Origin of the sequence: Ihubacter massiliensis (genome assembly GCF_024125305.1) — a bacterium.
Classification (GTDB): Bacteria; Bacillota; Clostridia; order Peptostreptococcales; family Anaerovoracaceae; genus Hominibacterium; species Hominibacterium faecale.
Genome location: NZ_JAMXVH010000001.1, coordinates 575,935 through 633,605 on the forward strand (window position 1 = coordinate 575,935; position 57,671 = coordinate 633,605).

46 protein-coding genes, 1 CRISPR repeat array and 1 riboswitch (1 of these 48 running past the window's edge) are annotated in these 57,671 nt (G+C 47.0%); of the genes, 36 read left to right on the forward strand and 10 right to left on the reverse strand.

Going from position 1 to position 57,671, the window contains the following annotated elements:
• Positions 1 to 118: 118 nt before the first annotated feature.
• Complete coding sequence (gene gpmI, locus NIA71_RS02585) at positions 119 to 1,657, reverse strand: 2,3-bisphosphoglycerate-independent phosphoglycerate mutase (protein WP_148394939.1); 1,539 nt, start codon at positions 1,655 to 1,657, stop codon at positions 119 to 121.
• A 560-nt stretch (positions 1,658 to 2,217) separates the two neighbouring features.
• A CRISPR array of direct repeats spans positions 2,218 to 3,197; the repeat unit is 33 nt; unit sequence GTCGCATCCCATACGGGGTGCGTGGATTGAAAT.
• 407 nt (positions 3,198 to 3,604) lie between these two features.
• Here gpmI and addA point away from each other — a divergent pair.
• The 3 genes from addA (at position 3,605) to NIA71_RS02600 (ending at position 8,794) form a co-directional block, all read left to right on the forward strand.
• Complete coding sequence (gene addA / locus NIA71_RS02590; RefSeq protein WP_253019626.1) at positions 3,605 to 7,090, forward strand: helicase-exonuclease AddAB subunit AddA; 3,486 nt, start codon at positions 3,605 to 3,607, stop codon at positions 7,088 to 7,090.
• 71 nt (positions 7,091 to 7,161) lie between these two features.
• Entirely contained in the window at positions 7,162 to 7,695 is a 534-nt protein-coding gene (locus NIA71_RS02595) for a hypothetical protein (RefSeq protein ID WP_148394943.1), read from the forward strand.
• A 205-nt stretch (positions 7,696 to 7,900) separates the two neighbouring features.
• A complete protein-coding gene (locus NIA71_RS02600) occupies positions 7,901 to 8,794 on the forward strand; it encodes an acetamidase/formamidase family protein (RefSeq protein WP_148394945.1) in 894 nt (297 codons plus the stop codon).
• Between the two features lies 1 nt (position 8,795).
• Here NIA71_RS02600 and NIA71_RS02605 read toward each other — a convergent pair whose 3' ends face one another.
• Positions 8,796 to 9,371, reverse strand: coding sequence for a GDSL-type esterase/lipase family protein (locus NIA71_RS02605; RefSeq protein ID WP_148394947.1), 576 nt, complete (start codon positions 9,369 to 9,371; stop codon positions 8,796 to 8,798).
• A 9-nt stretch (positions 9,372 to 9,380) separates the two neighbouring features.
• The gene (locus tag NIA71_RS02610; RefSeq protein ID WP_253019627.1) at positions 9,381 to 10,307 is read right to left on the reverse strand and encodes an AEC family transporter; all 927 of its coding nucleotides are present in this window, start codon (positions 10,305 to 10,307) and stop codon (positions 9,381 to 9,383) included.
• A 125-nt stretch (positions 10,308 to 10,432) separates the two neighbouring features.
• A riboswitch (TPP riboswitch) is annotated at positions 10,433 to 10,536 on the forward strand.
• Between the two features lie 69 nt (positions 10,537 to 10,605).
• Between NIA71_RS02610 and thiT the strand changes: the two genes are divergently transcribed.
• The gene (gene thiT, locus NIA71_RS02615) at positions 10,606 to 11,241 is read left to right on the forward strand and encodes an energy-coupled thiamine transporter ThiT (RefSeq protein ID WP_148394951.1); all 636 of its coding nucleotides are present in this window, start codon (positions 10,606 to 10,608) and stop codon (positions 11,239 to 11,241) included.
• A 187-nt stretch (positions 11,242 to 11,428) separates the two neighbouring features.
• Here the strand turns inward: thiT and NIA71_RS02620 are convergent, their stop codons facing one another.
• From NIA71_RS02620 to NIA71_RS02630, 3 genes are all read right to left on the reverse strand, one after another.
• Complete coding sequence (locus NIA71_RS02620; RefSeq protein ID WP_253019628.1) at positions 11,429 to 12,166, reverse strand: amidohydrolase family protein; 738 nt, start codon at positions 12,164 to 12,166, stop codon at positions 11,429 to 11,431.
• On the reverse strand, positions 12,160 to 12,705 hold the full coding sequence (locus NIA71_RS02625) for an ECF transporter S component (RefSeq protein WP_227755238.1): 546 nt from the start codon (positions 12,703 to 12,705) through the stop codon (positions 12,160 to 12,162). Before NIA71_RS02625 ends, NIA71_RS02620 begins: the two co-directional genes overlap by 7 nt.
• A 286-nt stretch (positions 12,706 to 12,991) precedes the next feature.
• A complete protein-coding gene (locus NIA71_RS02630) occupies positions 12,992 to 13,615 on the reverse strand; it encodes a thiamine diphosphokinase (protein WP_227755237.1) in 624 nt (207 codons plus the stop codon).
• A 226-nt stretch (positions 13,616 to 13,841) separates the two neighbouring features.
• On the opposite strand from NIA71_RS02630, the gene NIA71_RS02635 reads away from it, so the two are divergent.
• From NIA71_RS02635 to NIA71_RS02655, 5 genes are all read left to right on the forward strand, one after another.
• On the forward strand, positions 13,842 to 14,114 hold the full coding sequence (locus tag NIA71_RS02635) for a NifU family protein (protein WP_227755236.1): 273 nt from the start codon (positions 13,842 to 13,844) through the stop codon (positions 14,112 to 14,114).
• Positions 14,115 to 14,239: 125 nt separating this feature from the next.
• Entirely contained in the window at positions 14,240 to 15,712 is a 1,473-nt protein-coding gene (locus tag NIA71_RS02640; RefSeq protein ID WP_227755235.1) for a 4-hydroxyphenylacetate 3-hydroxylase family protein, read from the forward strand.
• A 192-nt stretch (positions 15,713 to 15,904) separates the two neighbouring features.
• The gene (locus NIA71_RS02645; RefSeq protein WP_148394961.1) at positions 15,905 to 16,168 is read left to right on the forward strand and encodes a hypothetical protein; all 264 of its coding nucleotides are present in this window, start codon (positions 15,905 to 15,907) and stop codon (positions 16,166 to 16,168) included.
• A gap of 41 nt (positions 16,169 to 16,209) precedes the next feature.
• Positions 16,210 to 17,526, forward strand: a complete 1,317-nt coding sequence (locus NIA71_RS02650; RefSeq protein WP_148394963.1) for an acetyl-CoA hydrolase/transferase family protein — start codon at positions 16,210 to 16,212, stop codon at positions 17,524 to 17,526.
• A gap of 61 nt (positions 17,527 to 17,587) precedes the next feature.
• Positions 17,588 to 18,712 carry a 4-hydroxybutyrate dehydrogenase gene (locus tag NIA71_RS02655; protein ID WP_148394965.1) on the forward strand — a complete coding sequence of 375 codons (1,125 nt, stop codon included), beginning with the start codon at positions 17,588 to 17,590 and terminating at the stop codon, positions 18,710 to 18,712.
• Positions 18,713 to 18,800: 88 nt separating this feature from the next.
• Here the strand turns inward: NIA71_RS02655 and NIA71_RS02660 are convergent, their stop codons facing one another.
• Positions 18,801 to 21,344: a LuxR C-terminal-related transcriptional regulator gene (locus NIA71_RS02660; protein ID WP_253019629.1), complete on the reverse strand. Its 2,544-nt coding sequence runs from the start codon at positions 21,342 to 21,344 to the stop codon at positions 18,801 to 18,803.
• Between the two features lie 220 nt (positions 21,345 to 21,564).
• Here NIA71_RS02660 and NIA71_RS02665 point away from each other — a divergent pair, with 220 nt between their 5' ends.
• The 23 genes from NIA71_RS02665 to NIA71_RS02775 all read left to right on the forward strand — a co-directional run bounded on the left by NIA71_RS02665 (position 21,565) and on the right by NIA71_RS02775 (position 49,819).
• Positions 21,565 to 22,698 carry an InlB B-repeat-containing protein gene (locus NIA71_RS02665; RefSeq protein WP_253019630.1) on the forward strand — a complete coding sequence of 378 codons (1,134 nt, stop codon included), beginning with the start codon at positions 21,565 to 21,567 and terminating at the stop codon, positions 22,696 to 22,698.
• 5 nt (positions 22,699 to 22,703) lie between these two features.
• The gene (locus NIA71_RS02670; protein WP_253019631.1) at positions 22,704 to 23,021 is read left to right on the forward strand and encodes a four helix bundle protein; all 318 of its coding nucleotides are present in this window, start codon (positions 22,704 to 22,706) and stop codon (positions 23,019 to 23,021) included.
• A gap of 42 nt (positions 23,022 to 23,063) precedes the next feature.
• A complete protein-coding gene (locus NIA71_RS02675; protein ID WP_253019632.1) occupies positions 23,064 to 25,037 on the forward strand; it encodes an alkyl/aryl-sulfatase in 1,974 nt (657 codons plus the stop codon).
• Between the two features lie 13 nt (positions 25,038 to 25,050).
• The gene (locus NIA71_RS02680) at positions 25,051 to 25,848 is read left to right on the forward strand and encodes a hypothetical protein (RefSeq protein ID WP_253019633.1); all 798 of its coding nucleotides are present in this window, start codon (positions 25,051 to 25,053) and stop codon (positions 25,846 to 25,848) included.
• A gap of 12 nt (positions 25,849 to 25,860) precedes the next feature.
• A complete protein-coding gene (locus NIA71_RS02685; RefSeq protein WP_253019634.1) occupies positions 25,861 to 29,667 on the forward strand; it encodes a hypothetical protein in 3,807 nt (1,268 codons plus the stop codon).
• A complete protein-coding gene (locus NIA71_RS02690) occupies positions 29,664 to 29,828 on the forward strand; it encodes a hypothetical protein (RefSeq protein WP_253019635.1) in 165 nt (54 codons plus the stop codon). Before NIA71_RS02685 ends, NIA71_RS02690 begins: the two co-directional genes overlap by 4 nt.
• A 176-nt stretch (positions 29,829 to 30,004) precedes the next feature.
• Positions 30,005 to 30,358 (forward strand): DUF4190 domain-containing protein, encoded by a 354-nt coding sequence (locus NIA71_RS02695; protein WP_148394976.1) that lies wholly within the window; start codon positions 30,005 to 30,007, stop codon positions 30,356 to 30,358.
• Positions 30,359 to 30,468: 110 nt separating this feature from the next.
• Positions 30,469 to 31,308, forward strand: coding sequence for a DUF975 family protein (locus NIA71_RS02700; protein WP_227755227.1), 840 nt, complete (start codon positions 30,469 to 30,471; stop codon positions 31,306 to 31,308).
• A 12-nt stretch (positions 31,309 to 31,320) separates the two neighbouring features.
• Positions 31,321 to 31,605: a cysteine-rich small domain-containing protein gene (locus NIA71_RS02705; RefSeq protein ID WP_148394981.1), complete on the forward strand. Its 285-nt coding sequence runs from the start codon at positions 31,321 to 31,323 to the stop codon at positions 31,603 to 31,605.
• A gap of 152 nt (positions 31,606 to 31,757) precedes the next feature.
• The gene (locus tag NIA71_RS02710) at positions 31,758 to 32,864 is read left to right on the forward strand and encodes an ATPase (protein ID WP_148394983.1); all 1,107 of its coding nucleotides are present in this window, start codon (positions 31,758 to 31,760) and stop codon (positions 32,862 to 32,864) included.
• A gap of 58 nt (positions 32,865 to 32,922) precedes the next feature.
• On the forward strand, positions 32,923 to 34,128 hold the full coding sequence (locus NIA71_RS02715; protein WP_148394985.1) for an ATP-grasp domain-containing protein: 1,206 nt from the start codon (positions 32,923 to 32,925) through the stop codon (positions 34,126 to 34,128).
• A 41-nt stretch (positions 34,129 to 34,169) separates the two neighbouring features.
• Positions 34,170 to 34,892, forward strand: a complete 723-nt coding sequence (locus NIA71_RS02720; RefSeq protein ID WP_148394987.1) for an aspartate/glutamate racemase family protein — start codon at positions 34,170 to 34,172, stop codon at positions 34,890 to 34,892.
• Entirely contained in the window at positions 34,889 to 36,403 is a 1,515-nt protein-coding gene (locus NIA71_RS02725; RefSeq protein ID WP_148394989.1) for a Mur ligase family protein, read from the forward strand. The genes NIA71_RS02720 and NIA71_RS02725 overlap by 4 nt, the downstream gene beginning before the upstream one ends.
• A 12-nt stretch (positions 36,404 to 36,415) precedes the next feature.
• Positions 36,416 to 37,687 (forward strand): chloride channel protein, encoded by a 1,272-nt coding sequence (locus NIA71_RS02730; RefSeq protein WP_253019636.1) that lies wholly within the window; start codon positions 36,416 to 36,418, stop codon positions 37,685 to 37,687.
• A gap of 37 nt (positions 37,688 to 37,724) precedes the next feature.
• Positions 37,725 to 38,201: a flavodoxin domain-containing protein gene (locus NIA71_RS02735; protein WP_148394993.1), complete on the forward strand. Its 477-nt coding sequence runs from the start codon at positions 37,725 to 37,727 to the stop codon at positions 38,199 to 38,201.
• 369 nt (positions 38,202 to 38,570) lie between these two features.
• Positions 38,571 to 40,013 (forward strand): APC family permease, encoded by a 1,443-nt coding sequence (locus NIA71_RS02740; RefSeq protein WP_227755224.1) that lies wholly within the window; start codon positions 38,571 to 38,573, stop codon positions 40,011 to 40,013.
• 236 nt (positions 40,014 to 40,249) lie between these two features.
• On the forward strand, positions 40,250 to 41,599 hold the full coding sequence (locus tag NIA71_RS02745) for an aspartate aminotransferase family protein (RefSeq protein ID WP_227755223.1): 1,350 nt from the start codon (positions 40,250 to 40,252) through the stop codon (positions 41,597 to 41,599).
• 163 nt (positions 41,600 to 41,762) lie between these two features.
• Positions 41,763 to 43,205, forward strand: a complete 1,443-nt coding sequence (locus NIA71_RS02750) for an APC family permease (protein ID WP_148394998.1) — start codon at positions 41,763 to 41,765, stop codon at positions 43,203 to 43,205.
• Positions 43,206 to 43,297: 92 nt separating this feature from the next.
• Positions 43,298 to 44,719, forward strand: a complete 1,422-nt coding sequence (locus NIA71_RS02755) for an APC family permease (RefSeq protein ID WP_253019637.1) — start codon at positions 43,298 to 43,300, stop codon at positions 44,717 to 44,719.
• Positions 44,720 to 46,690 (forward strand): ATP-binding protein, encoded by a 1,971-nt coding sequence (locus tag NIA71_RS02760; protein ID WP_253019638.1) that lies wholly within the window; start codon positions 44,720 to 44,722, stop codon positions 46,688 to 46,690.
• Complete coding sequence (locus NIA71_RS02765; protein ID WP_148395004.1) at positions 46,683 to 48,056, forward strand: sigma-54-dependent transcriptional regulator; 1,374 nt, start codon at positions 46,683 to 46,685, stop codon at positions 48,054 to 48,056. Before NIA71_RS02760 ends, NIA71_RS02765 begins: the two co-directional genes overlap by 8 nt.
• An 80-nt stretch (positions 48,057 to 48,136) precedes the next feature.
• Positions 48,137 to 49,495: an APC family permease gene (locus NIA71_RS02770; RefSeq protein WP_253019639.1), complete on the forward strand. Its 1,359-nt coding sequence runs from the start codon at positions 48,137 to 48,139 to the stop codon at positions 49,493 to 49,495.
• Positions 49,496 to 49,819: a hypothetical protein gene (locus tag NIA71_RS02775; RefSeq protein ID WP_253019640.1), complete on the forward strand. Its 324-nt coding sequence runs from the start codon at positions 49,496 to 49,498 to the stop codon at positions 49,817 to 49,819.
• Positions 49,820 to 49,897: 78 nt separating this feature from the next.
• Here NIA71_RS02775 and NIA71_RS02780 read toward each other — a convergent pair whose 3' ends face one another.
• The 3 genes from NIA71_RS02780 to pepF are packed head-to-tail and all read right to left on the reverse strand — an operon-like array spanning position 49,898 to position 53,426.
• Positions 49,898 to 50,800, reverse strand: a complete 903-nt coding sequence (locus NIA71_RS02780; protein WP_148395008.1) for an RluA family pseudouridine synthase — start codon at positions 50,798 to 50,800, stop codon at positions 49,898 to 49,900.
• A 14-nt stretch (positions 50,801 to 50,814) separates the two neighbouring features.
• Entirely contained in the window at positions 50,815 to 51,624 is an 810-nt protein-coding gene (locus tag NIA71_RS02785) for an NAD(+)/NADH kinase (protein WP_148395010.1), read from the reverse strand.
• Between the two features lie 2 nt (positions 51,625 to 51,626).
• On the reverse strand, positions 51,627 to 53,426 hold the full coding sequence (pepF, locus tag NIA71_RS02790) for an oligoendopeptidase F (RefSeq protein WP_148395012.1): 1,800 nt from the start codon (positions 53,424 to 53,426) through the stop codon (positions 51,627 to 51,629).
• A gap of 195 nt (positions 53,427 to 53,621) precedes the next feature.
• On the opposite strand from pepF, the gene murI reads away from it, so the two are divergent.
• The 4 genes from murI to NIA71_RS02810 form a co-directional block, all read left to right on the forward strand.
• A complete protein-coding gene (gene murI, locus NIA71_RS02795) occupies positions 53,622 to 54,449 on the forward strand; it encodes a glutamate racemase (protein ID WP_148395014.1) in 828 nt (275 codons plus the stop codon).
• A complete protein-coding gene (locus tag NIA71_RS02800; RefSeq protein WP_148395016.1) occupies positions 54,446 to 55,072 on the forward strand; it encodes a hypothetical protein in 627 nt (208 codons plus the stop codon). The genes murI and NIA71_RS02800 overlap by 4 nt, the downstream gene beginning before the upstream one ends.
• A gap of 62 nt (positions 55,073 to 55,134) precedes the next feature.
• Positions 55,135 to 55,320 (forward strand): hypothetical protein, encoded by a 186-nt coding sequence (locus NIA71_RS02805; RefSeq protein WP_148395018.1) that lies wholly within the window; start codon positions 55,135 to 55,137, stop codon positions 55,318 to 55,320.
• Positions 55,321 to 55,835: 515 nt separating this feature from the next.
• Positions 55,836 to 57,671 carry the 5' portion of an ATP-binding cassette domain-containing protein gene (locus NIA71_RS02810; RefSeq protein ID WP_253019641.1) on the forward strand. Its footprint extends 387 nt past the window's final position, so only the first 1,836 of its 2,223 coding nucleotides appear in the window; its start codon is at positions 55,836 to 55,838; the stop codon falls past the right edge of the window.

The window sequence follows — 57,671 nt, forward strand, 5'->3', positions numbered from 1 at the left end:
AAGCTGAATTGGACCACTTCGCATGTCTAAGTAAGTTTTATTTGTTTCTTATTTTAAGCAGTTACTAATTTTTTGCAAAGAGACCTCAAATTCCAGACTTGAGGTCTCCTGTATCATTTCATAGTTTATTCTTTTTTATCAGACTTTCACCAGTCATCTCGTTCGGTATAGCAATGCCCATCAGGTCCAACAGCGTTGGAGCCAAATCTGCCAATTTTCCTCCGTCTCTCAGTTGAACAGGGTTATCGGAAATGTGCAACAGCGGTACTTGATTTAACGAATGAGCTGTAACAACGTTTCCGTTTTCGTCCAACATATTATCCGCATTTCCGTGATCTGCAGTCAACAAAATTTGTCCGTCTTTTTTTAAAACAGCGTCCACAATCTGGGGCACGCATTTATCCAATGTTTCAATAGCAGCAACGGTAGCTTCCATGATGCCGGTGTGGCCGACCATATCGGCATTGGCGAAGTTGAGAATAATTACATCATACTTGTCAGAAGCGATTTCTTCCAAAACTTTTTCCGTGACTAAGTAGGCGCTCATTTCTGGCTGAAGGTCGTATGTGGCTACTTTTGGGGAAGGAATCAGGATACGCTTCTCATTTTTATTGGGCGCTTCCACACCACCATTAAAGAAAAAGGTGACATGTGCATATTTTTCTGTTTCTGCAATGCGCAGCTGAGTCAGTCCTAAATCAGACAAATATTCGCCCAACGTGGCCTTGAGAGACTGCGGGGGGTAAGCAATATGGACATTGGGCATTTCCGCATCATATTGAGTCATACAAACATAATAAAGATTCTCAAGTTTTTTCTTGCGTTGAAAACCATCAAATTCGTTTGCAACGAAAGCGCGAGTTATTTCCCGTGCCCGATCCGGCCGGAAATTGAACATAATCATTGCATCATTATCATTCACGACCTGTCCATGGTCTATGAATGTAGGCTGAACAAACTCGTCGTTTTCATCCCTTTCATAGGCAACCTTTAGCGCTTCATCCGCCGAAGCAGCACGAAGGTTGTTTCCAAGTGTCATGGTATCATAAGCTGCGTTTACACGGTCCCATCGTTTGTCCCTGTCCATGGCATAGTATCTGCCAGCGATGGACGCAATTTTCCCAAGACCGACTTTGTTCATATGCGCTTCCAACTGCTGGATATATGCAGCAGCGCAGCGGGGAGGCACGTCTCGGCCATCTAAGAAGCAATGGACGTATAATTCCTTAACTCCTTTTTCAACGGCCATGTCGATCAAGGCTAATAAATGATTAATATGGCTGTGAACTCCTCCATCAGACACTAATCCCAAGAGATGGAGCGCGGAGTGGTTCTTAAGAACGTGCTCCATTGCTTCGTTCATGACTGTGTTATTAGAAAACACACCATCTTCGATTTCTTTCGTAATGCGAGTCAGTTCTTGGTATACGATCCGACCAGCACCTATGTTTAAGTGACCAACTTCCGAGTTTCCCATTTGCCCTTCCGGCAAACCGACTGCTAGGCCGCACGCCTGCAATGTGGTTTTCGGGAATTTAGCAAAAATTTTGTCCAATTCTGGTGTGTATGCTTGCGCAATGGCGTTTCCATAAGTATCTTTGTTATAGCCAAAACCATCCAAGATCATCAGCATGGTCGGCCGTTTGAAGCTATTCATGTATGTTACCTCCATATTAAGAGAAATTTATAAACCAATATCTTATTTATTATATCAAATTCCAGAATAGATTCCTACTTGTTTTTAAACGCTTTCACTGACCAGTTTTGCCTTGTGGGATCGTCATCATCCGAATTTTGCTTATCCCAGAGGTACAGGCCAATTATTGCAGCTTTAAAAATCTCTTCGAATTATTTGCCGAATCAATAGATAGATATGGTACAATAAGATGTATTGAATATTCTTTGCTTAAAGAGATATTCCAATTACGGCAGAGAAATTGGTAAATATCGTGGTTGAAGCGGATAGACGTGCCGTTTTCTCTGGTGTGCGTGGTGCGCTCTGCGGAGGAACTTGCTGATGAGGAGCAGTTGAATGAATAAGGAACGCTTTAGCTGGTGGTGCGAAAGGCAAGTGAACATGGATTCCCAGGGGCTTTCGCACCAGTTAAAAGGTGAAATTGGGGTATAAATGATAGTAATTTTGGAGATGTTATGGAATTTGGGTAGGTTAAAAACAAACTAGTTATAAATATATGAGGTATGCTTTATAGTTTTGCAGTCGCATCCCATACGGGGTGCGTGGATTGAAATTTGTCAAGTGAACGACAGACCGCAGAAGTCTTTAAGTCGCATCCCATACGGGGTGCGTGGATTGAAATGTAGATAAAGAGCCAAGTAGAATTATGTTAGATAAGTCGCATCCCATACGGGGTGCGTGGATTGAAATACTTTTTGAATCAAACATCCATGCTCTATGTCCTGGTCGCATCCCATACGGGGTGCGTGGATTGAAATGTTCGAGGCGTTGGCCTCCATGCCGGTGAGCTTGTAGTCGCATCCCATACGGGGTGCGTGGATTGAAATGTTGTCTATGATGACACGATCGAGCGTAATGAGGTCGCATCCCATACGGGGTGCGTGGATTGAAATTATGCAGGTAAACGTATTGAAAAGGTATGTGGACGTCGCATCCCATACGGGGTGCGTGGATTGAAATCAGACTCGAAGCGTTAAAGTTGCAGACGCAGCAGGTCGCATCCCATACGGGGTGCGTGGATTGAAATGACAGGCTTTATTGAGCAAAAAGGAAGTTGCAGTTGGTCGCATCCCATACGGGGTGCGTGGATTGAAATTGCGTCTTTGTAGTGTCCGAGAGAGTAACGGACACGTCGCATCCCATACGGGGTGCGTGGATTGAAATCGGGCCGTGCTGTCTTATGCGGCGCAAATCACCGGCGTCGCATCCCATACGGGGTGCGTGGATTGAAATTATGATCACGCCAGGAACCGTGAGAGCGGAAACGTCGCATCCCATACGGGGTGCGTGGATTGAAATATCGGCTGTCCTCTTGACATCATTATACCACCGAAGTCGCATCCCATACGGGGTGCGTGGATTGAAATATGGTACTGCTAGACCAAGCTAATGTGGACTTAGGTCGCATCCCATACGGGGTGCGTGGATTGAAATTAATGTAAATTGAACTCTATCCCCTACTATACCAGTCGCATCCCATACGGGGTGCGTGGATTGAAATGACAAAATGATAATTTTTTGAAACTCCAGTTGTTATTGAATCGTTTCGTTACCAATAACTATCTGAATAAGCGCTTCCTGGCAGCAATCACGATATTGGGCCAGCTGACATACAAGTGATCCTGCTTTTCCACGAAGTATATCTTGAACGCCGGATTGAAAAAAGGGTTAGTAGAAACCAAATAAAACTTGCTGAGATGCGGCCCGTAAGGTATCCTATTCTTAACCTCTCAGTAATGACGGAATCAGCGGTAAAATAAGATGCTGTCAATTCCATCTAAAAGCCAGCCGCAACCAAACAACTGACCAACACCAAAACAGAAACTTGAACAATGAGAAGGCGAAGCCCCAACCGGATGTTGGGTGCTGGATCTTTACATTCATATATTAGGAGGAATAAATAGTAGGATGAAATGGACAAAACAGCAGCAAGAAGCCATTAACCTGCGCGACCATAATATACTAGTCTCCGCTGCCGCCGGCTCAGGAAAAACGGCGGTGCTTGTAGAGCGGATCAAACAGCTGATTTTAAAAGACAGGATCGGCCTCAACCAGTTTCTGATCGTGACCTTTACCAATGCGGCTGCTTCAGAAATGAAAGAAAAACTCATTGCCGCCATCACAAAAGCCATTGAGGAGGACCCGCAAAGTTCAGCTTTCTTGAGAAAACAGCTGGATTTGGCGGCTAATGCCAATATCAGCACCTTCCATTCGTTTGCCCTGGAAGTAATTCGCAGATATTTTTATCTGATCGACATTGAGCCCAACTTTAAAATCGGCGATGAAGGCACTGTGGAAATCATGAAATGGGACACGATCGATCAACTTTTTTCGGATTGTTTTGAAGCAGAAGACCCGGAATTTCTGGAGTTTCTCCGAGCCTACGCTTCTGACCGCAGCGAACACGCCCTCAAAGAAAATTTATTGAACCTTTACACCACCATCCGCAGCATACCCCATCCGCTTCAATGGCTGGATACGCATATAAAAGACCTGGATTTCTCAAAAGAACGGTTCGGAGAAAGCCCCCTGGCCCAGTTCATAATGCAAGACCTGAAAACAAGCGTTTCCCAAATTCTTGACGGCTTCAGACAGGCCGGCCAACTGGCGGAAACGGCGGGAACGGAAGGCATCTATCATAAGAATCAAGAGGACTTGGAGGCCCTTGAGCCTTTGGAAAGAATGGCGAAAACCGGAGATTTGGAAGGGATAGGGAGGCTCCTTGCTACCTTTAAAGCCAATACCATGCGTGCGGGAAAAGCCGAAAAAGAAGATTACGAGCAAATAAAAGAAGAGATGAAAGCCAGCCGGGATTTCAGCAAAAAAATGATCAGCGGGTTGAAAGAGCGATATTTCGCCCAGACCATGGATACCTATGTGGAGGATTTGCAGAGTGTCTATCCAGCCGCGCGCTATTTGCAGAACTTGCTTTTGGAATTTGACCGTCGTTTTCGCGAGGCAAAACTGGAAAAGAACTTGATTGATTTCAGCGATATTGAACATTATGCTCTCGAAATTCTGGAACATGAGGAAGCTGCCAAAGAGTACAGAGAAAAATTTGCCTGCATTTTTATCGATGAATATCAGGACAGCAATGTATTGCAGGACACCTTGATCGACCGCATCCGAAGAGAAAATAACCTCTTTATGGTGGGGGATATCAAACAGAGCATTTATAAGTTCCGGCTGGCGGAACCGGAGATTTTCCAGGCAAAATACCAGCAATACGCCTCCGGCAAAAACAAATTCGACACCAAAATTGACCTGAACCAAAATTTTAGAAGCAAGGGCCGAGTGATCGCTGCTGTAAACGGCGTATTTGAAAAAATCATGAAAGGCTACGATCAGGATGCCGCTTTGTATCAGGGTGTTCCTTATGAAGGTGAGCTGGATTACAAGACGCAGCTTCATATTGTAGACAGCAGAATTACCGAGGACATGGACCTGGATGAAGATGTGGCTGAGATGAAAAATGCCCAGCTGGAAGCCCATGCAGCCGCCGGTATTATCCGGGAACTGCTTGGAAAACCCATCTTTGATGTGAAAAAAAATTGCCAGAGAGCTGTTACAAAACGGGATATTGTAATTTTGATGCGAGGAACGAAGAACTATGCTGATGTCTTTCAGGAAATTTTTACGGAACTGGATATTCCTTCTTATGTGGACGACAGCGGCGGATATTTTGATACCATCGAGATCCAAGTGTTTCTCAACCTCTTAAAAGTGATCGATAACAAACGCCAGGATCATCCCCTTCTAAGCGTGTTACGTTCAGCGATCTTTCATTTTTCCATCGATGAACTGATCCACGTCCGGCTTGCATATAAAGATGTCTCGTATTTTGAAGCATTCCAGAAGTTTGCTGATGGGACAGAGGAGCGAGAGCTTTCGGAAAAATGTGCCGATGTACTAGAAAAACTACGGATATACCGAGAAATGGCGCAGGTACTGCCGCTGGAAGAGTTCATATGGAAATTGATGTGGGAAACAGAGTACTACACCTATTGCGGCGCTTTGCCGGCCGGACAGCAAAGGCAGGCTAATCTGAGAGCGCTGGCGGATAAGGCCAAAGATTTCCAGGAAACCGGACGGGGCGGCATCTATGGGTTTCTTACCTATATACAGGCGCTGGAAAACCGGAAAGTGCCCACCGGACAGGTAAAGCTCATCAATGAAAACGACGATATTGTCAGAATTATGACCATTCACAAAAGCAAGGGCCTAGAATTTCCAGTTGTCATTGCAGCTGGCCTGGGAAAACGTTTTAATTTCAATAAAACCGGGAAAGGATTCATTGCCCATAAAGACCTGGGGTTGGGCCTGACCCGGGTGGAATATAAGGAGCACTGGTATCGAAAGACCCTTATGCAGACTGCCATTGAACGGAAGATGCGCCAAGAAGATTTGGAAGAGGAGCTTCGAATCCTTTATGTGGCATTTACAAGAGCTATGGACCAGCTAATCCTTCTAGGCACCAGCAAAACCATCGAAGATGGACAGCCTAAACCGTCTCCAGCCAAGAACTGCTTTCTCGATTATTTAATTCCGCTGATCCAGGAAGGAGAGTTGGATTTGCACCTGCACGATAGGACTCAGCTCACCGGAGAAAGCCGGCAGCGGGGACAGAACCGTGAAAAGGTCAGGAACTATTTTTTAGAGAGCGCGGACCATTCGCTTTTGCAGGAGCCGCTGTACCAGGAAATCGATCGAAGGTTCTCCTTTCAGTATAAGAATTTGGCCGCTTTATCCAAAAAATCCAAATACTCGGTTACAGAGCTGAGCCGAATGGGAAGCGAGCATGCAGAAGAAGAAATCGCTCTCAGGTCTCCGGCATTTTTACAGGGAACGCAAGACTTTACCGCGGCTCAGCGGGGGACGATTATGCATAAAGTCATGGAGTGTATTAACTTTGCCCAGGCGCTGTCGCAGACAAGGGCAGGGAAGGGCGAGGAATATGTGCGCACCCAAGTTAAGCGGATGGAAGAACAGGAACTTCTGCTGCCGGATGAGGCGCAGGCCGTGGAATGCGATAAAATAGCGGCATTTTTCCAAAGCGACATTGGTGTGCGCGCGGCCAAAGCCGATCAGCTGTACAAGGAAACGGAATTCAATCTGCTGAAAGAGGTGGACGGCACAGAAGTAATGGTTCAGGGTGTGATTGACTGCTATTTTGAGGAAGAAGATTATTTGGTTTTAATTGACTATAAAAATAGTTATGTAAATAAAAAAGATCGAGAACAGGCGCTGCGGAAACTGAAACAAACATATGAGGGCCAAGTCCAAATCTATCAGGAAGCTTTGGAAATTATCCGTCAAAAGCCGGTCGCGGAAGCATGTTTATACCTTTTTAGTGAAAATGACTGGATCAGCTATCACACAAATAACAACGGATGAACGCAATTCCCTCAACCGGTCGACACCTTATCCTGTCATAATGAGGAAAACGATAAGAAAGAGGTAATGAAATGGGAGATAAAGCCGAGATCGGAGTGAAAGTAAAGAAGAAAAGTTCGTTGTGCAGAAAAGGTGTGATCGGGCTGTATGTGTGTGCCGGATTATCGCTGATATGCGTCATTTATATGCTGTATTATTCGATTACCTATGTATCGAGTTATTACGCCAGCTATGGAATGTCCATATCGGAAGGAATTAAAGATGTAATTCAATATGTGGCTTCCAGTACAGGAAACTATCTGGGATTTGCCATATTATTTTTTGCAGCTGCCGTTATTTTAAAAAAGGTGGATGCTCTTTCACCAAAACCGGAAGTGGCTCAACAGCAGATTGAGCTGGAGAATACCTTTAAAGAGCAGCTGACAGGAGCTGTACCAAAGGAAGAAGCACTGGAAACCGAAGAGGAACCGCAGCAAGACGCGGAGCTTGAAACCCCGGAAGGAGAAATGGAGGCTGAAGCGCTGGAGGAAGCAGCGGGCGAACCGGAAACACAAGAGGAAGGCGATTCGGTAGAACTTCAAGAGGGAGAGAAAAAAGAAAGCTAGGAGATAAATAAAAAAGTCAGGACATCCTCGTGCCTCTTAGCAGGCTGCGAGGATTCTTTTATCTTTTGCCAATATCTTTTCTCAGCGAGAGATTTGCCTTTGACACCCGCTGTAAAATCCCTTACACTATTACATAGGACAATTTATATATGTTTTCGCATTTAAAGAAAAAATAGGATCTTTTGTATATCGAAGGAGGAAAACGATGCTTCATTTGAAAAGCGACAAAACCATCTATCAGTTTTCTGATCAGAACGAACCAGTTATGACGGTTTCTCCAGGCGCGACCATCCTGATCGAAACGATGGACTGTTTCGCCAACCAATTGAGAAGCCCGGAAGACAAGATGGAAACGCTGGATTGGGACCGGACTAATCCGGCAACTGGACCGATCTATGTTCAAGGCGCCCAGCCAGGAGATACCCTTAAGGTCACCATCGATAAGATCGAGCTCAATGAGAAAGGCACATCCGTGTGCGGTGAAGGCATGGGTATTTTGGGCCATCTGCTCAAAGACAGCCATACCCGTGTAATCCCAGTCTCCGACGGCCAGGCACATTTTGCTCCAGGGATCGATATTCCTCTCAACCCCATGATCGGCGTAATTGGAGTGGCCCCGGAATCAGGAAAATCGATCAATGCGGGAACGCCTGGACATCATGGAGGAAATATGGACAATAAAATGGTGACAGAAGGAGCGACCATTTACTTCCCTGTGGCGGTCGACGGCGCGCTCTTTGCCATGGGAGACCTCCATGCGGCTATGGGCGATGGGGAGATCGGCGTTTCCGGACTGGAAATACCGGCGGAAGTCACTGTTACGCTGGAATTAATCAAAGAAAAAGCACAGACAGAGCCTGTGCTGGAAGATCGGGATTATTGGTCAGTGATCGTTTCTAGAGAATCCTTGGATCAGGCGGCTTCGGACGCGACGGAAACCATGTTTCTGTTCCTGAAAGAGCGAGTGGATATGAGCGATCCGGACCTGACCATATTAATGAGTCTTGCCGGACAGCTTCAATTCTGCCAGGTGGTAGATCCGCTGAAAACGGTTCGCTTTGTGATACCCAAGGGCTACTTGGGGCAGATCGAATTTTAAGCTAAAAACTGTAGAGCGCCTTGAGCACAATATCAGCGATTTGTTCATGACCTTCAGAGGTAAGATGAATGCCATCGATATAAAAGTCCTTTCCTGGATTGCGGGAGAGGACTTTTTCAAATTCTCCGTAAAAATCCACATGAAACAGATCGAAGGCGTTTGCAAAGGAAAGCAGCCAATTTCGTAAAGCTAAATAACGGTCTTTTACCAGGTCGAAGTCCGTTAGCTCCGGCCAGCCGGCTCTTGCTGCATCCGGATCAAAAGGGGGAGCCGTGCAGACAACCGGGATCATATTATTGTGGAACGCCTGATGAACCATGGCAAAGTAATTGGCCTGGGGTACTGTTTCCGAAACGCCGGAGATCAGATCGTTGAAACCTCCTGTGATGAACAGGTAGTTGGGCTTTTCATGTACGGCATCGGAACAGAAGCGGGCCAGCATTCCGCCGGTGGTATCACCACTGATGCCCTTATTGATAAAGGTGCTGCAGGGTGTGTTCAAAAGATATACCCAGTTTTCGTCCCGGTTGACGCCGAATCCCTGGGTAAAACTGTCGCCTAAACAAACGGTACGCATAAAAACCTCCTAAAGTAAAATACTTGCATAAACGGGTATGGTGATCAGGCTGACCAGAGTGGACAAGCTGACCAGGTTGGATGCATATTCGCCTTCCACATCATAAAATTGTGCCAGAATGGCCGTCTGAGCGTGGCAGGGAAGGGAAGCGCACAATATAAATACATGAAGCGGCAGACCGCTGATGCCAGCCAAGGTGAAAGCGCCCCAGGCCAGCAGAGGACTGATGATAAACTTACCAACCAGAATCAGCAGCTGATCGATGGTGATCTTAGCCATGCCCTTGGACAAAGAGAGCGCCAGATTGGCCCCGATTACCAGCAGGGAAAGTGGTACGCACAGATCCCCCAGATAGGAGAGGGCCGTTTCAAAAATAACCGGCAGCTTCAGCTCAAATCCGGCCAGCAGGCAGCCGATCATCACGCCAATCAGGCCGGGGCTGAAAATACGCCGAACGGAAAACGCCTTGAGGCTGGTCTGGTCCGAAGCCTGTGAAAGGGTCCAGGCCCCCAGGCTCCAGAAAAGCACAATCGTAACCAAATAAAAGGTGAATAAATAAGGCAGTCCGTCATGTCCAAAGATGATATTGATAATAGTCAGCCCGATAAACATGGAATTGTTGAAGGTAAAGGTAGTGTCAAAGACGGCTTTCTTCTTTTGGGGCAGGTTCATCAGACTCGAAAGCACCCTGCCCAGAAGATGCAAGAACAGCAAGCATGCTGTGATGATCAGCAGGTTGATCACGGATGAAGCCAGCATCTGAGGCGTAAACCGGTTTTCAATGCTGACTACGGCCAGGGCCGGCGCTGCAATTTGAACAACGACCGTCGAAAACACTTGATTGGTATTATCCGGCCACTTCTTTGTCTTTGTAAAATAAAAGCCTACTCCCAGCAAAAGAAATACTACCAGGACGCTTATGATTCCATTTATCAAAACGGTTACCTCTCTTTTTTGGTAAATCCATTATAGCCTTAGTTGGCGCACCAAATCAAGAGCGGGGAGCAAACATTGTACCATTGACAACGAAGGAAAGTCAGGCGTATAATAATAAAAACTTAACAAAATGCTAGGGGAGCTTTGGCTGAGAGGAGCCGCATGGGCGGCCATACCCTCAAGACCTGATCCGGATAATGCCGGCGCAGGCAAGCAATTTATTTCCGAAATCGGAAGAAATTTATTTCCGATTTGGAACAATTCTCAGTTCCCCTCCTGATGAAAAGGAGGATTTTTTATGTCATTACAAACATTTTTTGAGTCTGTTTCAGGCCAAGCAGCGGCGATCGCAATTATCGTTTTATTGTTTGCAGGGATTTTGATTTCCGGCAAAGGGAAAAAACCGGATACCAAAGCGATGGTGGCCTCTGCGCTTTTAGTGGCATTGGCCGTGGTCCTAAAACAGGTAAAGCTGTTTCCCATGCCTCAGGGCGGCGATGTGTCGGCCTTCGGCATGCTGCCGATCGCTCTGTGCGCCTACTTTTTCGGCGTTCGAAGGGGTGTGATGGCTGGGATGTGTGTGGGGCTAGTGGATTTGATTTTCAGCCCCTATGTCATTCACCCTGTGCAGCTATTACTGGATTATCCACTGGCTTTTGGCGCCATCGGCCTTGCCGGTATTCTGCGAAACAAAAAGGGCGGCCTGATCGGAGGATATCTGCTGGGTGTGCTGGGACGTTACATATGCTCCGCGCTTTCAGGCATTATCTTTTTCGGCGCGTATGTGCCGGAGGGGTTCAATGCGGTAACCTGGTCCTGCTGGTATAATTTCGCCTATCTGGGAGCGGAAGCGGCTATCACCGTAGCCTTACTGGCCATACCGCCGTTGAGACGAAGCCTGCAGGGCTTGAAAAAACAGTTCTTGTTAAGCTAATGAAATTTTGGAAGTAAAAAAAGTGTGCATGACGGGAGCATAGCTCCCTATGCACACATGTCGGCCGCAGGGGCCGACGCTTCGCAATGTACTTTCTTTGAAACTCCGTCAATATCGATTGCATCGATATTTCCTGCGTTATAAAAAGGCGGGGCTATCGCGCGGCCCCGCATCTCAGAAAGTGTTTTTATAGTTTTAATAATTTTTTAGCATTGTTGTAAAAGACATCTTCCAGCTGCTTGTCGGAAAGTCCGCTGACAATCGTTCGCTGCATTTCCACGGTAGGATGGTGGAAGGGCGCGTCCAGTCCCCACATAATGCGACTGCTTCCGACTTTTTCATAGCCTTCTTTGATCTTGGTATGCATGGGCATCCCGGAGGTTTCCAGATACAGGTTGGAATACTTTTTCGCCATATCGATGGCCGACTGGACATACATGCCGTTGCCGTGTCCCATATGGATCATGACTATGGGCAGATCGGGATAAAAATCCGCTAGCTGTGCTACGCTCCAGGGCAGGGAATAAGGCGGGTGTCCGGTGTGGATCATAAGGGGAATCTCCAGCTCCATAGCCAGCTCAGCGATGGGAAATACGCATTCGTCGTTGGGCAGATAGCTGTGCATCAGAGGGTGCAGTTTGATCGCTTTAAAGCCATGGCTTGCAACAGCATCCCTGATTTGTCCCAGAGGATCTGTATCGTTTGGATTTACCCAGGCAGCGCCGACAAAGCGGTCGGGATACTTGTCCACCGCGTCCAGGCTTTCTTTGATGGGATATGTACAAATAACGGTTTTTTCCACGTTATATTCATCCATTTGCGCAATCAGCTCTTCCGGTGTGATTCCAACATTCGACCAGCCACCGAAATATCCGATATGGCTGTGGGCATCGATTTTCTTAAAGCTTTTCATACGTTCTAACATGTTTCTGCTCCTTTTCCGTCCGTGGTGTAAATAAAATGCCTTTTGAGGCTGGTTTTCTGCAGCGCTTCTGTGATTACGAAAGCGATGATAATGCCGGAAACCGCCTGGAATGTCAGCCCGGGAACAGCGGCAATGGCAGCAGCTTTCCCAAAGAGCGCGTACCAGAAAATGACGTAACCGATTCCCTGGGTCAATCCGCCGGTCACGGCTGCCACGATCCACAAGCTTCTTCCTTTCAGCCCAAAGACATGGTGCTTGATCATCGCGCCCATCACCAGAGCCATTAAGACTTTACAAATCAGCGTTGGGAGAGCCCAAATCGTGTATCCGCTGACAATATCAGCAATGGCCGCACCCAGCCCGCCCGCTACGGCGCCCCGCTTGCCGCCCAGCATGAGGACGGAAAGGAAGATCATGGAATCTCCGATATGGGCATAACCGAAGGGCCCCGGAAACTTAATAATGAATACGCCGAAGAAGACAATCGCGATGAACAGCGCTATCTCGCACAAATTTTTTACTCGTTCTGTTTGTCTCATTTTTTTCCTCCAAGTTCTTTTCTGTTAACAGCATACTACTGGTCTGTATTTATGAAAAGAGACAAAAATGATAATTTTTATAAGAACAGATTTGAAAAATAAAAGGGAGGATGGCAGGCCTGAAATCTTCAAATATCCGCATTTTTGTTTCGTTTGACAAAATTCGACCTCTGAAAGCTTAAAAAATTGCACTAATTTCGGCAAAAGCCGCGAAACTAGTGCAATCCCAGACAATCGTACAATTCCTTAAATACAGTTTTCAGCTATTCATACAATACAGATGCTGCTAATCTTCAGAAAGTACAATTAATAGAGTTCCAGTTTGTACGGATATACGGACCGTGTCTTCCTGATATTCATTGCTGACCCCCAGGGGGAAGGTTCGGGAGAGCGTATAATCCGTCAAAGGATATTTGGCTCCGGAAATCGTGACGCCTTCACACACATCAGACAAGGCGAACAAAGACACATGCTGCCCCTGTTTTTCCGACAATTCAAGACCCCCGTTTTTCAAGACTGTACAGTAATTCTTCTTATCTTTTATAGCAATGCGTTCCACCTGATCGACAGCACCGGCCATGAGCTGAATGTTGGCGATTGCGTGGTCGAAACGGCCGCCGATGCCGCCGATGATTAGGATGTCCCGGTACCCCAGATCGAGAGCGGCTTGGAGACAAAGACCTGTATCCGTGTCATCCTTTTCTGAGGGGAAAGTGACAATTTCCACTCCAGGTTGAATGCGTTCCGTAAGAGAGTCGAAATCACCCATCAAAAAATCCGGGACAAGACCGGCTTTACTCGCGTGGTTGTAGCCTCCGTCAGCACAGATTATGAATCCCGGCTGCTCATTGCTGAGTAGTTGGCGGAGTTCACCTTCTATATAAGAAGTAATAATGATACATTTTTTCATAATTGAGATACCCTGATTCTTATTTTAAATAATCTGAAAATAACGAACAAATTCATTATAGCACAAAACGAAAAAGCTTTTCCAAAAAATAATTGTAAAAACGCAACAAAAATCCTAAAATAAGACAAACTTTTAGCTATTATCCACTTGAAAAAAGAACGAGATAGGGATATAATCAATAAAGCGATATGCGAATTGAAATGACAAAATTCGAGGTGATAAAAAAGTGGAAGAACAAATTCAAAAAGTTCTAAAAGAAAAAGTTGATCCGGTGCTGGCAGCCCATTATGGCGGGGCAAAGCTCACCGGATTTGAGAATAATATCGCAAAAGTGAGACTGACGGGGGCATGCGCTTCCTGTCCATCCGCTCAATACACGATTGAAGATGTGGTAAAAAGTATTGTGATGGAAAATTGCGAGGGAGTCGAAGATGTGATTCTTGACACATCTGTCAGTGAAGACTTGATCGACATGGCGAAAAAACTTTTGCGGAAATAATTGGCATGTTAACAAATGCATTTCGGTTGGTATAAGAATTGCATAAGTTATAAACGGTTAATGCTGGGGGACATGCTGGAATTGTCCTGCATGGAACCTAAGAATAAAAAAGGAGTGATTTTATTATGCTTATGACAGGAGAACAGTACATTGAAAGCTTAAGAAAGCTGAAGACCAGAGTTTACATGTTTGGTGAAGAGATCGAAAATTGGGTGGATCATCCAATCATCCGGCCTTCCATCAACTGTGTAGCAGTGACTTATGATCTGGCTCAGGATCCGCAGTATGCTGACCTGATGACTGCTAAGTCCAGCCTCACTGGCGAAACGATCAACAGATTCGCACATCTTCACCAGAGCGCAGATGACCTGAGAAAAAAGGTTAAGATGCAGAGACTGCTCGGACAGAAGACTGCTTCCTGTTTCCAGAGATGCGTAGGTATGGACGCTTTCAATGCTGTATTCTCAACAACATTTGAAACAGATAAAAAATATGGTACAAACTACCACGAAAACTTCAAAAACTTCCTGATCGAGGTTCAGAAGAACGACTGGATCGTAGACGGAGCCATGACTGACCCGAAGGGCGACAGAGGACTTCCGCCTCACAAGCAGAAGGATGCTGACCTGTTCGTACATATCGTTGAAAGAAGAGATGACGGTATCGTAGTAAGCGGAGCTAAGACTCACCAGACTGGTTCCATCAACTCTCACTGGCATATCATCATGCCTACACAGGCTATGAAAGAAGAGGACAAAGACTTCGCAGTATCCTTCGCATGTCCGTCCGATGCTGAAGGCATGTACATGATCTACGGAAGACAGTCCTGCGACACCAGAAAATTAGAAGAAGGCGCTGATGTAGACCTGGGTAACGCAAAATACGGCGGACAGGAAGCATTAGTAGTATTCGACAACGTATTCATTCCGAATAAGTACATCTTCCAGGCTGGCGAATATGACTTCGCGGGTATGATGGTAGAACGGTTCGCCGGATACCACAGACAGTCTTACGGCGGATGTAAAGTCGGCGTAGGCGATGTTGTAATCGGCGCTGCTGCTCTGGCTGCTGAATACAATGGAGCTCAGAAAGCTTCTCACGTTAAAGATAAGCTGATTGAAATGACTCACCTGAACGAAACTCTGTACTGCTGCGGTATCGCTTGCTCCGCAGAAGGTTATGCAACAGAAGCTGGCAACTATCAGATCGACCTGCTGCTGGCAAACGTATGTAAGCAGAACGTAACCAGATTCCCTTACGAGATCGTAAGACTGGCTGAAGATATTGCCGGCGGCCTGATGGTAACAATGCCATCCGAAGCTGACTTCAAGTCCGACCTGAAGGTAGGAAGAAACGGCGAAACAATCGGCGAAATCTGCAACAAGTTCTTTGCTGCATCACCTGCATGCACAACTGAAGAAAGAATGAGAGTATTAAGATTCTTAGAAAACATCTGCTTAGGAGCTGCTGCTGTTGGATACAGAACAGAATCCATGCACGGCGCAGGATCCCCGCAGGCTCAGAGAATCATGATTTCCCGTCAGGGCAACATTGAAGGTAAGAAAGAATTAGCAAAAGCTATTGCCGGAATTAAATAACCTGCGGTAGTAACAAAAATGATAATAGGCCGCTGTGGGCATCATACCGTAGCGGCTTATTTTTTAACGATATCGGGCAGGAAAAATTTGACGCCTGCGCGTTTCCGGACGGCCGGGCTGCCCAGTAATGCAGCGCGTGCGGATGGAAGCGGCGGCGCATAAAATAATTGACGACAAAAGGAGTTATGGCAAATGAAGTGCGGAGTAAGGTTTTGCGGTGGGTGTAACCCAAGATATGACCGGGGCAAAGCTCTTGAAGAAATAAAAGAACAGCTGAAAGATATTGATTTCGTTCATGCTGCGGAGGGTGAACTGCACGATTTGCTGCTGGTCATCGGCGGATGCACCAACTGCTGTGCGTCTTTTGATCAGTTCAAGACAAAATTAGGTGTCCTGAAAATGTGGGATAAGACCCATATTGAACGGATCTGCGATGAAATCGAAAAAAAAAATTAGAATTAGAAAAAAGTTAATGTTTAAACGGAGGATGCAAAACTATGGACTGGAAAGAAATTTATGAAAGCAGAAAATGCTCTGCTGATGAGGCGATGAAACTGATTCAGTCAGGCGACCGTGTTCTGTTTGCTCATGCTGTTGCCGAACCTCAGATTTTGGTAGACGCAATGGTTGCGAACAAGCACCTTTATAAGGATATCACGGTATCTCACATGGTTACACTGGGCAAGGGCGAATATTCCCTGCCGGAAAACCACGACGTATTCACATTCGAAGGCTGGTTTACAAGCCCGAGCACGAGAAAATCCATTTCTCAGGGTCATGGTGAATTCGTTCCGGTATTCTTCCATGAAGTGCCGAAATACATAAGACAGGACATTTTCCATGAAGATGTACTGCTGGTTTCCGTATCAAAACCGGACGAACACGGATTCTGCTGCGTAGGCGTTTCTTCCGACTACACGATGCAGGCGATCAAATCCTGCAGAACAGTTTTAGCAGAAGTAAACGATCAGGTTCCGGTTGTATTCGGCGATACATTCGTACATGTAAGCGAAATCGATGCGTTTGTTGAAAATTCACATCCGCTCTTCGAAAGCAAGCCGGCGAAAATTGGACCGGTTGAAGAAGCGATCGGCAAGAACTGCGCATCCCTCATTGAGGATGGAGCAACTCTGCAGCTGGGTATCGGAGCCATTCCGGATGCCGTACTTTCTCAGCTGGGCGAAAAGAAACACCTGGGTATCCACTCAGAAATGATCGCTGACGGCGTTGTTGACCTCTATGAAAAGGGCGCAATCGACTGCAGTGAAAAGGGGATCGACGAAGGTAAAATGGTCGTAACTTTCCTCATGGGAACCAAGAAGCTGTACGACTTCTGCGATAAAAATCCGATGGTCGAAATGAGACCGGTAGACTATGTAAACCATCCTGAAACTGTGGCTAAGTTAAAGAACCTGGTATGTATCAATGCTTGCGTGCAGGTAGACTTTATGGGACAGATCGTTTCCGAGTGTATCGGTACCAACCAGATTTCCGGCGTCGGCGGCCAGGTTGACTTTGTACGCGGTGCAGCCATGACTCATGATGGAAAAGGTAAAGCGATCATTGCAATGCCTTCCGTAACTAATAAGAAAGACGGCAGCAAGATCTCCAAGATTGTTCCATTCATCGATCACGGCGCTGCAGTTACAACTTCAAGATGCGATGCAGACTACATCATCACCGAATACGGTATTGCTGAGATGAAGGGCAGAACGCTGAAAGACAGAGCAAGACAGCTGATTAACATCGCTCACCCTGATTTCAGAGAGGAACTGAAAGAACAGTTCAAAGAAAGATTTAAGGATGAATTCTAAACATGCGAAAGCATGGTTAATGGTTTAAAGTTAATTGTTAAAAGAAAAGAGAGGTAACATTATGCAAGCTTTAAGAGTAGTACCTGCAATTCATTATTTTGACACGTTTAAGGAATTCAACGATGAATTCAAATTAGGCAAAGGCGACCTGCTGGTTACAAACCAGTGGATGTATGACCCGTATGTAAAACCGCTGGGAATCGATATGCCGGTTATTTTCCAGGAAAAATACGGAAAAGGCGAACCGTCCGATGAAATGATGGACGCTATGAAAAAGGATATGGACCAGTATGAATATGACAGAATCATCGCATTTGGCGGCGGTACAATCGTAGATATCTGTAAAGTCCTGGCTCTGGATATCCCGACAAAAGCTCTCGATCTGTACACCGGCGATGTCGCTCCTAAGAGAATGAAGGAACTGATCGTTGTTCCGACAACCTGCGGAACTGGTTCCGAAGTAACCAACGTTGCTATTGCGGAACTGAAAGCTTTACATACGAAGAAAGGTATCGCAGTAGAGGAAACATATGCTCATACTGCAGTTCTGATTCCGGAATCTCTCCAGGGACTTCCTGACTATGTATTCGCAACAAGCTCGGTTGACGCTCTGATTCACGCCATCGAATCTTATCTGTCACCGAAAGCTTCTCCGTTTACAGAAATGTATTCCCTGAAGGCGATCCAAATGATCATGGATGGTTATAAAGCGATCGTTGCTGCCGGCGGAAATACAGCTGAAAACAGAAAGCCTTTCCTGAAAGACTTTTTACTGGCATCCAACTATGCTGGAATCGCTTTTGGTAATGCCGGATGCGCTGCCGTACACGCACTGTCCTATTCCATCGGAGCTGCTTTCCACGTTCCTCACGGTGAAGCGAACTTCCAGTTCTTCACAGAAGTATTCAAGATGTACATGAGAAAGGATCCGAACGGCAAGATTGCAAAAGCGAACCAAATCTTTGCTGATGCTCTTGGATGCGGACTGGACGTTGTTTACGAAGAATTGGATAAATTCCTCGGTAAATTCCTGGATAAGAAACCGCTTAAGGAATATGGCATGACAGAAGCTCAGATCGATGAGTTCACTAAGTCAACAGTTGATAACCAGCAGAGACTTTTAGGAAACAACTATGTATTCCTGACAGACGATGAAATCAAAGAAATCTTTGCGAACCTGTACTAAGAAAAAGCACAAGTTTAGAATCGTATTATAAAAACCGCGGCGCCGGCATGATCACATGCTGGTGCCGCGGTTTTTTCGTGGAATTGCTTTAAAGCAGGCCCAGCTCCCGGGCCTTCAAAATCGCATCCATAGCGTTGTTGACGCCCAACTTTTTATAGGCTGCCGAAATGTGAGTCTTTACAGTGGGAAGCTTAAGACCGGTCAACTGACAGATTTCACTATTGCGATGCCCTTCCGCCAGCAGTTCGATCATGCGCTGCTGCTGAGCGGACAATTTAATGGGCTTGCTGTTAATCGCAAGGTGGAAGGTGATGCCCTTTTGCTGTTTGGACATTTCGTGGGCCGCCAGCAAAATTTCGTGCACATAGGTCCGCCGAAGCTCTCCGTTATAATCATTTCGATTGATTTTTGTCCAAAGCCTTTTCAGCACCGGAAGGATGGAAGCGCCTTCATCCGCAGCAGTAAGAATAAAGCCAAAGGGCTGGAGCACCAAAAGGGCCTCTTCCAATTCTTCCTCCGCTTCCCTTTTCTTTCCCACGGCCCAAAAGAGCGATGCCAGCAGAACGCAGGCTTCGGCCAGATCCAGGGGCCGACGGACATTTTTTCCAAAGTCCTTCAGTAAAGATAAATAATGAAGTGCGTTTTCCGTGTCCTCCAAAACCACATAGGCCCTCGCAGTGGTAAAATGCTGGAAAGAACGGAACAACTCAATATGATCGGTCTCGATTACATAATAATTTTCCAGCCAGGCGGAAGCGGCTGATTTATTTCCCTCGTATAGCTTGAGCCGAGTCCGATACGCTTCCAGATTGGGGATGAAAAACTGGGCGGAGGTACGGGTGATTTCCGTGAGCCGGTCCAACACCCGGCGAGCCTGTATATACCTGCGCTGCCGCCATAAGATACTGTGCTGGAGGATCAGCATGCAGATCAGCCCCTCATCTTTATTTTCTTCGCCAAAGGCAGTCAGCGCTTGTTCATTTTCAGTCAGCGCCTCTTTTAACCGGCCTTTTTCAAAAGTAAAACAAGCGGTAATTCCATATTTAATATAATTCCACTCAGCCCCCAGAAGCACGGCAAAGGTTTTATCCAGCTTTTCCATACTGTCCGGATCCAGAGCCAAGTCCGAATAGTCCAGATTGCTCCGATGCATGTAAGGCATATTGTGGCTGAAGGAAGCGATGTTGGTGGCCAGACCGCCTTCTGTGAATTTTTTTACATAGCGGCCGAACCGCTTGAATTGGCGGATTTTGGTCAGCATGCCGGTGCGGTGATCGACGCTGTAGGCCAAAATCGCATATTCCACAAATTTGGAATCTCCCAGGGCGATCCGGGGAAGAGCTTTATAGACCGCGTCCATATGCTCCTCAAATTCCCGATGATGACTGGTGAGGTAGTAATACCAAGCGCTCAGTATATGCAGCGCCGGCACCTGTTTAAATGCCGCTTGGGGAAAATCCTTGACAAAGAAGGTTCGAAGAAAATCCGCGTAATCAGCAATAATCCCCTTATTATTTTCAAAAAGAAATAAATAAAGATAGGTATCGATGCCATTATAGTCGCCGCTGTCCAGCCAAAAACGCAAGGCGCGGGAATAATCCTTCTTGTCACGATAATATTCAGCGGCCTTTTTATACAGGCTGCTGGTTTTGCGGCCGCTTTTGGACAGCTGCTCCCGAAGGAAGTCCAGAAACAGATGGTGGTAACGGTATGTATCGCCGTGGAGACGGCTGAGGAACGAATTTGTCCTGCTGAGCTGCTCCATGATATAGTCTGCGTCGCTGCGCCCGGATAGGATAGAAGCCAGCTCAATGTCAAATTCATCTGCAATGGAGGTAGTGAGACAAAACTCCTGCAGCGGCTCCTCCCATTTATCCCATACTTGCGCCTTAAAATACTGATCAAAGATATAACCGCTTTTGGGGCTGATTTCTCCGCTTTTTGCCATAGCGTTGACGCCCATGGCCCAGCCCTCCGTAGCCTGATAAGCAAAGCGGGATTCCTCGGGAGTCAAAAAACGTCCCAGACTGCCGAAATATTCACGGATCTCGTCTTCAGAAAACCGCAGATGATCCGGCGTAATGATCTGCACACCTCGGTCATGGATCAAAGGTTCCAACTCTTCGGGCAGTTCATGGCGTGAGAGTATCAGCACGGCAAAAGAGCGGGGGAGCCTGCGGATCACAGAGGGCAGGGATTTACGAATCTCGCCGCTTGTAATCATGTGCATATCATCAAGAACCAGAGCATAAAAGCCTTCTTCCGGCACCATTTCCGCCAGCAGCTGCACCATGTGCTCCACAGGGGAGGCGGAAAAGGCAGGATCCGTTAAGACTTGTTTCATGGCCTGATTTTCCGGCTGTATGGAAAAAATACCGGTGGCCATCTGCTTGTAAAAAACAGAGGGTGCGTTATCGTAAGAATCAAGGCCGATCCAAACCGGCTTTCTCTTGCTCTCCCCCAGCCAGAGCAGGGTGGATACGGTTTTTCCGCTGCCGGCGGGAGCGCTGACATAGACCACGGACTTCTCAGCCGCATGGTGGAAGGCGGAACGCAGGTTAAGGCGGGGCGCGTAAACTTCTGGCAAAATATTGGGAGCAAATTTATCGCTGAGAAAATTCAATTCGGACATGTTTCTGTCTCCTTAATGCAAGATTCTGGGGTCAAAGGAACTGGTAGCTCTAGTATACGACAAAAGACGGGCTTCGACAATGTTTGCATTAAAAAACTCATACTGTTATATTTTTAACGAAAAATTTGCAAAGAAAACCTCATACTGGACGATTTTAATTAGAGGCAGAATCCATTAAAATTTATCTAAAGATATTTTGGAAACGCGAAAGAAGGATATTATGAAAAAGAAAAGAAGCTTTGCAGCAGCAATCATTATGCTCCTGCTGGCATTTACCTTGGTGCCAACTGCGGTGTGGGCCGCTTGGAGCTATCAGTACTATCAACCAGATATCGAGGCGATCGATACGCTTTCTGACAGCCGTGGTTTAAAGGCGTCAAAAAGTGATGCGTGCGAGCCGATGGATGATTGGCCGTTTGTTCTTGAGTGGGACCACTACAACGGCAATCGGTCCATAAAAATTTTAAAGTTAGAAAACAAAGACCTCTATGGAGAGCTCAAGGATCTTCTTTCATCTTTACCAAGCCTTGCAAACCTGGATCTGTCCGGAAATAGCCTCTCCGGGGAGATCACACTGGCGAACCCGGAGCTGGCAACTCTCGACCTGTCGGATAATCAGTTTACGCGCGCTGACCTGAGCAGCCTTGGCAAGCTATCGTCATTGAATCTTTCCGGTAACCCCCTGCAGGAAGTAAGGTTGCCCGGAAATAGGATCATAAGAACGGCCAGTGAACCGCACAGCGGCGGTACCGTATCGCATCTGGAACAATTGTCACTCCATGGCGCGATGTCTCTGGAAGCAAAACCGGCGTCCGGTTACGGATTTGTAAAATGGAAGTACGCCATTGATGCGGAGCCGTCCGTAGCCGCGTCTTTGAAGATCGATCCAACAACTAATCCGATTTCTTTTACCCTGCCGGAAAACACAGCGATTGAAATGACGGCAGTTTTTGCGCCGCTGCATTCCATTACTGTAACCACTGAAGGAAACGGTACGGCAGCGCCATCGGGATTGACTGAGGTGACCGAGGGAAAGGATGCTGCTTTCACCTTCACACCTGCGAAAGGCTGGAAGATCAAATCAGTAAAGGCGGACGGAAAAGAACTGGGGGCCTTGCAGGGTTATACCTTTTATAATGTGATTCAAGATCACGTTCTCCACGTGGTCTTTGAGAAAAAACAGGTTCAGTCCGCCGCGCAGACAGATAAGGGCTCTGATAAATCTGATCCCCCGGATCAAAGCGACAGTCCGGCCACGGGAGATGCTTTTCCTATTTATTTTTGGCTGGCGCTTGCTCTCCTGTCCGCTGCGGCCATGACTGGAATACTGGTTATGAGGAAAGCCGGGAGGTGATCAGATTGAATATTAGCGAAAAAGGATTCAACTATGCCATACGCACTGCGGAAGTGGTTCGCTATTTAAAGGATAGCGAAAAAAATTTTCCTCTCTGCGAACGGCTTCTGGCCTGCGGCCTTGAGACAGGAATGAACTGCCAGGAGCTGTCCAAAGGGGAAACGGCAGAAGACATCCTCCGCAAGCTGGCACTCTATAAGATCAAAGAAGCCGATTACATCATTGAGATGGCGGTATACGGGGGCTATCTGACTGAGCTGCAGAGTGTTCATATCCGAGAAGACGGAGAAGAATTAATCAAATTGCTGAATGCGACTGTTTAAGCAGTGCAAAACAAGGAATGTGATGTGGGAAAGGAGGCAGATATGAAAAAGAAAAAACGAATCTGCATGTTAGTGCTGACAGCCGTATTGGCCGTATCCGGCGCAAGCTGCGGCAGCCAGGCGGATTTAAGCGATACATCCAAGGAAGCCAGCGCAACCACCAAAGAAGCCAACGGTCAGGTATATGCGGCCCTGGACTTTAAGGATCAGCAAGAAAAGGAATTCGCGGAAAAGGGACTCATCGCGGCTCCCGAGAATCTGGAGCTGAAAGATGAAACCGGCAAAGTGATCTGGAGCCAGAAAGCCTATAATTTTGTGGAAAACAAAGAGGCGCCGGACACTGTGAACCCCAGCCTTTGGCGAAACACCCAGAACAACCATCTCTACGGTTTGTTCAAAGTGACGGATGGTATCTACCAGGTCCGCGGCTACGATATGACCAATATCACGTTTATCGAAGGCAAGACCGGCTGGATCGTCTTCGATCCTCTCATGAGCACCGAATGTTCCAAAGCAGCTATGCAGCTGGTTGACAAAGAGCTGGGCAGGAAATCCGTTAAGGGAATTGTCATGAGCCACCCTCATGTGGACCATTACGGCGGCATCAAAGGCATTGTTTCTGCGGAGGAAGTGAAGAGAGACAAAATTCCGATCATCGTGCCCCAGGGCTTCGAAGAGCACGCAGTCAGTGAGAACGTCTACGCGGGCAATGCCATGGGGCGCAGGGCCGGCTATCAGTATGGGACCATCCTTGACAAAGGACCGAAAGGCTCCATGGCCATGGGCATCGGATTAGGCCAGTCCACGGGAACCGTTTCCTATATCTCCCCGAGCGATGAAATCAAAAAGACCGGCGAAACTCGGACTGTCGACGGCGTTGTCATGGAATTTCAGATGACCCCTGGCACCGAAGCGCCGGCGGAAATGAACACCTGGTTCGCTGATAAAAAAGCCCTGTGGATGGCAGAAAACTGCACCGGCACTCTGCATAACCTCTATACCTTAAGAGGCGCGCAGGTGCGGGACGGCAACGCCTGGGCAGAATATATCATGGAAGCCCTCAGCAGATACGGAAAAGAGGCGGAGGTAGTATTCCAGTCCCACAATTGGCCTCACTGGGGAAATAAAGTCATAGGCCAGTACATGGAAAACACGGCGGCTATGTACAAATTTATTAATGATCAGACCTTGACGTACATCAACCAGGGCTACAATTCCGACGAGATCGCCCACATGATCAAGCTGCCGGAAAACCTGGAAAAGAACTGGTACACCCGCCAGTATTACGGAACTGTCGCGCACAACGCAAGAGCAGTCTATCAGCGTTACATGGGCTGGTACGACGCCAATCCGGTGAACCTGAACAAACTGCCGGTCAGCGAAAGCGCCAAGAAATATGTGGAATACATGGGCGATACCGGCGAGATCCTGAAAAAAGCCCAAAAGGATTTTGACAAAGGTGAGTACCAATGGGTAGCGGAAATTACCAACGTGCTGGTCTTTGCGGATCCGGAAAACAAGGAGGCCCGTTACCTGTGCGCTGACGCATTGGAGCAGCTGGCCTATCAAGCCGAGTCCGGTACCTGGCGCAACGCCTACCTATCGGGAGCCAAAGAGCTGCGGCAGGGTACCACCAGCGACAATAACCTGAAAGCAACCGGCAGCGCGGATTTGAAAAAATCCATGACCCCGGAAATGATGCTGGACTATATGGGCATCCTGCTGGATTCCAACGCGGCCCAGGATCTGAATCTGACCATCAACCTGGACTTTACTGATGAAAGCAAATACCTGCTCACCGTCAAATCCGGCGTAGTGCTCTATCAAAAAAACACCAGCTCAAAGAACGCAGACGCCACACTGACCATGCCGAAAGCGGGCATGGCCGCTATCCTTGGAAAAGATGAAGCGGCGCAGAAAAAAGCCATTAAAATCACAGGCGATCAGGACGTAATCAAAAAGCTGACCGAGCATATGGTGGAATTCGAGTATTTCTTTAACATTGTAGAGCCATAGGGAGGAAACAGTCATGAAGAAAAAACTTGTATGTCTGGGGCTGGCGCTGATATTAGGCGCAGCGCTTACGGCCTGCGGGAAAACGGACGATGCTTCAATGGACGGCAAAGAAGCGCTTGACGCCGTAAAGAGCTTGCAGGAAAACTTGCGTACAATCAGCAGCGCACAAATCCATGCCAAGATCGAAAGCACGATGAAATCTGGTGACGCTTCAAAAACTACGACGGCAAAAACCGAAGTAAAAGCCGAACTGGCCGCGAACCAGAACAAAGGGACGGATATGAAAATCAGTCAGAAAGAAACCATAGATGGGGTGGAACGCCAATCTACCATCTACATAAAAGGAAAGCAAGCTTACCTTGATACCGGGACTGAAAAAATCCGCGCTGCCGCAGACCAAATTCCCGTCACTGCAGCTGCTCTGGGTCAATATCTATTGGATGGAATCAATGAAGAAAGCCTAAAAAACCTGGACAAAAAGGAAGAAAAAGATGGGTATGTCTATCAGCTGACGGTAGACGACGGCCAATTTATGGAATACCTGGGAAAAATCGCGGTTCCATCCGGAGCTGCGGCCTCGGATACGGCAGCAGATATAGAAAAGCTAGAGCTTCGGATTACTGCGGATCAAGGAAACATACCGAAAACAGTACAGATGGATTGTGTCTACAGCATGGATCCTGACAGCAAAGGAGAGAAACCGCTCCGGGAGAGTTATCAGGCGCAGATAGAGTATCGCAGCATTAATTCGGGTTTGACAATCGATTTTCCCGATTTCAGCCGTTATAAAGCGATAAACACAGAAAAGTAAGGGGTGAGCGAAGTGATAAGAAAAAGAATAGGGATTTTTGTTATATGCTTTGCCTTAGTGACAAGTTATTTGCTGGGCGGCGCTTTTGTAAAGAAAAATGAAGCCCACGCTGAGGTTGTTGCGGATTGGGCCATAGGAAAAGTGTTAGATGCAACACTAAACGTAGTCAATGGAGTATTTTTAAAGCTGATGGGCGAGGCGATCGACAATACGGAAAACGAAACACTGAAAAACATTGAACAGTTTGTAGTAGATGCGGACAATCTGTTCCTTGCAGGCGAAGCTGACCACTCCTCCGAACAAATATTGGAGGAGCTGAACGCCATAAGCAACCAAATCGACACCATGGACCAATCGATTCAAGGTGCTCTCAATCAAATGTTCCAATATGATGTAAAAGGCCAGGTGGAGCAGCTGCACAAAGGGATCAATGGAATTTATATGGAATTATCGCGAACAGAAGACCTGTATACCGCCTACCTGCAGGCTGCTTCGGATTACTCGCAGGCGGTTTTAGACCAAAGCGAGGGGAAAGCAAATGATGACAAAGTGGAAGATGCAAAAATAGATTTTAATAACAGCAGAAAAAACCTGGAAAAGGCGTTCCGGCAATTGGATTTCAAGAAAAAACTGGATGGGATAGCCTCCTATTGCTGTGTCCTTTATCCAAGCTATGAAGCAAATGCAGCCTCCAGAAGATCCGCAAACACCAAACTGTCCCAAACCTATCCGGGACAATTATGGACCTTACTGAATATAAGCGTACCTTTTGACCATCAAAAGTATGAAGCAATGACAGCTGCAGCCAACGACTGCGCGCAGGTATTCGAGTTAGCATTACGGATGAATCGGGTTTACTTTGACTATTATAGCGCCAAGTACGAGAATGACCCTGACAAGAAAAGTACCCTGAAAAACATGTCAAAGCAATATGAGCAGATGGCCAATGGTACGATCAACGCGATCAATGATTTAACCAGGCAGTTTACCGGATACCAGGAAATGGATTCAAAATACAAAAGTTATGTGGATTTGAAAATGAATATCCCCGCCCTGATGCGGCCATACGATGTTCAGACGGCAAAAGACCTGAATTACGCAGAGAAAGATACGCATAAAACATATTATCGGCCTGCCGGCTGGCTGCCTCTGCAAAGTAAAGAAATCTATACAGCTTGGTCTGCGAATACGAGACCGCAAATGAATTTTTATAGGATCGCCATAGATGGAACGCCATACTTATTTTTAAAAGACCCGGGAGTCAGCGGCGAAGGCGTAGTCTATAGAGAGGAAAAAAAAGTAGATTCTGGTTGGTCTTATTGGTATTATTACGGACAGGATTATTTCAATCTACTGCGGACGAGTGATGGGTTTTACTCGATGCCGGGAACCTATGCCGATGTGGCGGCGATCACAAAGAGCGATGCCTATAATGCCGTGAGCGGGAACCTTCTTGACTATCTGAGAAAAAACGGCGGGCTTTCCGGTCTCCCGTCCAATGCTGAATATGTGATGACAAGGGATGGAAGAGGGTATATGCTGCCTCGCCTAACTTTGAAGGCCAATAACTATACAGAAATGGCATACTGGTGCAGTACGACCTTAAACAAAGACAATCCGTCCAAAGCCCAGGCCAAAGTGGATCTTGAAGATGTCAACTATAATAGAAGCAAACTCATTGCAATGCTGGCAGGCGACAAAAATAAGAAAGAACAATCCTCCGTCTCCGTGAGCCTTTCCGACCAGCGGGGGAGCCTGACGGTAACAGATGAAGAAGGAAATTCCATCAGCGGCAAAGTACAAGCAGGAAGGATGCTGACGCTGAAACTAAAAGTAGAAGAGGGCGCTAAGCTCCGCAGTCTCAAATGGGTTTCTAAGGATTACAAGACAAAGGTGGATATCGCAACCGGCGATAGTCTTGAACTGATGAAGGCCGATAAGGATGGATTTTATACCTTCACCTATCCCATGTCCTATCAGGACTGCACCTTCCAGGCTGACTTTACCAATGCGGAAGAAGAAGGCGAAGGAACAGAGGAGAATCCATATCTCATTTCATCTGCGCAGGATTATGTGGATTATGCGACAAAAGCAAAGGAAGATGATACATATAACAAAGCCAATTACAAGCTTACTGCTGATATTGACTTTTGGAAGGAAAAAGCTAGTAAGAATGCAGTATTAGGACAAAACAAAGAAGGGTTCAACGGAACCTTTGACGGCGGCGGCCATACGATAACCGGGATGGATTGGTGGGGCGCGTTTGATACTATCGGCAAAGATGGGGTTGTCCGTAACCTGCTGATTACGACGGGCGACCAAAGATTCCTTGGTTTCATGTCCCTTATAGCAAGAGAAAACAATGGGTTGATAACAGGCTGTGGAATCCTGGGCGATAAGACTAGGCCTGTGACCAATTCGTATGATGGTGTAATTGGGGCAATTGCACAATCAAATGGCAAGGCAGGAACAATAGAAAACTGCTATAATTCCCTTTCCATAACTGCCAATGGCAAATACTCGAGGCTTGGAGCGATAGCCGGCGATAATGCCGGAATCATTCGCAACTGCTACAATACAGGAGATTTATCAAGCGATAGCAGTTTCAGCTATAATCGTAAGGCCAGCACTGTATTTAACTGCTATGATGCCGGAATCGTCAGAGGCTCAGTATTCAGCGGTGAACAGGGCGCTGACATCCGGGATGTATTCTACCAGACAGGAAAGGATGTGTATTCATCTCAGGGGATCGGCCTGACCGAGGAACAGATGAAAGGCAATGATCTTCTTGCGGCTCTCAACAAAAACGTCACCAAGACCGAAGACCTGTGCCGGTGGATCATCAAAGAAGGGACCAATAGCGGCTATCCGATCCTGGGAACCGTACCGGACCGCTATGCTCTTTCCACCGACATCAAAGGCAAGGGCAGCCTGATCGTGGCCGATGAAGAGGATAAAGAAATCCACAAAGCCGTCAGCGGCCAGGCCGTGAAAGTGACGGCCACCCCGGAGGGCGGCAGGCAGGTAGATAATCTGAAGCTGTACGATGAAAAAGGGAAAACCATCAAGAAGCTGGAAGTAAAAGCGGACGAAAAAGGAATTGTCAAAACCAGCTTTGCCATGCCGGAGCAGAATGCGACCGTGCATGTAAAATTTGCCAAACAGGAAACACCTGAAGCAGGGCGCAAAGAAACCGGCGGTAAAGAGGAAACCGGGCAGAAAGACAGCGCTGTCCAAAAGAAAGGCAGCGGCCCGATCTACGATAAGGCGGTCCTGACTGACAAAGACACCGGTATCACAGTTACCGGCGATGAGGTCGATACCAGGGCGGTCCTTAAAGTAGAGGCGTACGATGAAACCGACCCGCGGCATGAGCAAATTGAGGACGCTGCTTCCGATGATGTACTGGCATCCTATGATGTGTCCCTAACCCTGGTCGATGAGCAGGGAAAAGAGATCAAAGCGGACACACCAAAATTCAAAGGAACCCTGGATGTAGCCTTTCCTATTCGGGAGTCTGATCGGGAGAAAGATCTGAAAGTCCTCCATGGAAGCGAGGACGGCCTCAAATTTGAGGACGGGGGGCTAAAAGACGACGGCCTTTACCATGTATCCGTTACTCATCTGTCGCCTTTCGCGGTAGTGGAACACCAAGAAGACCTGAAGGCTGACCTGAGCGCAGGGGAAACCCTTGACCCGGGCAGCGGCGGCAGCGCCCGGATTTGGATCGTCATCGCCTGCATTGCGGCGGTTGCCATCACTGCATCCATCATTTTAATCGTTAGAAAACGCAGGAAAGAGAAAGGGACATCACAATGAACAAAGAGAGGCAGACTATGAAAGCGATCGCCCTGACATTGTGCCTGTGCCTGCTCCTGGGGGTCTTTGCCTTTGGAAATCCACAGGCAGCCTATGGGTGGACGCCGTCGGAGCAAGCGCAAGAGCGATGCTACGGTAAACTCATCGTGGGACCAGAATAAGAAGTATGACCAGTCCTTCTATAATGAAATCATGAAAATCCTGCTAGAATGAGCTATTGATCTGGCAGGATCTTTTTCTGCAAGAAAATGCTGACATTCATGTCGTTTAATACGCTTGCTCGTGATATAATATAAGTAGAAACCAATATCGAACTAGAGAACAGCGAGGTGACATTATGGACGAAAAGAAGAGAAGGGCAGAAGAGCTGAATCTTGCCAACGAAAACGAAGAAGTGGAAACCATCATCGAAGAGATTGAGGAAGCGAAAGGAAGCGTTTACCGGCAGGCCATGAACGAGAAAGCTGTGATTGCCTTCACCCTGGGCGTGCTCAGCATCGTTTTTATCTGGCTCTTTATCTTTGCGGCCCCGGTTCTAGGTGCTGTGGGAATCCTTTTCGGCGTTCAGGCCAGAAAGGAAGCAAAAAAGACTGCTTACGGCGGAAACGGCATGGCTGCGGTAGGGCTGGTCTGTTCCATCGTCGCTCTGGCAGTCTCGGTGATAAAACTGCTGGTGGATCTGACCTTTTAACCAAATCCAATTGTGCGGCCGTCATTGACACCGTAAATGTTCTATGATAATCTAAAACTTAACTTTGTAAGGGATTTTTTTGACATTCAATTTAAGGAGGAAGAACAGAAATGAATAATATCATCGTACTGGAACCCAGTTCAAACCTGCGGGCGCTAGGGAGGAACGCTTTGGCAGGCAAGTGGAAAATCGCAATCACAGCGGTTCTGATTTATCAGATCTGCGTTACGCTGCCGGCACTGATTTTGGACCAGCTTTTCGGAAAGACGCTGGCGGAGCTATACGGTAATATCTATTATGACAATTCCTATGGAATGGCTTCCGATATCGTGGAAGGAATCAGCTACGGCGCGCAAAAGATATCCACCATGTCCGGTGTCTATATTTTTTTGGTGACAGGAGCATTTACCCTTGGACTGACGATCTTTTTCATCAATTTGTTCCGCGCAAGGCAACTGGACGTGGCACAGGTGTTTTCCGGATTTGAACAGTTTTTCAAGGCATTAGGTCTGATGTTTATGGTTGGATTGTTTACTTTCCTGTGGACATTACTGCTTATTGTTCCAGGTATCATTGCCGCGATTCGTTACAGCCAGGCATTTTTCATTCTTGCCGATGATCCCAATAAAGGGATCATGGAATGTATTAATGAGAGTAAATGGCTGATGAACGGGAATAAAGCCAAGTATTTCTGCCTCCAGCTATCCTTTATCGGATGGCTCCTGCTCACTTCATTTGCCATTGCCATCGTCAGCGAATTCTTCTTTGCATTTATCGGCGGATCGGTCATGATGGTAGTGATCGATTGGATTTTAGGATTGGCGATCTGCTGGGTAACTGCTTATATGACAGCTACAGATGCTGCCTTTTACGATATATTGAGAGGAAACCTTCGCGCCAATACTAAGGATGATTCCAAGATCAATACTTATACGCCGGGACAGTTCTAAGGAGGTAATGCGGTGAGTCAGAAGCAGGAACAAAAAAACTACCAGTTTTTCAGCCATAAGGACTGTGAATTTTTCCCGTGTCACCAGGTTAAAGATCCTCAGCAGTTCAACTGTTTGTTCTGCTATTGTCCTCTTTACGCACTTGGAGATCGCTGCGGGGGCCGCTTCAAATACACGGAGACGGGGATTAAGGATTGCAGCGACTGCACCATTGTTCACAGCCCGCAGGGCTACCAATATGTGATGGGAAAATATCCCCTGCTGGTAGAGCTGACAAAAAAAGAAGCCGGTGAGTAACCGGCGCACTTTCATGATTGAATTTAACAAACGGCAAGTTTTTGCGAAAGAAAGTTTTCATTCGCAAAAATTTTGCCGTTTCCTTTTTGTCACATGGATGTGCCTCCTGTGCATAGTATAGGAAAGGTAAACTTAAAAGGGGGAAATATATTTTGAACGGTAAAATCAGACATATCTATCCAGGCGGAAACACACCGGAGGGCTTTTTCTCGTATTATCAATACATATTGGGACAGCAGGAGGCCAATCGCATCATCTGCCTCAAGGGCGGACCGGGAGTGGGCAAATCCACCTTTATGAGCAGGATTGGCGAGCACTTTGTCGAGCGGGGTGAAGATGTGGATTTCATGTGGTGCTCTTCCGATGCATCCTCTTTGGATGGAATTGTCCTCAAGCAGAAAAAAATCGCCATCATCGACGCGACCAGTCCCCATGTGGTGGATCCGGTCAATCCGGGCGCAGTAGACAGCATCGTTCATCTTGGCGAATTCTGGAACGGGGAAGCGCTGAAAAAATGCAAGAGCCACGTCATGGAAAGCAACCGCAAGATCAAACAGTGGTTCGGTTATGCGTATAATTATCTGGCAGCGGCAGGAGACCTTTCCGACGCCTTGGCTGCGGCTTATGAGGATGCTATCGAAGATGGGGAACTGTATAAGATCGCCGCGGGAATCGTAGGCGATGAGCTGTCTCATAAAGAGATTGCTCTCAATCCGGGGCAAATGAAAAAACAGTTCGCCAGCGCCATAACGCCGGAGGGCGTGCAGCACCATCTGGATTCGCTCATCGACGGCTATGAAAGGCTGTATATGATTACCGGACCTGTTGGTTTGAGCAATGCCAGGCTGCTGAATATCATAGCCGAGAGCGCCATTTACCGGGGCCTGGACGTGGAAGCCTTCTACTGTCCGATGAAACCGCAGGTCAAACTGGAACATCTTCTCATTCCCCAGCTGAAAATTGCCTTCCTTTCTTTGAACCAGTATCACGACTTGGAGCCATGGGAACGGGAAGAGGAGATTCATCTGATCGATATGAATGACATTATAGGATGGCCTAGGCTGGAGGAAGCAAGACCCATGCTGGCCGACTGCGGAAGACGGATGTCAGAGCTTATCAAAGAAGCCACAAAGTGCATTGTAAGAGCAAAAAAAGAACATGATCGATTAGAGAGCTATTATATACCCAATATGGATTTCAAAAAAATAGATGCTCTTAGAGATGAAATCATTGGTAAAATTGAAGAAAACGTATTATAATATAGGGTAAGGTTTTGCGCCTTTTTAACAGACTAGAGAGTAAAAGAGGAGAAACACGATGGATAAAAAATTCGTACCATTACTTTTTGCAGGAGATATAAATGTCTGCAGTGTGGCCAGGGCGTTCCATGAGGCGTACGGGATCGTTTCCAGCGCTTATGGAAAATATCCCACCGGCCCCTGCATGGACAGCAAGATTATAGATTATAAAGCCGATGAAAAGGCAGATGAACAGGAAACATTCCTCAGGCTGGTTAACGAGTTCGCAGCGGACCATAAGGATGAAATCGTCCTTTTGATCGGCTGCGGCGACAGCTATGTCCAGCTGGCCAGTCAGAATAAGGACAACTTCGCAGAGAACGTGATTGCGCCTTATATTGACATTGATCTTATGAATGACTTGATTCATAAAGAAAAGTTTTACGCCATGTGCGAGAAAGTGGGCGTGGATTATCCTACGACATATGTGCATAAAAAAGAGCTGGGGCTGAATGTGAAAGCGCCCTTTGAGGGACCGTATATCATTAAGCCGTCCAACGGCATTGAATACTGGAGACATCCTTACCCAACCCAGAAAAAGGTTTACAAGGAAAACAGCTGGGAGGCCAGTCTGTCGGTCCTTTCGGATATTTATGGCTCCGGATATGAGGATTCGGTCATCATTCAGAACTTTATTCCCGGCGACGACACTTACATGCGTGTGTTAACCAACTATTCGGACAAGCACGGTGAAGTTCAGATGATGTGCCTGGGGCATGTGCTGCTGGAAGAGCATACGCCTCATGGACTGGGCAACCATGCTGTCATTATCACCGAAAAAAATGAAAAAATTATGCGTCAGTTTAAAGCGCTGCTGGAGGAAATCGGATATGTGGGCTTTTCAAATTTTGATATTAAATATGATCAGAGAGATGGAAAATATAAAGTCTTTGAAATCAATACCCGTCAGGGACGAAGCAATTACTATGTGACCGGGGCCGGCGCTAATATCGCCAAGCTGCTGGTGGACGATTATATTCTGGACAAGCCTATGGAATTCCAGGCTGTAGAAAACGAGCATATGTTTACGGTCGTACCGAAAAAAGTGGCGTTCACCTATATTCGGCCGGAAGAATACAGGGAAAAAATGCGCAGGCTGATGGATGCCGGAAAAGTGTCCAATCCGCTCATTTACGGACCGGACCGGGGACTGATTCGTAGACTGCGCATCTTCAAGAATATGCACAGACATCATGCGGCTTTTAAAAAGTACTACGAATTGTAATTGGCCGATTGCCAAGAATAATTAAAAAATTGGAGAATGGGATGAAAGATAAGAAGAAGGTACTAGGTGTGATCGGGGGAATGGGACCACTGGCCACACAACTATTTTACAAAATGATGATTGAAAATACACAGGCCTGCAAAGATCAGGAACATATTAACATGGTTATTTTAAACCATGCCACCATGCCGGACCGGACTCAGGCGATCATGGAGGATCAGCTGGACGACTTGCTCAGCCGTCTTTCAGAGGATGCGGATACGCTGGAAAAAAGCGGGGCAGATTATATCGCGATTCCCTGCAATACCTGCCATGTGCTCATCAATGAACTGCAGGAAAAAACCAGTCTGCCGGTGGTCAATATGATTAAAGCCGCAGTTAAGGAAATTGTTCATACCTACGGAACGGGAGCAAAAGTGGGAATTATGGCAACCGACGGCACGGTCAAGATGGGCCTTTATCAAAAGGAGTGCCGGGCGCAGGGGCTGATCCCCATCATACCGTCACCGGAAAACCAGAAGCTGGTTATGAAAATCATCTACGATGGAGTAAAAGACGGCGGACCGATCGATTATGATGATTTTGAAGCGGTGGAGACAGAATTCCGGGATCAGGAATGTGACTGCGTAATCATGGCCTGTACGGAGCTTTCTTGCTTTAAAGAACAATACCAGCTGTCGGATTATTTTGTGGACGCCATGGAGGCGATGGCCAAGGAAGCGGTCGTACTCTGCGAAAAAAAGCTTAGGAGGAATGATAAATGATAAACAGGCTGCATTTACTGAAGGAATATATTGCAATACTGGACAAAAACGGTCTCATTGCCGAAATGCGGATACCGGAAGAAACGATGGAGAAAAAGGTAAACTATGTATCCTTTAATTCGCAGGATATCCGCTACGACACCTTGTTCATCTGTAAAGGAGTCCACTTTACCGTCGATTATCTTCTGAGCGCCCTGGATGAAGGCGCTTTTGCCTATGTGAGCGAGGTGAAATATGATCGGGAAGCGCCGAATGCGCCATATATCATCGTCAACAATATGCGCCGGGCCATGGCGCTGATGGCGGACTTATTTTACAACCAGATATGGAAAGAACTGACCATAACAGGCATTACCGGCACCAAAGGAAAATCTACCACCACTTATTTTATGAAATACATTCTGGATGAATATCTGCGGGATCAGAAAAAGCCTGTCAGCGCCGTTATCTCCGGAATTGATAACTACGACGGCGTTATCAACGAAGAATCCCATCTGACAACCCCGGAAGCACTGGATTTGCACCGCCATTACGATAATGCGGTAAGAAGCGGAATTGAATTTCTAACCATGGAGGTATCCAGCCAGGCGCTTAAATATGATCGGACCTATGGTATTACCTTTGATGTGGGCTGTTTCCTGAACATCGGTACAGACCATATCAGCGATGTGGAGCATCCCAGCTTTGAGGATTATCTGGCGGCAAAGATGGTGCTGTTTGGACAGTGTCGGATTGCCTGCATCAATATGGAAAGCGATTATGCCGGGATGGCGATTGACGCGGCGGCAGGCAAGGCAGAAAAGCTGATTACTTTCGGACTCAAACCGGAAGCCGATCTTTATGGATACGAAGTAGAACCGGGCAAACGGGGCATCTCATTTAGAGTCAGGTGTGACAGCTTTGATGAAGATTTCAAAATCGGCATGACCGGACTGTTCAATGTGGAAAACGCGCTGGCGGCGATCGCCATATCCTATGGGCTGAACATTCCAATGGAATACATTAAAGCGGGGCTGAAAAAAGCCCGGGTCAGCGGCCGGATGGAAATCTATACCAGCACAAGCGGAGAACTGGATGTGATCGTCGACTATGCTCACAATCAAATGAGCTTCGAATCCCTGTTCCAATCGACCAAAAAGGAATATCCAGGAAAAAAGATCACTATCGTTTTTGGATGCCCTGGAAAGAAGGCTTTCGGACGAAGAAAAGAGCTGGGTGAAATCGCAGGTAAATATGCGGATAAGGTTTTTATCACAGAAGAAGATGCGGGTGAGGAACCGGTTATGAAAATTTCCCAAGAGATCGCCAGCCACGTACATGAATACGACTGCGAATGCAATATTGTTGTCGACAGGGAAGACGCCATTCGTCAGGCGATCGAAACAGCTGACGACAATACGGTAGTGTTGATTACCGGAAAAGGTCGGGAAACACGTCAGAAAAGAGGTACCCAATATGTGGATACTCCATCGGACGTAGAATATGTAGAAACCTTTCTGGCAGAAAAGTAAAGGATACTTGCAATGGAGAAGATCACAAAAAGAAGTCTGGGCGTGTTCGCTCTGTTTGCTCTTTGCTTGGGAGCGGCTGCGGGAGCTGTCGTCTGGGCCCTTTTAAAAGTCATGAATTTGGGAATTCATCTCCTATGGGAGGTGATTCCCAAAAACGTTGGACATCCTGTTCTATACACGTTTATTGTCTGCCTTGCAGGAGGCCTTTTGATTGGCCTGTGGCAAAAAAAATTCGGAGTACTTCCGGATACGCTGGAAGATGTTATGGCAGACTTGAAGAAAAATGGTACATATCCCTATGACCGGCTGCATATACTGGCAGTATCGGCACTGCTGCCGCTTATTTTCGGCGGTAGTTTGGGTCCGGAAGCCGGCTTGACGGGAATTATCGTTGGTCTGTGCTGTTGGATCGGTGACCGGCTGAAATATAAGGGCTCTGAGGTAAGAGAGCTGGCGAATGCGGGAATTGCCGCTACGCTGGGTGTGATTTTCAACTCTCCCTTTGTAGGGATTGCCAACAACTTTGAAAATAAAGATCTGGAAGATGAGCAGCCTCTTAAAACGCCTGCGGAAAAGCTGGACATGAAAAAGGCCAAGACTCTGGTCTATGTAGCCGCTGTTGCCGGCGCGCTGGGGGCTATGGGCGGATTAGGACAATTTTTCGGCGGAGGAATGGGCATTGCCAGATTTGGACGTGATGTGGACATTACCATTTCCGACTGGAAATGGTTTGCGCTTTTTGTGCTGATCAGTATATTGTGCGGCATGGCCTATATGCTCTGCGACCGGATCACCTCAGCATTGGGCGGAAGGATCGCTGACCATCGGATCGCCAGTTGTATGTTAGCGGGGCTTTTTCTGGCAGCGCTGGGGACGTTGTTCCCCTGGACCATGTTTTCAGGTGAGCATGAAATGGCGGAAATGATGGAAGTCTGGCAGCAGCAGAGTTTTGCACTTCTGTTTTTGACCGGTGTGGTCAAGCTGGTTCTTATCAATTTATGCGTTAATTTGGGATGGAGAGGCGGGAATATTTTCCCGATCATCTTTGCAGGAGTTTGTATAGGCTACTCCTTAGCTATGCTTACAGGGGCAGAACCTGTATTTGCAGTGGCGGTATGTGTGTCCGCGCTGTGCGGGTATATCATGCGCAAACCCCTTACGGTCATCGGCGTGCTGCTTTTATGCTTTCCCATGACTATTATCATTCCCATGGCCACAGCCGCTTATGTTGGAAGCATAGTCCCAGTATTTGGAGTATTAAAGAAAAAAGGAAAAACGGTATAAATGTAGAAAAAGACAACAAAAGAACAAGGAGGGTATTATGAACGTACTGATTGCATATGCAAGCAAGACCGGAACCACTGCCAAATGCGCCAAAATTTTAAAGGCACTGGTGGATGATGCGACTTTGTGTGACCTGACCAAGGAAAAGCCGGATCTGAGCCAATATAACTGTGTTATTGTAGGCGGAAGCATACGGATGGGTGCGCTTCATAAAGCCTCTAAAAATTTTATACTTCGCAATAAAGAAACGCTGATGCGAAAGAAATGTGCATTTTTTACTTGTAATTGCTTTACTGGACAGACAGATATGTACATGAAAAAAAACATTCCTGGAGAATTACTGAAAAAGGCCATTGCTACCGGGAGTTTCGGAGGAGAAATTCCCTTGGAAGCACAAAAGGGATTTGATAAACTGATTATGAAGCTGGTAGCCAAACGGGGTACTCGTTCTGAAAATGCAAAACTTCATACATCCTCAGAAGCCATTAACAAATTTGCTGAAAAAATTAGATAAAGAATAGAATTCGATTTTGGATAAAGTCGGAAATAAGTTTCCTTTTTTAATCTGTAAAAAGTGGAAATATATTTCCGACTTTTTTCTTTGACTGTCTTACTGTCAGAATTGACAGATTTTTTATTGCCGCTGGTTGCAAAGGGACCAGGTCTGATTGTTGTTAAACTTTTAATTATGGCATGTTTTTTGTAATATATAGTTTTACGCAATAGATATAAAAATTTTTAAATAAGGAGGTGGCCGTAGAAAGAAGAAATGCCATAGAGGACCCTTGTCAGGTAATTTATGGAGGACAGAAGAACAATTTACGAAGAGAAGGATTGTTCTAATGAACTTATTAAATTATTTGTATTACAAGGAGGAATCATTATGAGTCACGGAGGAAGACAAGAACTTCAAAAGTCTCTAAACATGAAAGACGTTTTGGCGCTGGCCTTTGGAACGATGATCGGCTGGGGCTGGATCATGCTGGCAGGATCCTGGGTTGCCAGCGGCGGCGTAATCGGAGCGATTTTAGCTTTTGCGCTTGGCGGTATTATGGCATTATTTGTAGGTATGACCTATGCGGAACTAACACCGGCACTGCCACTGGCAGGCGGGGAGCTGGTCTTTTCTTATCGGGCAATGGGCTATAACGCATCCTGGTTTACCGGATGGATGATCACGCTGGCTTACATTGGCGTAGCAGCTTGGGAAGGCCCTGCCCTTGCCAACGCGCTGGGCTTCTTATTCGGGAATCTGCTCCCGGATTTAGGCGTTCTTTACCAGATACAGGGATCCGAGGTTACAGGAATGTTCCTGCTGATCGGCTGTATAGGAGCGATAATTTTGTCCTTTGTTAACTATCGTGGAGCAAAGGCCTCTGCCGTATTTCAGACGACTGCCACCATCGCCATGGCCATCGGCGGTATCGCATTTTTCTGCGGAGGCGTTATTAAGGGCGATATCGGTAACATGATCCCGGTGTTCACAGACGGCAAGGGATTCGTAGCAGTCATCCTGGCCGTACCAGCCATGTTCGTCGGCTTTGACGTAATCCCGCAGGCTGCCGAGGAAATGAAAATACCCCTGGGCAAAATCGGAAAGGTGATGATCATTGCGATCGGAATGGCGGCCGCATGGTATATGATTATGATCCTGGGCGTAGCTCTTTCTGCTCCGGTGGATGTCAGAAACGGTTTTGCATCAGACCCCAATTCTGTACCGGTAGCCGATACGTTCGCTTATGCGCTGGGACACCCAGTATTCGGAAAACTGATGATTATCGCGGCCATGTGTGGAATCCTCACTTCCTGGAATGGTTTCATTGTAGGCGCAACCAGAGTTTTATTTTCCATGAGCAGAGCCAAGATGCTGCCGTCTATTTTTGCAAAAGTTCACCCGAAATATGATTCGCCTGTAGCAGCGATTCTGCTGGTGGGACTGATTACCGTTTTGTCGCCGCTCCTTGGAAAGAGCGCGCTGAGCTGGTTTGTAAACGCAGCTGCCTTCGGAACAGTGGTCGCATATTTCATGGTATCTCTGTCGTTTTGCGTACTGAGAAGAACAGAGCCTGATCTAGAGCGGCCGTTCCTGGTAAAGGGCGGGAATGTCATAGGAATCTGCGCAGTCCTGGTAGCGCTATTCTTTATTTCTCTGTATTTGCCGATCTACAGTCCGACACCGCTGGCACCGATTGAATGGGCACTGGTAGGCGGCTGGATCGTGCTTGGCATCATTCTATTCATTGCTAACAAGTGTTCGATCAATGGCAAGGCATCCAAGGAAGAAGTCGAATATCTGATGTTTGGTAACGACTATAAACGGTTTTAACTCGGAAAAAAATTTCCATATTATTTCATGGGAGAAATTGTAGAACTCTCCAATATTCAGAAAAATTAAATTTAGCCGGTGTGTAAATTTCAACGATTTCCGCCGGCTTTCTACAAAAATTATGTGTTAAGTTTTTAACTATGGCACGATTTTTGTAACTAAGTAATAACAGATGGATGATCAAGGAATCTGCCTGTACGGCAGAATTCACAAGAAAACTCAAGGGAGGAAACAAAATGTTAAGAGAAGCATTACCGAAAATCGTAACACCGTTACCTGGTCCAAAGGCAAAGGAAATCATTGCCAGAAGAGAAGCAGCGATTCCGGGTGCGATCAAGTGCGGATATCCGCTGGTTATCAAACGCGGTGAAGGCGCAATGATCGAAGACGTTGACGGCAACCTGATCTTAGACTGGGTAGGTGGAGTAGGTGTACTGAATATCGGATACAGCAATCCTCAGCTGATCGATGCTGTAAAAGAACAGTCCGAAAAATACTTCCATGCAATGATGAACATCACAACCCATGAACGTTACATCGAGCTGGCTGAGAAGATGAACGAAATCGTGCCAGTAAGAGGCGACAAGAAAAAGACCATGTTCGTTAACTCCGGAGCAGAAGCAGACGAAAACGCTGTTAAAATCGCTAAGAGCGCAACAGGCCGTCCGAATATCATCGTATTTACAGGCGCGTTCCACGGAAGAACGCAGATGACCATGGCCATGACCGCTAAGAAAGCATATGCGATCGGCATGGGACCATTCCCAGACGGCGTATACAGAGCAGAGTTCCCCAACCTCTACAGAAGACCGGAAGGCATGAGCGAAGCAGAAGCGATCGAATACTACGTAAACAAGCTGGAAGAAGTATTCATCGAGGCGACTCCGAAAGATGCGACTGCAGCCATCGTATTCGAGCCTGTACAGGGTGAGGGCGGATTTATTCCGGCACCGATCGAATGGGTTAAGGCAGTAAGAAAGATCTGCGACGACAACGGAATTCTGATGATCACAGACGAAGTACAGTCAGGCTGGGCAAGATCCGGAAGAATGTTCGCGTCCGAATACTACAAAGAAGCAGGATGCGCACCTGACATCATGACCACAGCAAAATCCATCGCAGGCGGACTGCCGCTGTCAGCCGTAACAGCAAGCGCTGAAATCATGGATGCGGTAACAGCCGGAACCATCGGCGGTACATACTGCGGTAACCCGGTATCCTGCGCAGCAGCACTGCAGGTAATCGATGTTATGACAAAGGAAGATTATCCGGCAAAAGCAAGAGCAATTGCAGAAAAATGCACAGCTAAGTTCAACGAATGGGCGAAGAAATATGATGTGATCGGCGACATTCGAGGAACCGGATGCATGATGGGTATCGAATTTGTAACAGATAAAGCGAAGAAGACTCCGGCCGCTGACCTGGTAGCCAGCATTGTAAACGCTGCAGTTAAGAAGGGCCTGATTTTGGAAGCTGCTGGAACTTATAACAACGTAATCCGTTTCCTGTGCCCGCTGTGCGTAACCGACGCTCAGATCGATGCTGGTCTTGAGATTTACGAAGAAGCAATCAAAGAATGTTTATAATCACCAATTAATTGGTAACCGTTTTTTCGAATTACAATTGTCCGCGTAACAAGAAAAAGACATCAACCAGGTTTTATTTTTGGAAACGGTCCGCCGGGCTATCGGCGGATGCGTTTTCGGCAATTATATAATTTTATGTATTTGAACAAAGGAGAGAGTAATTATGAGTCAAGGAGGAAGACAAGAACTCCAGAAGTCCCTCAATATGAAGGACGTTCTGGCACTGGCTTTCGGAACAATGATCGGATGGGGCTGGATTATGCTGGCCGGATCCTGGGTGCACAACGGCGGCGTTGTAGGCGCAATACTGGCATTCGCACTGGGCGGCGTGATGGCCATATTCGTAGGTTTGACCTATGCGGAGCTGACACCGGCGCTGCCTCTTGCAGGCGGCGAGCTGGTATTCTCGTACAGAGCCATGGGCTACAATGCATCTTGGTTTACTGGATGGATGATCACCCTGGCTTATCTGGGCGTAGCAGCCTGGGAAGGTCCTGCCCTTTCCAACGCGCTGGGATTCCTCTTCGGCGGAGTTCTGCCGGATTTGGGAACCCTCTATACGGTACAGGGTTCTGATGTAACGGGAATGTTCCTGCTGATCGGGAGTATAGGCGCGGTTATCATGACCTTCATCAACTACAGAGGCGCCAAAGCGTCGGCTGTTTTCCAGACAACAGCCACCATCGCCATGGCCATCGGCGGTATCGCATTCTTCTGCACAGGCGCGATCAAAGGCGATGTCAGCAATATGATACCTACTTTCACAGATGGAAGCGGTTTTGTAGCCGTAGTTCTGGCCGTACCTGCCATGTTCGTTGGATTCGACGTTATCCCGCAGGCAGCGGAAGAAATGAATATGCCCCTCAATAAAATCGGTAAAGTTATGATTATCGCCATCAGCATGGCGGCAGCATGGTACATGATCATGATTCTGGGTGTTGCCCTTTCCGCACCGGAAGCGATCCGGACCGGGTTTGTAAATGACCCTAACGCGGTTCCAGTTGCCAACTGCTTTGCTTATGCTCTGGGACACCCGGTATTCGGTAAACTGATGATCATCGCGGCTATGTGCGGTATTCTGACCTCTTGGAATGGATTTATCGTAGGAGCATCGAGAGTTATCTTCTCCATGGCAAGAGCTCACATGCTTCCGGCTATCTTTGGAAGAGTTCATCCCAAATACGGTTCCCCGACAGCTGCAGTACTGCTGGTAGGCGTAATCACAATTCTGTCGCCGCTTCTGGGAAAGAGCGCGCTGGTATGGTTTGTAGACGCAGCGGCCTTTGGTACAGTTGTAGCTTACTTTATGGTATCCCTTTCCTTCCTCATTATCAGAAAGAAGGAGCCGCAGCTGGATCGTCCGTTCCAGATTAAGGGCGGAACACTGGTAGGTATCGTAGCTGTAGCAGTAGCGCTGTTCATGGCATCCCTCTATCTGCCGATCTACAGCCCGACTCCGCTGACTGGAATCGAGTGGGCGCTGGTAGGCGGCTGGATCGTACTTGGTGTGGTTCTGTTCATCATCAACAAGTGTTCGGCTAACGGCAAGGTTTCTAAAGCTGAAATCGAATATCAGATGTTTGGCGACGATTACAAGAGATTCTAGTTATTCCTTTCAATAACCGGAAATATTAAGTATAATAGGGTAGTGGGCAAAATGCCCGCTGCCTTATTTAATTGTAGTGATACGGAGAGCTTATGGAGAACAATCGCAACAGCTTGAGCAGAGTTTTGGGCCGGACGGACATTCTGGCCATCGGTTTCGGCACCATGGTGGGATGGAGCTGGGTCATGCTGGCTACCACCTGGCTGACACAGGCCGGATTCTGGGGGACGATCATCGCATTTATCATCGGTGCTTTGATTATTATGGACGTGGGGGCCGCCTATGGAGAGCTTACTTCCGCGCTGCCCCTGGCTGGCGGAGAAGTGGTTTATGTGTACCGTGCGATGGGAGCAAAAGTTGCCTGGATGGTGGGATGGGTCATGGCTTTGGCCTATTTGGGCGTCGCAGCCTGGGAAGGTATCGCCTTGGCGACGGCTTTGGATGCGATGTTTCCGGTGGGACAATTTTTGCCTTTATGGGATATCGCCGGATACACGGTGCATTTTTCCTGGGCAATCATCGGTATGGCAGGCGCTGTAGTCATGCTTCTTCTCAATCTCTTTGCCTCAAGACCGGCGATTATCTTTCAAGTCATGGCTACTGCGGCTGTCATTATTGTGGCCTTGATGCTCCTCTTCGGCGGCATTACCTTTGGCAGCATCGATAACATCGGCGATAAGTTCCGTTCTCTGGACGGATTTATCTATGTGTTTCTGATGATCCCTGCTATGCTGATCGGATTTGACGTCATTCCTCAGTCTGCGGAAGAGATGAACATTTCACCAAGAGGCATTGGAAAGATGGTCCTGGTGTGCATTATTTTCAGCGTGGTTTATTATATGATCATTATCATAGGATTGGCCTTATCAGCGCCGGTGGAGATCCGCATGTCAGGAACCATACCGGCAGCGGATGTAATTTCCTATGCTTACGGGGACCAGACTTTGGGTACCATTCTTATCTTTGGCGGCGTGCTGGGGGTGCTGACTTCTTGGAACGGATTTTTTATGGGAGCCACCAGACTGATCTTTGCCATGGGAAGGGCGAAGATGCTGCCGGAGGTCTTTGGCTGGGTTCACCCCAAATACAAGACCCCGTGGACCGCTACCATCCTGGTGGGCTGCGTCTGTATCGCGGCGCCCCTTTTGGGCCGGGATGCCTTAATTTGGTTTGTGGACATCAGCGCTTTCTGCTCCCTTTTTGGATATTGGTGGGTATGTCTTTCTTTCCTGGTCTTGAGAATGAAAGAGCCGCAGCTAGCAAGACCCTTTCGGGTAAAATGCGGTATTCCGCTGGGAATTGCTATGACCGTGATCTCCGGCCTGTATTTCATTATTTATGTACAAGACACTCTTACCAAAGCCAACTCCATGGATGAAATGGTGCTGCTTGGAGTATGGATGGTCCTGGGCCTGATTATGGCAGCCTTGGCAAAGGGCGAATTTGGAAAAATCAGCAGACTGGAAAGGGATATTCTCATCTTTGGCGAAAAGCTGGCAAGGAGGAAAAACTAGATGAAAAAAAGAAATAAAGAAGTCCTTTTCATCATCATTCTCCTGGCAGCTATTCTGGCCATGGTTCTTTATTCCGCTGTTTCCGATTCCTATCGAATTTCGCCGGACAAAGAAAACAATCTGGCGCTCAATCAATCAGAGCTACGCTTTGTTACGGAAAAAAAGAGGGTTATCTTGACGGTTTCCAAAGAGTTGGACTATCTGCAGAAAGGGTTTTTGGAGGAATACATACAATCCATTGCAGAGCCCTCCGGACTGCGGATTAAATTGGTTGAACAGGATGAGAAAGAGGCTGATGCCCGGATCGTTGTTGTGGATGATGTTCTTAGAAGGCAGCTGGACGAAATTAGTTTTACCGCACCGCTCTTTCAGGTGACGGGCACCATGTTTATCAATCAAGAATCCAGCTCTGCCAAGAAAATTCTTCAAGGAATATGCATCAAAGGGCAATTTACAGATGAAGAAAAACGAACCCTTTCCTATGACGGCAAAGCAATCGAGCTGACAGAGGTCGAAGGGACTGATCAAGCGGTTAAGCTGGCTCAAGAGACCAATGCAGACTGTATTCTGGGAGATCAGCCTGGGATCATAGCGGCACTTTCCAGCCGGGAGCTTACCGGCAAATATGTGGATATGTATGCCAATCTTTACAAAAACAACGTCTGTATCATGACGGATAAAGAGGACGGGGTTCTTTACAGCATATTGAACCAATGCATTCAGGAGGCGGACACCCGGGTGCTGATGGGGCGCGCCCAGGAGCATTGGTACGGGCTGGGCGACGCTTTTGTGAAGGAAGGCAGATATAAAGACGCGGCGGCGCTTTTAATCATCGTCTTTGCGGCAGTGTTCTGCGCCTTCTTCTTTTATTATCAATCTAATAAAAATTTATATAACGAATTGACAGAGCGGATGAATCAGCTGACCGCCAGCAAGCAGGAGATGCAGACCACGTTCAACGGCGTGTCCTATTATATGGCGGAGCTGACGCCTGAAGGGGCGATTTTGGATATCAATAAAGCTTTTCTCAATTACATTAATCGGCAGGTGATGGGAAGCACCATTGCCGAGGCCCTGGAATTGTCTCCCGAATTGACTGATATTCTGGAAACGATGCTTTTTGATACACGGGATACAAGAAGAGGGACTTCCAGAGAGATTACACTAAAAAATCGAATTCTGGAGGTGAATATTTTCCCGATTCTAAACCCCAAAGGTGAGGCCGAGAAACTGCTTTTTATGGCCAGTGATGTGACCAGGGAACGGATGGCTGAGCGCCAGATGCTGCAGGATAATAAAATGATTGCGGTGGGGCAGCTGGCTGCAGGCGTGGCTCATGAGATCCGAAACCCGTTGGGCATTATCCGCAATTACTGTTATGTCCTCAAAACTATGAACGATGAGGAGGCGCAGGAACAGGCCGTGCAGGTGATCGAAAAATCCGCGAAAACAGCTGGAAACATTATCGATAACTTGTTGAACTTTTCCCGCATATCCAAGAAGCAGGTTCAAGAAGTATACATAAAAAAGCATATTAATTCGGTGATTTCTCTCAACAGAGGCATGCTGAAGAAAAAACAAATCGATATTACAGTCCGATGCGGCGAAGACTTTCAAGTAAAAATGGCTGTGGAGTCCTTTGATATGATCTTTATCAATTTAATTTCCAATGCGGTCGACGCCATGGAAGAGATGGGGCGGCTGACGATCGTAGTTTACCGAACAGAAGACGAGTTCTATGTGGAAGTGCGGGATACGGGCACTGGGATCGAGGAAGGGATCATGGAAGATATCTTCAATCCGTTCTTCACCACCAAGAGCATGACCAAAGGAAACGGTCTGGGCCTTTACATCGTATATAATGAAATTCAGAAGATGAACGGCGAGATCAAAGTTACGAGTATAGTGGGAGAAGGCACCACCTTTAAGGTGATTCTTCCTATCAGAATGGAGGAGGATAAACTTGAGTAAGGGAAATAATTTTAATATTTTAGTTGTGGATGACGAACAAGACTATTGCGATGTACTGAAAATGATTCTGACGGGCAAGGGATACAAGGTGGACACCTGCAGCAATGGGCAGGAGGCTGTGAAAAAACTGGAGAAAAAGCCCTTTGATTTAGTAATCACCGACTTGTGCATGCCGGTGATGGACGGCCGCCAGCTGCTGGAAGAGATTAAAAAACGGGAGTATGATACGGAAGTAATTATGCTGACCGCCCATGGAACGATTGAAAAAGCAGTCGATGCCATGAAAGCAGGTGCTTACACCTATGTAACCAAAGGAAGGGATCCGGAAGAGCTTTTCCTGGAGATTCGCAAGATTCGCGATACCAAGAAAATCCGCCGGGACAACGCTATTCTCAAAGAGAAGGTCAGCGGCCGCTTCATGCTGGAGAGCCAAAATAAAAAGTACCGACAGATGCTGGAGCTGGCAGAACGAGCTGCTCAGAGCGAATCCAATATTTTAATCTTGGGAGAATCGGGTGCTGGCAAGGAGGTGCTGGCCTCCTTCATTCATCAGAAGAGCAAACGCTGCGACGCTAACTTTATGGAATTAAACTGTCAAGCGCTGTCTGAGTCCATTCTAGAATCCGAGCTGTTCGGTCATGAGAAGGGTGCGTTTACAGGAGCGGATAAGCGGAGAATCGGACTCTTTGAAGCGTCCAACGATGGCACGCTATTTTTAGATGAGATCGGTGGCGTTTCCATCAATTTGCAGGCAAAGCTTTTGAAGGCCATTGAAAACAAGCAAATCTATCGTTTGGGCAGCAGCACGCCCATCAATGTGGATTTTCGTCTGATTACGGCCACCAACCATAACCTGCAGCAGGATATGAGCGACGGTTGTTTCCGGGACGATTTGTTCTACCGGATCAGTACCATTGTGCTGGAACTTCCGCCGCTGCGGGACCGTCCGGAAGATATTCCGCTATTCATCGAATACTTTTTCGACAAGTACCAGCGGGAAATGAATAAGGTGATCACGGATATCGAACCCAGAGTCAGTCAGCTTCTCAACGGCTATCATTACCCGGGCAATGTGCGAGAGCTGAAGAATATAATTGAACGGCTTGTGGTTCTGTCGGAACGGGGTGAGATTTTGGAAGCATATCTGCCGTCCGACGTGGTTAAAAATCAAAATTACCGGCCGGCCGCTGCGGTAAGTGAGATCGATTATACCGTTTCATTGAGAGACTATCGCAGCAAGGTGGAAAAGGAGTATATCACAGGTCTTTTGGAACGGTATCCCAAAGATATGAATAAGGTGGCGGAAATCCTCGACATATCCAGGCGGCAGCTTTTTAATAAATTGGTAGAATATGATTTGAAATAATTGCAAATATTCTGAATTTGAATTATAATAGAAGAACCTAATCGATGCGCACTAATTTTATAAGTTAAGGAGGCGATAGCATGAGTGAACTGAAAAAAAGTTCGACCATGGTAGATGTCGGTGAACATGGGTTAAAAAAACATGATATCAAGACATCGACGGTGGTATTCATGATCTTCTGCCTGGTAGCTGCGGGTTGCTATGGAATAGAAGAAATGATTCCTGCTTCCGGTCCCGGCTTGACTTTAGTCATGCTGATGGTGCTCCCCTTTGTCTGGGGGCTTCCATTCGGTCTGGTTGCTGCAGAATTGGGTTCTGTCCGGCCGCAGGAAGGCGGTTATTACAAGTGGGTGCAGGAAGCTCTGGGAGAATTTTGGGGGTTTCAGGCAGGATGGTGGAGAACGGTTTCCATCTATATTGACAATTCCCTGTACGTTATTTTAGTAGGCGGTTATATTGCCGGGCAGTGGAACCTTTCCCATACGGCGGAAATGATCGTCAAAATCGTTGTTATTGCAATCTTTATCTGGGTTAATATTCGAGGTATCAAGGATGTGGGCATTGTCAGCACCGTTCTGGCGATCTTTGTTATTGTAGCTTTTGCTATGATTGCTGTTTGCGGGTTTACCAATATGGACCACAATCCATTCATGCCGTTTACGGCAGACGGAGAAATCACAGGAGCCAAAGGAATTCCATTTGCCGATTGGGTGACTTATATCGGAGGCGGCCTGGCTATGGGCATGTGGATGTACTCTGGATATGAATCCATGTCCACGATTGCGGGAGAGGTAGCCAATCCACAAGTTATTCCAAAGGCTACAATCATTACAGTGCCTCTGATCATGGCGACCTATATTCTTCCGACGGCAGCAGCTCTCGGTTCTTTGGGACTTTGGGAACAGTGGGGCACAGAGCCGGGAACGGTGGGATACGCAGATGTTGCCGCTCATTTCTGGGGGCCGGCATTCGGCGTGTTCTTCGTAATCGTAGCAGTTGTGGCAAACTGTTCAATTTTCAATACCTATATTGCTTCCGGTTCCCGCGGATTCTTTGCGCTGGCCGATGATTATCTGGCCCCGCCGATTATGGTTAAATGCGACAAGAAACATGGTGTTCCATGGGTAGCGGTCTTATCGGTTGGCATTGTCAATTTGATTCTCATTAACTTTGGTTTTGCCCAGGTTGTTATCGTGGATGTATTTATGCTGGTAGCATCTTACATCATGGTTTACCTGTCTGCGATGATCCTTAGAAAGCGGATTCCGAAAGAAGAATACGTGTTCCGTATTCCGGGCGGATATGGTTTCCTATGTTTGATTTGTATCGTACCTATCTTTATTGCGATTGCGCTGTTCTTCCTCAATGGTACTGACTACTTTATCGGCGGGATGATCGGCATTGTTTCCGGTCCGGTTCTGTACGTGATTTGGAAATGAATGTACGGCGGCCTGGCCAAAAAGGATCCGCAGCGATTTCCGATCAATCCAAAGACCAGATTGGCTGTGGGCGATTTGAGAAAGATGTGCGGGATGTTCCTGGGATTTGCAGTTATGGGCGGTTTGGCAGGTCCTTGGCTCAGATGGTATGAAGGTGAGTGGGGGCCTGAATATTATCAGGAGACCTACGGTAATGGGTTCCTCGGCAATTTCGATGCCATGCTCAGCGCTATTGGAATCGCATCGATTGTATTTGCAGTAATCGGCGTGGTTCTGGGTCTTTTGAGCATCAAGCTGGAACCAAAGAAAGACAGGCTGGACTGAGGATTCAGAAGATAAATTAAATATGATGTAATAAAAAGGGCGCGATGGATAAATGTCGCGCCCTTTTTTGGACTGAGCCTATTTCTTTCCCCGTAATTGGTCCAAGAGCTGCTGCATATCCTGGGGAAGGGCGGCTTCACAAGAAAGCGGCTCTCCTGTGACCGGATGGGACAGGGAAAGCTGAAAAGCGTGCAGCGCCTGACGTTCGATGAGAAAGGGGTTGGTTTCTCCATATAAGTGATCGCTGACAATGGGGTAGCCGATGTGGGCCAAATGAACCCGTATCTGGTGGGTGCGGCCCGTTTCCAGGGCCAGTTCCACCAAAGAATATCCTGAATTGAACCGTTCGGCTACTTTGTAGTGGGTCACAGAAGGCGCGCCGTCCTTTGTTACGGCCCGCTCCACCCGTTCCGGATCCGGTTGGCCGATGGGAAGATCGATGGTTCCGGCATCGGAAGGGATTAACCCCTTGACGATGGCTAGATAGCGTTTTTCCACCAGACCGGCCTGGCTCTGCTTCATAAAGCTGGCCTGACAGTGGGCGTTTTTGGCTACGGCTACCAGGCCGGAGGTATCCATATCCAGCCTGTTCATAAAGCGTATTTTGTAATTCTGGCCGCTGTCTATCATGTATTTCATAATGCCGTTGGCCAGAGTATGGGTGACGTGTCCCTTGGTAGGGTGGACGACCATGCCCGGCTGTTTGTTAATGACCAGCAGACTGTCATCCTCGTAGACAACAGTGATGGGAATGTCCTCTGGGGTAAAGTCGCTGGTTTCCTGGGGGAGCCGGATGGAAACCACGTCTCCGGTCTTTACCGGCAGCCAGCCATCTGTCTGTTTACCATTGAGATAAACCAGCTTGTCCCGCTTGATCTTGGTCCGCATGCGGGCGGAAAAATCGAATTTGCGGCGCAGTACGCCTTTGACATCCAGGATGTCTTTATCTTCTTCAGTAAGAATATATCTGAATTGGTCCATGTTTCTCCTAACTACTATAAAAACTTGGTTTTAACCTTGTCCCAAAAATCGTAAGATTCAAAGCGCAGCAGATTGATGATGGTATCGGAAAACTCCACTTTAATCTCCTTTACATCGGTATATTCATGCTCAATCCCATCGTTCATCAGAAAGATGCGGTTGCTCTTGGAGCTTTCCGGCACAACCCCTAAAGAAAGCTCTGAAGGCAGTAAAATGCTGGAAGTAAAGGAACGGTACGCAGTCGTGTTCATGGGAGCGATGGGAGTCACTTGAAGCAGCTTGATTCTCGGATCGACGATTGAACCGCCCAAGGAATAATTATAAGCTGTGCTGCCGGCAGAGGTGGCTACCAGAATTCCATCGCCGCTGAATTTTTCGATGGGACTGCCGCCGATGGAAATATTCAGATGAACCGAATAGGAGTGATTCCCACGGATAACAATTTCGTTCAAACCCCGGTGGATTTCTTTGCTTCCATCCTGAGTGGTGACGGCGGCCTGCACCGTATTCAAGGGCTGCAGGGCATATTTTCCGGCTTTGTAGTCGCGGATAAAAGCATCCAACTTTCGAGGATTTTCGGGAGCCACTTCCTGAAAGAATCCCAGATGGCCGGTATTGATCCCGATAAAAGGACTTTCTGGAAAATCGTAAGTATGTACGGCCTGGAGAAAGGCTCCATCTCCGCCGATACATACGATTAGTTCACTGTCCGGGGCGTACTCTTCCCGAACAGTGAATCCATTTTCTTCAAACTTTTGAACCAGGACTTCTTTTGTCTCTTGTGACAGGCTGGTGCCATTTGTAAATACGTTGATGTTTCTCATGGCTATACCAGTTTTTCAAATTCATCTACCAGACTTTCGAAAGTCTTCATAGCCTGTTTAATAGGTTCTGGCGTGCTCATATCCACGCCCGCCAGTTTGAGCAGCTCGATAGGATAGTTACTTTCACCAGTCTTTAAAAATTCGATATAGGCATCTTTTGCAGGAGCGCCCTCGTCCAGAATCTTGCCGGATATGGCGGCTGCCGCCGAATAGCCGGTGGCGTACTTGTAAACGTAGAAGGCATTGTAAAAATGCGGAATCCTGGCCCACTCATAACGAATGGTATCATCTTTTCCCACAGCCGGACCAAAGTATTTATCATTGAGCTTCTGGTATTCTTCACACATCCATTGAGCGGTCAATACCTGTCCGTCTTCAATGGCCTTATGGGTTAAATGTTCAAATTCAGCGAACATGGTCTGACGGAAAAGGGTGGTACGGAATTCTTCAATATACAGATTCAACAGATATTTACGCATTTGGGGATCCTGTTCCTGATCCAGCAAATGGCGCATTAACAGGGATTCGTTGACTGTGGATGCTACTTCTGCCGTGAAGATAGAGTGACTGCCATAGATATAAGGCTGAGCCTCTCTCGTGTAGCTGGAGTGCATGGAATGTCCCATTTCGTGAACGATGGTAAAAACATCTTTCAGAGTATCCGTGTAGTTAAGCAGAATATAGGGCATGCTGTCATAGCTTCCAAAGCTGTATGCGCCGCTGGTCTTTCCTTCGTTTTCATAGACATCGATCCAGCCGGCTTCGATCCCTTTGTTCATTCTCTCAATATATTCTCTTCCCAAAGGCGCCAGACCTTCACGCATCATATCCAGAGCCTGTTCATAAGAGATTTTTTTCTTTGGAAGCTCCACCAGCGGAACGTAGATATCATACATTTGCAGATGATCCACACCCAGCAGTTTTTTGCGGATCTCCATATAACGGTGAACCGTGGGCAGATATTCGTTTACAACTTTAATCAGATTGTCGTAGACCTCCTCCGGGATATTGTCGCCGGAAAGGGCAGCCTGGCGGGCAGAGCCGTATTTGCGGATGCGCGCGCTGATGACATCGGTTTTGGTATTGTAGTTATAGGCTGAGGCAATGGTGTTAATCATGGATTTGTAAGCTGCGTACATATGCTCATAAGCTTCTTTTCTGACGCTGCGGTTATGGCTTTCCATGAACGTGATATAATTGCCGTGGGTCAGCTCCACTTGATCGCCATCCTCGTCTGTAATGGTCCCGAACTTTATATCGGCATTGTTGAGCATCGTGAAGATGTCGTTGGTGGCGCCGGTAATTTCGCCCATTTGGGCAAGAATGTTTTCTTCCGCCTTGGTGAGGACGTGCTCCTTTTCCCGCAGCACATCGCGGATGACGAACTCATACTGTTTTAGACCGGCTTCCTCTTCAATATAAGAAAGAAGAGTATCCTCCGGAGCATCTAAAAGTTCCGGAGTGAAAAAGGACATGGAAGCCGATACCTGCGCGATGATGGTCTGGCATTTATCCGTCATTGCCTGATATTTGGTTTCCCGATTGTCCTCGTCGCGGCGCATTCTGGCATAGACAAAGACCTTCTCCAGCTTTTGCCAGATGGCGTCCCTCGCGCGAAAAGCTTCCAGCAGCATAGCCGCGTTTTCCGTCAGATGACCGGCAAAACGGCCATAGTCCTTGGTTTGGGCCAAAACTTCTTCAATCGTGGCGTCAATGGCCGTTTCATCGGGAAACATGTCCTCGATGTTCCATTTGTATCTTTGATCGATCTGATCTCTGGTTTTCAATGATTTGTCACTCATATCCATTTGCCTCCTTTTTGTTTCTGTTTATTTGCTTCTGCGAATATATTTCTTCGCTCTTTTCTTTACCTCAGCGCCCGTGTCGATAAAAAATACCCGGGTGCGCATTGCGAGTCGCTTGACTTTGTCGTATAATAAAGCGTATTATACATAATGGATTTATTATACCACAAAAAGGAAAGGAAAATCACCAGGATGGACAATCGACCGATAGGTTTTTTTGATTCAGGGCTTGGGGGCCTGACTTGTATCCCCAACTTAATGAAAACGTTTCCCAAGGAAAGGATTATCTATTTCGGAGATACGGCCAGGACGCCTTACGGGTCAAAGGCAACTTCGACCATTAAAAGTTTTTCTCTGCAAATTGCAGACTTTCTTGTCAGAAATAACGTAAAGATGATCGTCATTGCCTGCAATACGGTCAGCGCTACCTGTCTTTTCGACTTGCAGCAGCGGTACCCGGATGTACCGGTGGTGGGAATTATCCGTCCGGCGGCTGAGACCATCTCCAAGAGCTGTTCCACCATGAATAAGATTGGGATCATCGGGACAAAAGTAACGATCCAAAGCGGCGCCTATAAAGAGCAGGTACACAGACTTAATGACGAGCTGGATATTTATGAAACGCCATGCCCGGCTTTTGTACCTTTGATCGAAGAAGGTATCATCCAAAACGATATCATGGACTTGACCATAAAATATTATTTGGACGACTTCATTCTGGAAAACAGACTGGATACGGTGGTGCTGGGATGTACCCATTACCCGCTGATTCGTTCTAATATTAAAAGGCTTTATCCATCTCTTCGAATCATAAATCCTTCGGAAGAGATCATCCACAGCATTGAGAGGATCCTGAGAGAGCGGGATATGCTGGCGGGGGACTTTGACTTTGAGAACGTATTTTATGCCAGCGACCTTTCCGAGAATTTTGTCAATATGATCGACCGAATTTTCCATGATGAAGATATAAAGGTAAAGTTCAAAAATCTTGAACTGGAGTCAGTGGAGGAGAAGAAATGAATTTTGAGACTTTGTTAGAATTCCTGGAGCTGGAGAGCGCGGACGAATTCGAGTATTTTGAAAACCTGGCGGATCTGGTAGAGGCGGATGCGGAAATTCTGCCGGAGGCTGTTTATCAGTTGTTTGAAGGGGTGGAGATGGAGATTTTGGCAGAGCTCATGGAGAATTACTTTGAAGAAATGCTCAAGGCTGTACCGGAGGATTCCGTTGAGATGTATACGCTCCTGGAGTCGGTAAAAATGGCGCTGATCGGCATGTCGCGCAATATCGAGGAGGAACAGGATCTGGTGCTTTTATCAGATGAATTCTGCCGTTTTCGCAACTGGTACTCGCTGGACTCAGCGGTATGGGTGCGGGAAATCGGCGAAAGTGGCAGCCGTGAGAAGGGGATGCCGCTTCGGGATGCTTTGACCTTATCCCGTATTGAAAAGCTGGGCGGAGAAGAGTTCGAATATATCTTTGATGAAGCTTTAAATTTTGAGATGGATCAGTATACCATGTCCTTTGCGGATCTGGCGGCGGAAGAAGCCGCCCAGGAGCTGGAAGAAGAGACGGAACAAGATCAGGAAGACCCGGAACTGAAATATACAGACTATGTTTTTTCTCCTGACAAACTCCATTAATCACAGTTTGCGTCAAACCTGCATAGTATGAATTAAACAATTTGTATTATGGAGGTTTTTTTATGGATGAAAGAGAATGCTGCGAACGGGAATGTTTGCGGGACTGCAAAGAAAAATGCTTTGAAGAATGCTGCTGTGATAACAACAACGGCAGCAATATCATTTGGATTTTGATTGTATTGTACTTACTGTTTTGCAACAATAACAACGGACACGGCAGAGGCGGTCTGTTCGGCGGATTGTTCTAAGTCAGGCAGGTAAAAAAGAGACTGGGCGCAGGTGCCCAGTCTCTTTTTGTTGGGATACTGCCGATCATCGGACTTAATCGTGATCACTTGCCAGCAATTTTTCGTGAATCGCTTTTGTGTCCAGCTGGCGATGTTCTTCCATATATTGATAAATCCGTTTCACTTGTGCTGCATTCTTCAGCAAGTATTCTGCGATCGCCTCCGGAGTCACTTGCGCAGGGTTGGCCCCTTGAGTGTTGAGGAAAATCCGGGTCGCGCCGTCCGCCAGTGCCAGATCCGCCCCTTCTTCGCCCCCTCATGGGGACGTGACCGAATTACTGCCTTTTTAGAAATCTGAAATGAGGTGGCAGCTGTGCATAATAGCGGCTCAGTGGTTTACCATAATGAAAACGAGATGTTTTGCGTGAAATTAGTACCGGCAACAAAAAAGAACCAGTGACAAGACTGGTGCATTGTGGTAAAGTAATAGAATAGTGTAGCTCTGTGTATGAATAAAAGAAAGGTTGGTGAATTTTTTGATCCGATTAAAAAACGTATCGAAATTTTACTACAGCAAAGGCATGATCGCCAGCGGATTTTCCAAGGTGAATCTTGAATTTGAAGTAGGAGAATTCGTTGTGATCACAGGCGAGTCGGGAAGCGGCAAGACGACTCTGCTCAATGTAATTTCCGGTCTGGACTCCTACGAAGAAGGGGAGCTTTACATAAACGGCCGCGAAACCAGTCATTATCTGGCCGCTGATTTTGAAGAGTACCGAAAAAAATATATCGGCAACATCTTCCAGAATTTCAATCTGATCAACAGCTATACCGTCTATCAGAACGTGGAGTTGATTCTGCGGATCAACGGGTATAAAAAGAGCCAGATCAAAGAGAAGGTCCCAGCGATTATCGAGCGGGTAGGACTCACCGAATATACAAAAACAAAAGTCTCCAAGCTCTCAGGGGGACAGAAACAGAGAGTTTCCATCGCCAGAGCGCTTGCCAAGGACACCTCCGTGGTGGTGGCCGATGAGCCCACGGGAAACCTGGACAGCAAATCAGCGGAAGGGATTGTCCAGCTTCTTAGCGAAATCTCAAAGGACAAACTGGTCATCGTCGTTACCCACAACTACGATCAGTTCGCGTCATACGCAACCCGAAAGATCAAGATGCATGACGGAAAGGTGGTGGAAGACGAACAAATCACACCGCGCCACAGCGCCCAGCCCCAGAGCCAGCAGGCGGAACCGGCGGTAGGAAATCTTTCCGCAGGGAGCAAGGTAAGGCTGGGACTGCGCAATACCTTTAACATTATTCCCAAGTTTTTACTTCTGTTAGTTGTATTTCTTTTTGTTGTGCTTGCGGTCACCTCTGAATACACGACCTTTAAACAAAGCGATGACGAAGCGGCAAAGATGGGCTACAACGACTTTTTCCAAAACTACAGCCAGGATCGAATCATTCTCAAAAAGGCGGACGGAAAGCCATTCACAGACGCTGATTATCAACAGCTGCAGACAACGGCCAACGTAAAATCCGTAATCCATGAAGATATCCTGCTGGACAATACCATTTACATTGAAAGCGGCGACTTTTATTACGATGCGTTCCCCAGATCCATGAACGATTTCAAAGGAAAGATTGCAGAAGGCAGAATGCCGGAAAAAGAAAACGAGGTCATCATAGCAGGTTCCTCAGAGGATTATTATTTGCAAGCAGACAATGTAGCGGAAATACTCGACCATACTTTTACCGTCGCAACGCCGACAGAAACCACCATGAAAGTAAAAGTGGTCGGGGTTTCTTATGAAGAACCTGCCGATAATATGTTCTTTTACAGCGGCAATATTTATATGCAGGACAGCCGTATTGAAAAGCTATTACGAGAAACTTACGGTTACAGAAGCAAGGTCACGACAACGGCGGGCGGCAATGCCCTCCAATATGAGGGCGGAGGCATGCTTTACCGGCCAATGGCCAGCAGCAAGGTGGAAAAGGGTACGTGCCTTGTCTCGGAAGAATTCAACGGATTCTATGAAAAGGGCAAAGCGGTGGATCAGGAAATCACCATTGCCGCTAAAAATATTTTTTACAACAAATCAATTAAATTAAAGATAAAGGATACTTACAATAAAAAGAACTTCACGGCCAAGACTGATCTCAAGGATTTTGAAGACAATGACGGCGCCATCTACATCAATAAAACCGATTATAATAAGCTTTTCCAGGGTGGGAATTATCAGAGTACGGTCTACGTCAAGGATACAAAAGAAATTGACAGCACGGTTTCCGCTCTAAAAAAGATGGGTTACGAGACGCTGGCTATTAAAGATACCATATACAATATGTCGGAAGATCTAACGTCGATC

Coding starts and splice junctions, on each gene's coding strand:
- pepF (WP_148395012.1), bottom strand. CDS start 53,426: ATGAGTGACAAATCATTGAAAACCAGAGATCAGATCGATCAAAGATAC.
- NIA71_RS02745 (WP_227755223.1), top strand. CDS start 40,250: ATGTTAAGAGAAGCATTACCGAAAATCGTAACACCGTTACCTGGTCCA.
- NIA71_RS02780 (WP_148395008.1), bottom strand. CDS start 50,800: ATGGACCAATTCAGATATATTCTTACTGAAGAAGATAAAGACATCCTG.
- NIA71_RS02730 (WP_253019636.1), top strand. CDS start 36,416: ATGGAGAAGATCACAAAAAGAAGTCTGGGCGTGTTCGCTCTGTTTGCT.
- NIA71_RS02740 (WP_227755224.1), top strand. CDS start 38,571: ATGAGTCACGGAGGAAGACAAGAACTTCAAAAGTCTCTAAACATGAAA.
- NIA71_RS02605 (WP_148394947.1), bottom strand. CDS start 9,371: ATGCGTACCGTTTGTTTAGGCGACAGTTTTACCCAGGGATTCGGCGTC.
- NIA71_RS02695 (WP_148394976.1), top strand. CDS start 30,005: ATGGACGAAAAGAAGAGAAGGGCAGAAGAGCTGAATCTTGCCAACGAA.
- NIA71_RS02725 (WP_148394989.1), top strand. CDS start 34,889: ATGATAAACAGGCTGCATTTACTGAAGGAATATATTGCAATACTGGAC.
- NIA71_RS02700 (WP_227755227.1), top strand. CDS start 30,469: ATGAATAATATCATCGTACTGGAACCCAGTTCAAACCTGCGGGCGCTA.
- NIA71_RS02720 (WP_148394987.1), top strand. CDS start 34,170: ATGAAAGATAAGAAGAAGGTACTAGGTGTGATCGGGGGAATGGGACCA.
- NIA71_RS02735 (WP_148394993.1), top strand. CDS start 37,725: ATGAACGTACTGATTGCATATGCAAGCAAGACCGGAACCACTGCCAAA.
- NIA71_RS02655 (WP_148394965.1), top strand. CDS start 17,588: ATGCAAGCTTTAAGAGTAGTACCTGCAATTCATTATTTTGACACGTTT.
- NIA71_RS02620 (WP_253019628.1), bottom strand. CDS start 12,166: ATGTTAGAACGTATGAAAAGCTTTAAGAAAATCGATGCCCACAGCCAT.
- thiT (WP_148394951.1), top strand. CDS start 10,606: ATGTCATTACAAACATTTTTTGAGTCTGTTTCAGGCCAAGCAGCGGCG.
- NIA71_RS02600 (WP_148394945.1), top strand. CDS start 7,901: ATGCTTCATTTGAAAAGCGACAAAACCATCTATCAGTTTTCTGATCAG.
- NIA71_RS02665 (WP_253019630.1), top strand. CDS start 21,565: ATGAAAAAGAAAAGAAGCTTTGCAGCAGCAATCATTATGCTCCTGCTG.
- NIA71_RS02690 (WP_253019635.1), top strand. CDS start 29,664: ATGAACAAAGAGAGGCAGACTATGAAAGCGATCGCCCTGACATTGTGC.
- NIA71_RS02660 (WP_253019629.1), bottom strand. CDS start 21,344: ATGTCCGAATTGAATTTTCTCAGCGATAAATTTGCTCCCAATATTTTG.
- NIA71_RS02750 (WP_148394998.1), top strand. CDS start 41,763: ATGAGTCAAGGAGGAAGACAAGAACTCCAGAAGTCCCTCAATATGAAG.
- NIA71_RS02625 (WP_227755238.1), bottom strand. CDS start 12,705: ATGAGACAAACAGAACGAGTAAAAAATTTGTGCGAGATAGCGCTGTTC.
- NIA71_RS02645 (WP_148394961.1), top strand. CDS start 15,905: ATGAAGTGCGGAGTAAGGTTTTGCGGTGGGTGTAACCCAAGATATGAC.
- NIA71_RS02760 (WP_253019638.1), top strand. CDS start 44,720: ATGAAAAAAAGAAATAAAGAAGTCCTTTTCATCATCATTCTCCTGGCA.
- NIA71_RS02650 (WP_148394963.1), top strand. CDS start 16,210: ATGGACTGGAAAGAAATTTATGAAAGCAGAAAATGCTCTGCTGATGAG.
- NIA71_RS02595 (WP_148394943.1), top strand. CDS start 7,162: ATGGGAGATAAAGCCGAGATCGGAGTGAAAGTAAAGAAGAAAAGTTCG.
- NIA71_RS02630 (WP_227755237.1), bottom strand. CDS start 13,615: ATGAAAAAATGTATCATTATTACTTCTTATATAGAAGGTGAACTCCGC.
- NIA71_RS02775 (WP_253019640.1), top strand. CDS start 49,496: ATGTACGGCGGCCTGGCCAAAAAGGATCCGCAGCGATTTCCGATCAAT.
- NIA71_RS02640 (WP_227755235.1), top strand. CDS start 14,240: ATGCTTATGACAGGAGAACAGTACATTGAAAGCTTAAGAAAGCTGAAG.
- NIA71_RS02675 (WP_253019632.1), top strand. CDS start 23,064: ATGAAAAAGAAAAAACGAATCTGCATGTTAGTGCTGACAGCCGTATTG.
- NIA71_RS02805 (WP_148395018.1), top strand. CDS start 55,135: ATGGATGAAAGAGAATGCTGCGAACGGGAATGTTTGCGGGACTGCAAA.
- NIA71_RS02770 (WP_253019639.1), top strand. CDS start 48,137: ATGAGTGAACTGAAAAAAAGTTCGACCATGGTAGATGTCGGTGAACAT.
- NIA71_RS02755 (WP_253019637.1), top strand. CDS start 43,298: ATGGAGAACAATCGCAACAGCTTGAGCAGAGTTTTGGGCCGGACGGAC.
- addA (WP_253019626.1), top strand. CDS start 3,605: ATGAAATGGACAAAACAGCAGCAAGAAGCCATTAACCTGCGCGACCAT.
- NIA71_RS02680 (WP_253019633.1), top strand. CDS start 25,051: ATGAAGAAAAAACTTGTATGTCTGGGGCTGGCGCTGATATTAGGCGCA.
- NIA71_RS02785 (WP_148395010.1), bottom strand. CDS start 51,624: ATGAGAAACATCAACGTATTTACAAATGGCACCAGCCTGTCACAAGAG.
- gpmI (WP_148394939.1), bottom strand. CDS start 1,657: ATGAATAGCTTCAAACGGCCGACCATGCTGATGATCTTGGATGGTTTT.
- NIA71_RS02715 (WP_148394985.1), top strand. CDS start 32,923: ATGGATAAAAAATTCGTACCATTACTTTTTGCAGGAGATATAAATGTC.
- NIA71_RS02800 (WP_148395016.1), top strand. CDS start 54,446: ATGAATTTTGAGACTTTGTTAGAATTCCTGGAGCTGGAGAGCGCGGAC.
- murI (WP_148395014.1), top strand. CDS start 53,622: ATGGACAATCGACCGATAGGTTTTTTTGATTCAGGGCTTGGGGGCCTG.